Genomic DNA, 56967 nt, shown 5'->3' on the forward strand with positions numbered 1-56967 from the left:
GGGCCTGCTTGTACCGTTCAAGGAGACTCTTGTACTTGTCTTTGCTTGCCATATTCATAATAATTTGTGCGCGCAAAGGTACAGACTTTTAAGCGAGGCTGAAATACGGTAATGCCGAGACGCTTACTTTAAACAAATTTCTGAGGTATGAATTATATATTTTGTCGATATTGAGATTATTGGAGTGCAAGTTTCCCTTCCTCACTTCTTATAAAACTCCTGTATCTCGGCAATCATATCCTTCACCTCCTGGTTCACTTTCAGGAAGTTGGCATAGAGGATGCGCTCACGCGCCTCGACGGAAGGGAAGTCGTAGAACTTTGGTAAGGGGTATTGGGCATAGTCCTTCTCCTCCTTAGCAATCTCGTCCATGTTGAAGTCGGTCTTGCAGAAGAACTTGCTGGTTTTGAACTCCTCCGCCTCCTGGATGTCCATGCTGTCGCCACGCCCCGTCTTGGTCTTGATGAAGTCGCGGGCAGTCTGACCGCAGATCCAGCCGGTGGGCATGTCGGCAATCTTCGAACCCGGCACCAGCGAGTCCATGTTCTCATTGAGGTTGATGGAAGTTTTGTCACGGTCGATAGTCACGCCTTTCTTCAACTGCACCACCTTACCGAAGATGTCGTTGGAGAGCCATTCCAAGGTCTCTTTCGCACGGGCTGAGCCGCTGACGACATTGCCGACGGTGGTGATGACCTTCTGCATACCGACCTTGCCATAGTCTGACTCCAACTGAGGAAGTTCCTGAAAGCCCAACGTCACGCTCACCTTGTTGCTTCGCGCCGTACCGATGAGACGGTCAATCTTATGGAAGTAAAGTGTGGGCAGCTCATCGACGATGATGCTCACCGGCACATTCTTTCCCTGCCCGGTGTTGACACGTGTCACGAGACGGTTGAGGATAAGGGCGTTGAGGGCACCGATGATGCTCTCCATCTCCGGGTCGTTGGCAATGAGCAGATAGCTGGGATGCTTCGGATCGCTGACCTTCAAGTCGAAGTCATCACCCTCTTTGCTGAATATCCAGTACGACTCCTTGGTCGCCAGTCTGGAGGTGAACACACGCAGCGTTCCGATCATTCCTTCCAACTGCTCCATGGCCTTGTTCTCAAAAGCCGTGCGGAACGGACCAAGCAGAGGAGCCACCTCCGTGTCGGTCATCAGCACCTCGAAGATGGTCTCGTAGCTCTCGTTGAGGAAAGAGAGGATATGCGGCATGTCACTGTATTTACCCAACCAATAAGCCGGCTCACAGACGTTGCCCCCGGCATCGCGGACGACGCCCGTGGGCTTGATCATTCCCGTCTCCGGGTCGATGGTCTTGTCATAAGCCAGCTCCCTGCCATGCTCATCGTAGGGCCGCTTCTGATAGTTGCAGAAGAAATAGATGCACGCAGCGAGGAAATTGACCGCCGAGGTCTGGAAGAACTGGTCGCTACCGCCTCCACCCTCTTTCTTGCCTTTCTGCAGCGACTCCAAAAGCGTCTCCGCTGTCTCACTTGCAGCAGCGAGATTGCCGATGTACTTCAACTGGATGGGGTTCACTCTCCTGCTGTATTCCACATTGACGAAGTTGATGATGTTGAAGTCGCAGCCTTTCGGCGTGCGTCCGGCCTTCTTGTTGATGCGGTAGTGATAATAGAGCTTCTGTGCCAGCGTCGGGAACTTATAGTCATAGGCGACGACGGCAAAGCCCTTCGCACTGTGCTGGCGGATAAACGGCTCGATGATGGAGAACGTCTTACCCGAACCCGGCGTTCCGACGACCCACGTGCCACGGAAGGGATTGACGATATTCACCCAGCCCTTGCGGAACTTCCCCTTGTAGTAATAACGCATGGGGATGTTCACACTATACTTGTTCTCAATCTTCTTGTCGTTCTGCAGGAAACTCTCATTCTCCAGGTTGAAGCGGTCTTTGAGCAGTCCGTCCTTCAGATACTTCGAGATGTTGTCCAACGCTACATGACAGAGCACCGTGCCCACGACCGACATGAGGAAGTAGAGCCACGTGCTGCAAGGAAGCGAGAAGAAACAAGGCTGCCAGCCGCGGTAGAACATCCACACCGAGAGGAACATCAGCATCAGGCCAAAGGACAGCGGATAGAAGACCATGCGCTTGGCGTTGAACTCGAGATGTTTCTTGTTCCTCGTGCCGATGCAGGTCACGCAGATGATGAGCAGCGTCATGATCTTACTGTGAAGCAGATGACCGTCCTGGTAGATGTCCATCAGCTTCATCCTGCCGTGAATGTCCGCGACGATGCCACCCCAGAACGTCAGCATTCCGGGGGTGATGGCATACTCGAAAAACTCGATGACCAGTGACAGATAGATGAACGTCCTGAAAATCTTATAGATGGACTGCAGGTCCTTGCTTTCTTCCATGCTTCTTCTTTGATTGGGGGTTACAATGATACGTTGACGCTGAATGACCACGGCGTGGTCGCATCATCATTTTAAGCTTCGGCTGAAGGCATCCGCACTGAGCACGTCGCTGTATTTGACTTTCAGGCTGATGGTACGCCCGCTGATCTGCTTCTCGCTCAGTTCGATGGTGAGGATCTTGTCATCGGGGAAGGTCAGCTTTCTGATGACAACGACATTGCGGTAGCCATGGAGGAACGACGGAGAGCGGTCGAGCGTGAAAGCGGGTTCCAGGTCTATCGTCTGCACCGTCGTGGCCTTGGCTTTTTTCTTATCCTGAAGCTTTATCTTCAACTGGTCGATGTCAAAGCGGATATTCGTCCTGTTATAAACAGAGAAGTCGAGGAAGAAATACTCGCCCACACTGTAGATGTTGTTCAACGCTATCTGCATCTTGTGCTTCTTCGACGAGCGGATGCCCTTGGACGGCGAGAGCCATATCCGTCGGGCATAGCGCGCCATGTCCTCCGTGGAGAGGCTGACGGCAGGATTGTCGTAACGGGTGCGCTCATCCAGCAGAATAGTCTTGTCGGTCACCGCTTCCTCCGGACGCGAGGTATAGACCAGACCGTACTGACTGCGGTAGCGCTCCGTGACGATGGTCACCACACCGAGGATGTCGCCATCGCGGTTTACCTCCACCCCTTCCTTGGGCTTCAGACGGATGGTGTTGCTGATGGGCTGGTCGCCCACAACCTTGTCCGTGCTGATGTCCACGAACCTCACCGGCTCACTGGCGGTGATGACCGTCGTGATGTTCTCGTTGACGGTCAGGAGCTGCATGCAGTCCATCGTCTTTTGGGCATTCACTGCAGTGAACAGAAAGACGGACATGATGAAAAAGAGAAATCTATGCGTATTCATTGCTTTGCTGTTTTTATTGTTATCGTTTCTGCTTGTCCTTGCTGTTGATGAGATAGACCATCGTGCCGTATTTCACCCGGACCTTGTTCTTCCGTATGTTTTTCGACAGGGCATTGGAGGCCTTGCGATAGGCGTTCTGCAGTGCCTGCTGCCCCCACCGTGCCGTAGCACCAGAGACGGAGCCGTCGGTGAAGCTCATGTTCTGACCCACCGTACTGCCAGCCACATCCCTGACGGTCTCGCCGAAACTGCTCTTGGGCACATACAGACCCTCCAGTCCGTCGGTGTCGTAGATGCTCAGATGGACTTTTATCAGTTCGTCCTCATAGAGCACGCTCTTGATGGTGCCCTTGACACGCTGCTGGCCGAAGCCGCTGAGTGTGCCGAAGAGACAGGTGCCACGGGCTATCGTGCGCTCACCGATGTCGATGTCGTCGAGAAGGCGGAAGCGGACGCGGCTGCCATCGACAGCCGTTATCTCCTCATCCACAATCGCACGGATGAGCTTGCGCTGCGTCTCGTTGACAGCGATGGTGTTGAAGTATTCGGAAGTCTCCTTCTGCCGCTTCACCACCTCCTCAGCCTCTGCTTCCTCTGCAATCTCGTTCACGGCTTTCTCATTGACGGTCTTCCTCTGCTCTGTCTGCTGCTCCTTCTGTTTGGCATAGTGGCTGCCCGATGTCGGTCTGTCATTGCTCCCAGCATCAGCTGCTACACCACTGCCGCGCAAACCTTCGTCACGGGCATCGGTCAGTTTCTTCTGAAGATCCTCCAGGGTGCGCTGTTCGTCATACGTGTTGCCGTAGTGGCTGCCACTGACGTTATGGTCTTTCTGCTGCTGCTCCTTGATCTGCTCCTGCAACCGGCGCAGACGTTCCATCGACTGCCGGGCTTCGTCACTCTGCCGGTCCAAAGCAGCCACCTCGGCATCGGTGTATTGCGACTGGTACGACTCCTTCTGCTCCTCGCCGCCACGGTCGATGTTCTCCACGGCGGACTCATCCTTGATCTTTCCGAAGTTGTTGACCATATTGCTGTACTTGTCACCGATGCCGTCGCCTTTGAGGTTGGCATCGGGCAACTTGTCGTTATAGTACGCCGTAGTCTGCTTCTTGTCGTCCACCTCCACCTTCTCGATGTTGAAGAACCGGAAAAAGAAATAGCCGAAGAACAGCAAGGGCAGATAGAGGATGGCGGGCAGCATGTACTTCGGCTGCCGGAAATTAATCTTGTCTGTTATTCTCATAGTTCCTGGTGCTTGTAGGGTTCGACACTTGGGTTGTACGCTCCACATGCTGCCTGCTGCCACCGTTATGGCGGCGGAAGCGCAGCTCCTTCTCCTGACGCTCCACGGCACTCGACGGCTGTCGCTTATGGCTCACCGCCGTGGACATGCAGTAGAGGTTGAGCGCCACACTGAAAAGGACAAAGCCGAAAATGATACAAAGAAAAATCTTCGGATAGCGGGAGGCAAAGCCCTGCACCTTAGCTGCCGCCTTGTCCAGCCGCACTGTCTCCGCAAAAGTCTTCCCTGCCTTCACACTGCTGTCGTGAAGGTCTTTGTATTTCGGATCGTTCTTGTCGGGCATCTTCTCCCCGATGATGATTTTCTTGAGATTCATAGCTTCTAATAATTGGATTTCGTTCTTTGGTCAAGATCTTTGTTGAGGATGGTTCTCCAGTTCACGATGAGCAGTCCGTGGGGATTGTTCTCCGTCCGTGGCACCCGTTTGAGCGCTCCCTCGGTGACGAGTTCCCGCATGAGGATGGACGTGCGCCGCTCGATACGCTGTCGGCCGTAGTAGGTGAACGTCAGACTGTCCCTGTTGAAACGGATGCTGTCGCAGAAGATGCTGAACACGGCACTGGAGCCCATGATGTTGCCGTAGAAGCCTTTCTCCTTCAAGGCATTGTATTGGGCAAGGCCGCTCTCGTCGATGAGATACATCGCCTTCTCCATCGTGTACTTGATGTACTTGTCGTCGGGAGCCAGCGTGAAGAAATAGTGGTGGAACATCTCCACATGGCTCTTCGCCTCCACGTCGAGCGTCTCCTCCATCGTACTTCTGTTGACCAAAATCGGCACCGTGCCGTCGAGGACATAAATCTTCTTGTGGGCATCGTCAACCATGGTCCGTGCAGTCCAGATGCTGCCCAGGGAGACGACCACACAGCCCACGAGAAACAGTGAGCAGATGATAAGCACCAGTTTAATCTTGTTTTCTAAATTCTTGATAACCATAATATTGTGGATTTTACAGTTTATACTCCTAATACCTTCCCGGCAGACTGCCGCATGGAAGTGGCCACCCCCTCACCGAAACTTCTCGTAGAGAATGCCGTGTCGCCCTCGGGAATCATCCAGGCGGCAAGATCGGGAACGAGGTTCAGACATTTCAGTGCCACCACACTCGCTGCCATGAGGTAACCGGCCGTGAAGAACGCGTTCTGCAGGTAGTTGACGACGGTCTCGTCAGAGGCAGTGACCGCCATCAGGTCGTTGTACTGGATGTTGATGACAATATCGAAGAGCAGGAGCACATAGAACCCGACAAAATAGAGCATCGCCCCGTAGAAATGGACGGTGAGGTAACGGATGATCCACTTTGCCCACGCTCCTTCCCACTTCGGCAAGAGCGAGAACGCCCACTGAATGGGTCCGAAGATGGTCAGCATGCCCAGGAGTATCTGCTGGCAGTAGATGGTGCCCCACCAGCCGATGCGGAACGTTATCAGGGCAATGAGCATGATGATCTTGTCTATCAGCATCACCAGTCCGGCAGAGGTGCTCGTCATCTCCGCCTTGACGATATTCTTCTCGTCCTCCGCCGCGGCGTCTGCATCGGTGACGTCCTGTACGCTGCCCTGGGTAAGCAGGGCGCTCACGGCATTGCTTGCCGCCTTGATGGTGGACATCGGGTCGGAAGCCTCGTCGCCGAGCTGGTACATCAGCTGCTGCACGTCGTCCATCCGGTCCTTCACCTGAGCCGCCTCCGCCTCATAGAGGTCGTGGGTGTAGCTGCCGATGGCATTGGGGATGTAACTGAGGAAGTCGAGGGCGCACCACGTGCTGTTGCCTCCGCCGATGCCGGTGTCTGCCGGTGGATACCACCAGCAGAGAATGATGCTGATGGCCAAGGGCTTGAAGAGTTTCATCACGTCCAGAGGCTCGCGCCTGACCATCATCTTGTAGGCCATGTTGGCACACATGATGATGGCAAAAAGTCCGGCCAGGGCCATGGACATCTGGAGAATCCACCAGAACGGGCCCTGCCCGCCCGTGAACGTCGCGTCGGTCAGGAACTCATTCGTGCGGAATATCACGTCGTCAATCTCCTCTTCGAGAAGGTTGATGCCGAAATCTACTGCTGTGCTGTCGTTGGGCATAGTCGTTGTCGTTTATGGGGTAATGATGTTATTGTCCTTGGTTGTGGTCTTTGCCTTCAGGCCATTGTCACGCCACCGGTTGTAGGCGGCCGTCGCATTCTCTTTGACCCGGTGCTGGAAACGGGACATGGCCGTCACAATCCTGTCGGCACGCTGCTTCGTGGCCAGGAAGCGGACGCGCAGAATCAGCTTGTCGTTCGATGCCGTCACCTCGTCATAGATGGCGAGGTACTGCTTCTGCCGCTCACTGTTCGGCATATAGCCCTTTCGGACGGTCTTGATGGCAAAGTCGTACATCCTGGCCAGGTCCGTCCATGCGTCTATCTCCTCGGAGGTTGCCTTGCCAACCAGTCCGTTGAGGTTGTTCTTGAAGGCCAGCAGCCGGCTGTTGATCTTCTCCCCTTCCGTGAGCCAGGCGATGTCTATCTGCCGGTCAGCGATGTTCATGGCCTCAATCTTGGCGCGGCTCTCCAAGTCCGACTGGATGCTGTCGGCCATATCGACCTGAGGCAGGGAGGCGATCTGTGTTGCCGTGCGCAGGGTGTTCTTGACGGAGGTCGGTGCCTTGGCACCTTTTCTGTAACTGTTGTGCGTCAGTTTGTAATAGACTTCCGGGGTCAGACTGCCTGCCCCCAACTCCATCACCATGATCTGCCCGTACTTGGAAGCGTCATGGCTGTAGGTGACCTGCTGTGCCCACGACTGAATGCTGACCAGCATGGCTGTCAGCATGAGTAGGTGTCGTCTGCTTGTTTTCATATCGTTTCAAGTTAATATCCTAATTTTCCGGCTCCTTTCCATCTGCCAAGGGCCTCTCCAGCCATCTCCTTGAGGGTCTTGGAGCGGTAGAGCTCTCCTTTCCAATAGCTCGTCCGAGCTTGGATGAACTTCCATGTCTGGAAATACGCGGCGTTGACAATGTCCTTGATGCGGTCAAGCGACCTGTTGATGTTCTCTACCATCAGCATCATCGAGGCGGGCGTGCAGCTGACCTGACCGCTGGCATAGGCGGCAAGGACGGCCACGGACGAATAGAGGTTGCGGCACTCCGCACTGAGGTTTCTGACTGCCCGTGCATTGACGGTCAGGAGCAATGTGTCGGCGGACTCGATGCGCTTGCGCTTGATGATCTTTTTGTTGTACTCGGACAGCAGTTCCTTGTACTTCCCGAGCTTGTCGGACACGTCATCGTAGGTGCGATAGACGTTGAAGCCTGTGCTCACCGTGCTATAGACCAAATCGATAATGTCGAAGGCACGGGTGTATTTGTCGAGCTCTAGGTTGATATCCCGGTATTCTCGGTGGGTAACCTCACTGGCCTGATGGAGCAGCTGGTTGCTCTCTTCCAGGACCGACCTAGCTAAGAGCAGACTGCGCTGTTTCTTGTGGTCATTGATATACGCCTCTATCGTCGGGATGTCACGTGGCACCTGCGCCAACAGCTTGCATTGCATACCGAGGAACAGTACCAACAGCACTGCCGTCAGCTGATACCTGACTGAATGAGGCGTATTGCCCATCTTACCCGTATTTATCGTATTACTCATACTCCTTATATTAATAGGTGAATCAAGGGAGGCTGCTTTCGTCCTCCTCGTCTTCCCGTTGGTAGTTGGCACTGCCGCCGTTGGCCATCCACCGCCGGTGACACTGCTCTGCAATGCTGAGCTTGCGGTTGCTGTCGGCATTCAGTTTCGGTGCCATGTCCTTCGCCCAGTCCAAAAGACTGTGACGGTAGTGGAGGAATTTCTCCACCATGACCAAATCGGTATAGATGCGGGCCAGCCGCGCCTCGATACCACGGGCTATCTCCAACCGGTCGCTCGCCCAGAGCAGGTGATGGACATCATCGGTGGTATCTTCGGCCACTTCCTTCGTCTTCGCATACTCCACCGTGACATTGCAGTTGGGATGGGCTCTCCGCAGCTCACTGATTTTCCGGTTGACAAGCCGGGCATTCTCCTCGTCAGACTTGTTGGGATCGAGGTTCATTGTCTCGGCCACGGACGTGTCGCTCCAGCTGCTCGTCAGGCTCCAGTCTATCTGAACAATGGCACGGTGCACCTTGATGCCGAGGAAGTACTTTGGTTTGCGGGCGATGGAAAGCGTGGCCTTGAAGGTCACCTGGCCCTTGACATTGCCCACGGTGCCCTGCCGGACAAAGGTGTTGCCGGACCAGTTGCCAGCATCCTTCCAGTTGATATGATAGGCATCCTTCATGGCCTTCATCAGCTGTGGTATGCGGTTATAGTCATCGGTCTGTTCCTTTTCGCCCTCCTGGGATTCCGTGATGGCCTGGCGGGTGTCCTTGATGTCGTCGTCCACGCCGTCCAACTCCTTCTGCAATGCCTTGATGCGCTTTTCGTTGCTTTCATAAGTCGCACGGTATTGCTCATAGGCCGCACCCGTGGAAGCGGACATCTTGCGGAGCAGCTCGCTGTTTTCCTTGTTGAGTTGGTCCAACTGTGCCTGAAGGGTGGCAGCCTGCTGGCGGAGCCGGACGAGGCGCGCTTGTAGCTCGGTGGTCTCCACTCCGCTGTCGTCACTGCCGCTCAGTGTAGTACGCATGGCGCACTGCTTTGTATGGGCATCGACGGCTTTGCCGCATTCCTTACATTTATAGGTGGTGCTGCCTTTGCCCAACGTGCCGCCGTCGTGACAGGTGATGCTGAATGTCGCCGACGATGAACCGGCCAGCTTCCCGGCATCGGTTGTGGTGTAATACCTGCGGTTGTCGTAACCGATGTAATAGGTATAGTTCGGCTCCTGAGGATGGGAGTCTATATAGTCCTTCAACTCGCCGGTACTGTTGATTTCCTGATGGTCACCGTTGGCATTGTACTGTGCCAGCCGTGCCTTCATCTGTGCCATGAAGGTGTTCCAGTCCATACTGTAGCTGTCGAAGACCTCCTCATAGACTTCCTCCTTGATGTCCCATGACTTGCTGACCCGGATGTAATAGGCATAGGCCTTGGCATACTGCCCGCTCTTCCGCTTGCTCAGAATGAAAGCAGAGGGAGAATAATACATGTTGTAATAATACTTTGAGCTACCGTTGTTGAGCTCGTTGACACGCTTGCGGCTCCATCCGGCATGGTTCTCGGAGTTGGACAGGATAGCCTCGTACTGTGCGCTGCTCGGAGTGAAGTTGGCATCCCTGGTATTGATGCGGTACCAGTGGTCGCCATAGATGATGGCATTGTTGTCGGTCGGCGGACGGTAATCGCAGACGGTCTCCGAGCCCTGGTCACGGCGGTAGATATACACGCGCTGGGTATAGTGCCGTCCTACGGCCGCCTGACTGTAGTCGTCCAGCCATCCGGTGATGTTGTAGTCGCTGAGTTTGAACAGCTCGCTGACGCTGTTCATGCCCGTCAGCTTTTCAATAAACTGCCTGGTGGAGAGTTTTTTGAAGTCTCCGTACAGGTTGCTCGCATTGTCTGCAAGGGTGATCACACTTGTGGCTTTCTCGAGAAACGTCCCTCCGAAACTCGTGCCCTGAAGCAACTGGGCAAGGCTGTTGCGGTAACCGGCATTGGCAAGGCCGACCCCTTTGTTGATGAGGTTATCCAGATCCGCCTTCAGATGGTCCTTGGTGAAACGGCCGCTGATGTCGCTGCCGATATTCTCAAAGAGATTTTTCCAGTCGACACCCCCCAACTGGGTTATGTCGACGATGGCTTTCAGTTCATCGCTTAGCTCCAGGAAGGCTATATCCTTAAAACTCAGACTGCTGTTGGTGACGACACTCTCAAACTGCTGGCACAACGACTTCACGTCATCAGTCGTCTTCAACAGGTAGCTGCCCCAGTAGACGGCGGTAGACGGATCCTCCACCATCAGACGGGCACAGGTGACCGTCTTGGGGATGATGCGCTTCGAAACGATGTTGTAGATGCGCGTATAGTAATAGTTCTCCTTCTCATCGTTCCACAGGTTGAGGTCGGTCAGCGCCTTGCGCTCGAGATACTTCGAAGAGAAAATGCCGGAGCTGGCGACGCCTGCAGCCTGGTAGCTGTCGTAGATCTTCTGAAGGCTCTCATTATGCAACGCCTCGATGGCAGCTTCCGTCGCATACGCCTCAGTCATGCCCTCCATCGTCTTGTAGTCGATATTGATGCTGGCATACTGGGCCCTGACAGGGAGCACTGCCAAGGCGAGAAGGAGAATCTGTATGACGAACGTTGATTTCATCGTAATGGGGTTATTTTCATCGTAATGGGGTTATAGGAATTTTACGTTTTCTTCTGAAGATGGAGCACCCTGCCGGCCTTGTTGACCTTTTGGGCAAACTCCAGTGACTTGCTGATGCCGGAAAGTGCCCAGTCGCGGCAATAAGCTTCTATAGCCTGCTGATGACTGCATCCGAGCTCCGACTTGTAGAGTTTCAGGGCTTCTTTCTCGGCGCGCTCCGTGGTGTAGGTCATATAACACTCCCGTGGCTCCTCTACGCCATAGACCTCGCTGACGAGGCCACGGCGGATGAAAACCTCGCGGAAGAAGCTGCGGCCTTCGGTGTTCTCCAACCGATTGATGGTGAATATCTTGCGGCACTCCACATCGGTGAGTCCCAGGATGGCCTTGATGTCGTCGAAACGCTCCTTGAACTTGCCTTGGTCAAGAAGGATCGTGACATCGGAGTTGTTGATGATGGCTTCCTTGACGATCGGACTGCCGATGATGTCCTGAAGCTCCTGGGTGACAACGCCCACCATGGCCCAGAATTTTCGGGCTGTCTTATAGAGATACTGGATATACTCCGCCATCATGGGAGAGGCGACGGCTTTCCATGCCTCCTCGATGACAAGGACCTTGCGGTTTTTCTTGATGCGCATCTTCTGAATGAAGACGTCCATGATGATCAGCGTGACCAGTGGGAACAGCGTCTTGTTGTCCTTGATGGTGTCAATCTCAAAGACGATGAAGGTCTCGTCGAACAGTGAGGAGTCGATGTTTTCGTTCAGCGTACGCTCGTAGGTGCCGCCACGGTAGAACTCAGAGAGAGAGTAGTTATAGGAGGAGATGTCGATGCCGGTGATGCGGTTCTCGTTGCATATATACGGGAGGCGCGCCGTACTGTACTCGAAGAAACTGTTGAAGGACAGTTCGCTGACAACCAGCGCGCGACGGCGGTCCTCCATCTCCGCTATTCTCTTGTTGATGCGGTTCTCCACATCCTCGTTGGTGTCTGTAGGCTTGCCCTCCGTGGCTGTCTCTATGAGCAGCTTCTTGTGGAGCGCGTCCCGCTGCGACTTGCTGTAACCCTTGAAGCCGTTGAAATAGACCTCGTAGTATTCCTTGATCACCTGCTCGATAAGCAGTTCCTCTATCTTGCTGGGGACAGCGGAATAGCCTTTCCATATGAGCATGACAAGGTTTTTAAGAAAGTCCATTTTCTCCACGTTCAGCTCCTCACGCTGGATGCGGAAGGGATTCATGGTGATGGGATGCTCCTCTGTATAGCTGATGTACTTGCCGCCTGCATACTCACACAGCCCCTCGTAGGAGTTGCCGGTATCGACCATGACAACATCCGTCCCCTGCTCCCACAACTGCCGGATGACGCTGTTCATATGAAAGGACTTGCCGCTGCCGCTGGGTCCGAGGCAAAAGAAATTACTGTTGTCCGTGAGCTTCCTGGCACCTTCCTTGCCGGAGATGTCGATGGCCACTGGAACACCCTGCCGGTCCGTGTAATAGACCTTCAGCGGCGTGTCCTCACTCTTGGGAAGACGCTCCTTATACATCAGACAGCTGGCGGCATCGCTGAGGGTCAGGAAGCGGTCGTAGTCCTTGTTGAGCGAATAACAGTTGCCGGGGAACGAGCCCACAAAGAGCTCCAGCTGGTTGTAGGCGCGCTGGCTGATCTGTACGCCGATACGCCCGAAGGCGTTCTCCAGATGATTCGTGCAGCGTTGCAGATCGGCATCGGCGGCCACGGTAACAACGAGGTTGAAATGGCAATAGACCAGCTGCTTGTTCTCGCGGGCTATCAGCTCCTCCACTTTCTTGATGTCCTCGACGGCTATCTGATTGCTGGGATTGGGAAGTGAGGCATGGCGGTTCTTTTTCTTGGCCAGCCGGCTCATCTCCTGCTTCTGACTTGGCAGGAAGACGACCTGGTTATAGACGACACTCAGCACGCCCGGGATGCTGTCAACCATCGTCATCAGGTCAACGGGCATGGTGATGTTGTTGACCTCTATATTGGTGTAAGGACGGATGAGCGTCGGAAGGACGATGTTGTCAACGTCCACGAGACTGTACATCTTGAATTTGCGCCCTCCAAGTCCGATGTGGTCGTCAGTGACCTGGAAGTTGCTCATCGACACATGCCCGTCAGTAAAATGCTGGGCAAGGTACTGGTCAGCATAATGGCGCACCTCGTCAGCGGAGAGGAAACGGGAGGAGATGCCACGGTCGCGGAGCTGGTCACGGACCTTGCCGACCTTGACAAGGAAATCCTTCCACTTGCGGCCGTCGTAGCTGAAAAGCCGCTCTTTCCGGTTCTCCTGCGTGATGGTCAGAAAAGTGGTGCAGTCGGTGTACTCACGTCCCTTGAAATAGCGGAAGTAGCTATCAGAGAGATACTCACGCTTGCCGTTGTCCTCTCCCCGGTATCTTTTACGGGTGAAGACATCCTGCTTATGGATGGCATAACCCTCTCCAAGGGTGGCCATCAGAGAGGTCAGAACATTGGCGTAGGCATTGTACTCGGCGGTGTCGGCACAGTGCTTCTGTACGGGGTTGCGCATGGAAAGGACAGCGGACAGCTCACCGGTCTTGGTATAGAGCACGCCCATTCCCTCTATGTCCTCAATGGAGAAGTAAATCTCCTTGAAGATCTTGGCGCGCTTGCTGCCCGTACCGAAGCAATAAACAGACACTGACATGCCCAGACAGACGGCCACGAAGAAGATTATAACGTATAATGTCATCACTTTTTCTTTAAGTTCTCAATGATGTTTGCAGACAGGGGCAGGCACCGAATATGACCGTCCGTGCCCGCCCCATTTCATTCAACAGTGTTGCAGTTCCAGCATCATGCAATCTTTGTGATTACAGGCGCTCACGGCAGGCAAATACATACAGCCCCCTGCCGATTTTCTTTGAGTAAAGGCCCTTGCGCTGCTTGACCAGTATAAGGGCAATGCCGACAGTGATGGTCACAGCGGCAAAGACCAGAGCCAGCAGAAAACCCAAAAGAGCATAGACCAGCATGAAGCCTAAGATGGCGACAGCGGCAGTAATGCCTGCCCAGGTGATATACCGGCCTTGCAGTCCCATGAACTCCAGCGGCCGCTGGAGTCCCTTGAACATCTGACATTCCATCTGTGAGTCACTCATCTGTGTCATAGCCCGTAGGATCAGCCTCCGATACCGAAGAAGAGAGGAAGGGCATTGGCTGCCGCAATGAGGAAGATGCAGGCTCCGACAATCATCATGATCTTCTTCTTGACATCCTGCTCCTCATTGTTCATCGCGATATAGACGGAGATGGCTCCGACAATGGCGACGACACCGGCAAGGGCGTAACAGAGATTGACGACGTAGGGCACGTACTTCACGAGCTCCGTGGCAACCTCTTCAAGGGCGTTGGTACCCGCGTCATAGCCAGTACCGGCAAGCGTCTGTGCCAGAGCCTGCATGGAGGTGCCGAACAGGGCAGCGACGGCAATGATGAATGCCTTTGCCTTGTCGCAGACGAAAGAGGCAGCTGCCTTCACTTTGGAAACGACTTTGCTAATAATTTTTTTCATTGGCAATTAAAATTAAGTTGTACATTGGTGAATGGTTTTCCTATTTTGTCGCGCGTAAATAGTCTAAAAGATAAAGTTCATGTCCTGGTAGCCATAAAGGGCGGGCATGACGATGGAGGCTCCGATGATGAAGAGGATGCCGCCAAAGAGCATCATCAGACTCTTGGTGATGTCCCCCTCATGGTAGTTCATCTTGATGCAGATCTGCAAGGCGGAGATGATGACCATGATGCTTGCCACCGCATAGAGTATCTCGACGGTATAAATCATCATGGTACCGACGAAGGCCGTGGCCTCGGCAAGGCCGTCGGCTCCCCAGGAATAGTCTACCGATCCGCAACGGGCATGGGAGGCTCTGAAGATGCCGAGCATGGCGGCCAGAATCATATACCGCCGGCTATTGGGGTCAACACTGCGTGTATTCATCTCTTTTGTCAATATTCAAAGATTCTGCATTGTTTCGTATAATGTTGCTGAGATCCTTTGATTTGAAAAGGTTGCCCAGGATGGTGTTCTTCTTCATGTTCTTGTTGATACCTTCTAATCTTTGTGCGATTTCGTCATTGGCGGAAGTGCCGACACAGCTCCTGACTTCGTATTGCGGCTCAACCAACTCCTGATTAAACACTTCCGCCTCGACGAAAGGGCGTGCTTCCTGCTCCGGCTTCTGACCATCGATGAATCCGACAGACGGGATGAGGACCTCGCTATTGTCCGGTGCCGAGGACTTCTCTTGGGGTGCTGACTCCGAATGAGCTTCCTGAGACTCGTTGCTTCCAGCTGGACGGTTGTCTGCCCCGGTGCTTTCTGGCGCATCAGATGCCGGTAGCAATTCTTCCTCGGCTTTAGCCGTGATATCCGCCTCGTCGGCCTCAGTGATTTGCTCTTGTTCCGGTGAGGATGATGTGCCGGTGATGTCGAAACCTCCGGTCTCCGCATTCTCGGTGACTGTCCTCGGCCGGACAACGGCACTGTCATCCTCGTCCTCAATAGGTATGTTCTCCGTAGAGCCACTGTCTTTCCTGGACTTGGCGTGCAATTCCATGTAGATGGCGGCTGAGAAATACAGAATCTCAGCGATGGTGAGAACGATGGCAAAAATTATAAATGGACTCATAGTCGCGTCTTTTTGTGATGAACATGATTTTATTTCCACCACAAAAATAGCACGTTTCTATAGTATAGACTGGAAAAGCTATTGTCAAACAGCACAATAGAGGCTTAAATTGAAGAATTGGTTCGATGAAAAAATAGTGATAGAACCAACATTACGGAATAAGACAGCAAGAGCGGCAAGCTGCTGAATGACACTTGCCGCTCCTGCTCAATTAAGGACAATGAGTTCAGAACAAATCGATGGCTTTCCGCTTCGAATTCTCTTCGATGACCCCGTGTTTCCGCTCATAGCCGTCAATGGCCTTGATGAAGGCTGCTTCAACGACATCCTTGATTTGAAGTCCTTCGCGTGTGGCGATGGTGCGGATCTTCTTCAGGACACCGGAATCGACAATTGTGCAGAACCTCTCCTGGTTGCGAGCCTGCTCCAACGATTTTTGCCGGAGTCTGTCTTTACCCGCCGTGTGCTTGTTCCCCTTCCCGGGAACCTGTTTATCGGGGGTGTTCTCCTGTATGCTGTCAGTGTTTCCCGTCAGCCCCGTAAACAGGGCATCCAGATCGTTATTTTTCATACTGCCACCTCCTTTCCACGGTTCATGCGTTCTATGAATTCCTCGGCAAGAGCCGTATAGTCCTTGGCTCCATTGCTGCCGGAAGCATAGTCAAGGATGTTGCGGTTCTGCAACGGTGCTTCTGCAAGTCGCACGTTCTTGCGGATCTTACTTCGGTAGACAACATCTCCTTCCCACACTCTGAGCCGTTCCTCTATGCCGCGGGAAAGCTTGCTGTTCTCCCAGCGCGTGATGACAATGCCTGAGATATGGGCTTGGGGATTGAGCTTCTGTCGTACCATGCTGATGAAGTCGCTCATCATCGTCAGTCCTTTGAAAGGAAGGACTTCGGAGATCAGAGGGATGAGAACATCCGTTGACGCAGTGATGGCATTCAATGTGACAAGTCCCAAAGACGGCGGACAGTCCAGGAGCACAAAGTCATAGTTGTCTTCAACTTTGGCTTTGGATAGAAGACCAGCCAGAATGTGCTCGCGCGCTATGGCGGTTGAAAGCTCCACATCCGCCATGGCCAGCGTCAGGGAGGCGGGTACAAGATGAAGGCGGTTGTTCACAGATACTATTGGCAAACAGTCTGTCTTGCCTGTCAATGCCTCATAGATAGAGGGACCGTCTATAGAGGCGACCAAGGAAGCCGTAAGATTGGCCTGTGCATCCAGGTCTACAAGCAGGACACGATGCCCCTTCACCGACAGGATGCTGCCAAGATTGGCGACAGTGGTCGTTTTGCCGACACCACCCTTATGGTTGGCTACGGCTATGATTTTTGTTTTCATCTATTCAGTCTTTTATTTGTTCGAGGTTTGTTTGTTCTTCTTTTCCATCTGCACAAGATGACTTCTGTACCAGTCGGTAATCTTTTGAGACGTGACCTCTACAAGTGTAGGCTTGTCAAAAAGATTGCTTACAGAGACCTTACCTTCCCTGGTATCTGGAAACTGGAGAAGCGGAATGCCACCCGGCCTGAGCAATGGCAAGCCGTTAGCCTTGGCGACGCGCTCAGCCTCAGTGCCATAGACCTCTATCATCTTTGTGTCAGTGAAGTGCAGTAACAGTACGGAATCGTCCGGAATGCAACGGCTGCTGAAATGGAAGTAGGCAAGCTTGGCCTCCATCAAGCCGTCGGCGGGATCCTCCGGGTCGAGCTGGTAAGTGCCTTCACCGACAGCCTCGACATGAAAGACGACAGGTATCTCCTTGCTGAGGGCATCCAAATGAAGAAGCTGGCCGATACGAGCGTTGATCTTGTCTTCTGAAACCACTTCTTTGCGGTATCCGGCTTCTGTCATGCCGCCTGTCTCCTGCCTGGCAGTGAGAATATAGCCGTTGTTGACATGTTCCAAGGTAAAGAAGAGTGGAAAGATATTATGCTGTGAGTTCATCGTTGGCATCGTCTGAAGAAGTTACTGAGTTTTGTGACTGGCTGATACGCTCTGTAATTGTCTGGAGGTTGATGTCATTGCATTCGCATACGGCATCATAGTCAAATGCAAGCACACGCTCCTGGTCAAAGACCAGAACATTCTCTCCCTTTTCGTTGGTGATTCTCTTCGGCGTGCCAAGCTCATCCAGCACACGGAACTTCAACGGCGAGTAGGTCTTGCCAAAATACTCCGGTGTAGCCATAAGGTACGACATGAGCGACTCGTCCGGTATCATCACCTTGCCCTCTTTTCTGGCCTGGATATTGGCCTTGGCAACACAGATGCTGCTGCGAATGAACAGAATAAGACGTGGCTTGTCAAACGTAATGACCTTGCGGGGCTCGCCCTTTACGGTGACGGTCAGCTTGTCCACGGCCTTGATCTTGTAGTCCTGACCCTCACGGATGTCTCCCAACTGCCGCGACTTGGAGAACATTGCCCAGAATATGGCTATCTCATCCGTGCTGTGGCAGAGTGAGTGCTGGTATTTGAGACGGTCGATGCAGATGTCATGTACCATCTTTCTGTTGAACGGAAGGGAGTCGGTGCAGTTGCTGAGACAGTAATAGGTCGCCAGCATCATCGCCCAGTTGTTGATGAAGCGCTCTCCAATAATGTTGTAGTCTACCTCACTCTTAATCTCCTTCAACGCACGCTTCCAGGCGTTGCACCATCCTGCATTGAAATTTTCACGATAGCGGATGTATTCGACGGTGATGTTCGTGGGATGCATCTTGCGGAGTTTCATAAAGCTGTGGTACTTGTCAGTCTCCTCCTTGGTATGCTCGCTCTTGTGCGACTCAAGGAAGAGAACGCGGGAAAACAACGCGATGTCGGCTGTCGGGATCTCCTGACCGGAGAGAACTACTCCGCAATCAACATTCGTGGACTCTCGCCGCTCCCCATCAGCGGAACGCTTGATGCGCCCGGCACTGTCATAGATACCTTTGAGGAAATCGATGTGCTTCTTGCTGAGGGAGTTCTTGTACTCGTCGAAATGTACGAGCATGTTGCTCACCTCCGCACACTTGTCGCCCATCGCATAATAGGTGGTACTCTCAAGGTTGCTGACCTCTGGATTACGCTGGAAAAGATTGATTAAAGAGAGGGCAAGCTCGGTCTTGCCGGTGCCTTTCTTTCCGTAGAGATTAAGGATGGGGAAAGAACGCGTGCTGTCCGTGATGATGTCACGGAAAATAGTAGCGAGATAGTAGCAATAACAGACTACGGCATTGTCACCGTACAGCTCATGCAGAAGCGTGAAGTATTGCCGGGGCGTGACCTCCTGCTTGGGGGCGTGAATGTAGCGGCGCTCATTCACATAGGCCATCTTGTTCTTCTTGTGGATTTTGGACATGGCAGGAAGATAGAAGTTCTCCTTGTCGAGGCGTATCATGCCGTACTCATCGACAGAATGCCATTTGCCATTATAGACGATGCCGTTGCAGAAAGCATAGAAGCCGCTCTCGCCAATGTTGTTCCATCCCATCTGAGGGACTCTCTGGGCTTCCTCCGTCTTGCCGTAGATATAGGCTTTCAGCATCTCGTATTTCTCCTGACGCTCGAAGAAACGATAGTCGCCCTTGCCTTCTATCTTCTCCTTGAAACGATCGAGTTTTGTGACATCCTGCTGCTGCAGCTCGATGGTACGGCGCATATGGCTCTCATTCAGCAACTCAAAGATGCGGCTGGGCTTGACATCATCCGTGATGAGAAAGAGCGGCTTGATGACGAAGTTGGTCCATTCACGCTCGCGCCCCTGGGGGTCAAGATCGTAATAATGATTGCCACGCCGGTAGAAGTTGTATCCCCGAAGTTCCTCTGACTTTCTGTTGGCCTGACGGCGTTTCTCCTCCTGCCTCCGGCGGGCAGCGTCAGTGAGTGCGCCCTTCCATACGGAACCCTTGCGGTATTTGCCCTTCAAGTCAGAGAGCAGTGAAGCCTGGAGAACGTCTGACTGGACGTTGACAAGCATATCACAGACGTCGCTGATGACCTTCAGCTGTTCGTCATTAGTGCCATCGGAAGCGTACTGCTTCTCGGCGTACCAGAGGATGAAGTCCTTTTCTGTGAGCTCATTCCATTTGCCCAACGAAGTGATGTAGGAGTCCGCATCCTGTTTGACATCCCCACGGGGGATCTCTCTGACAGAGACCTGGAAACCCATCTCCGTGGCAAGTCGTCCGTTCTCGAAGACAAATTTCTCACCGGCGCCGAACTGCTCACCCGGCTTTGGGATGTCGCTGTCGGGGATAAAGCAAAGACTGCAGGCGAAAGATGAGAAATTGGACAGTTGTTCCTTCGTCCAGTGGCCGCTGAGCGTTGCGACTACGTTGGCTATGCCCAACGACTGGAGACGCATGACATCAGGAGCACCTTCTACAAGATATACTTTGCCTGACTGACGGGCAGCCTTCATGGCCACGTCTATGCCGAAAACGGATGTGCTCTTCTTGTAAATAAGGCTCTCCCTGCCGTTGATGTATTTGATGGTGGCATGAGGGTTGATGGCTCGGGCAGTGAACGTCAGAATGCGGCCGTAGCGGTCGCGTTGGGGAATCATCAGACGGTCACGATAGAAATCGTAGTAGCTGCCCGGATGGTGCTCGTCCTCGCCCAGGAGACCCATTCTTGCAAGAATGGAGAGGTCGAGGTTCTTCTCTTTGGCGAATTGGAGAAACTTATTGCCAAATTGCGGACTGTATCCTAAGCCGAATGTACGGCAGAACTCCTTGTTCCATCGGCCTTTTGTATCATCGTCAGGTGGTCCTTCCGCATACATACGGCAGCGTATCGCATCCTCATTCTCACTTGCATACTGATTCTCGTAGAAGCGATGGGCCATACCGTTGTAGATGAACATGGTCTCGGCGAGACGGTCGTTCTCTTCCTGTTCTGGGGTCCGTGGTACCATGAGGTCGCTGGCATTGACGTCAGGACAGTAAACATCCAACAGATATTTAACCGCCCCGACGAAATCGAGGCCCTGGCTCTCCTTTACGAACTCAATGACATCGCCTGCCTTGCCGCAACCAAAGCATTTGAAACGGTTCAGGGTGGTATTCAACATGAGGGATGGGGTGCGCTCGTTATGGAATACGCAGCAGCATTTTTTTCGATGAGGACCCGCAGACTTCAAGGTGACTCCGGGATGCATGTCAAGCACGAGTTTACAAATGTCAACACGTGTTTTGACCATATCAATGTATTTGTCCTTGATAAAGCTCATAACATACTATTTTTTAAGTTTGTTATTTTATTAGTTCTTAAGATTATGTTTATTAGTTGCTTAGTAGTCCCGTGGCTTCACGGGGATGGTAGGTCGCCCCGAGATATTATGCTGCCATCTTAAAATCTTAAGATGGCACAGAGTGAAAAAGTCTCTTGGTATAAGACTTTGATGTGGTGCCGAAGATGCATTCTTTCTTTTCGCTAGCGAATTGTAGTAGGTGGCAATTTTTGCTGTTGTCATCTTGCTATAATTTATAGTGAAAAATCATAAATTCTATTGGTTATCTCGATTATTTTTTTTATTTTTGTGCGCAAATTTAAAACAAAATCTATTATGTACAAAAATAAGATTATATCTTATTGAGCATTTTAGGTTTTATTAACGTCATATCGCCCATTTATTACAATTTAAAAGTAAACGACTATGCTAAATTTGGAAATGATAGACAACCTGTATGCTTCATTATCAAAAGAACAGCAACAGACTTTAATCGCCCAGCTCTTTAAGAAGAGCAAGCAGACGATGAGCTACTTCCACCGCACGAAGGACATCAGTCTGTCAAAGCTTGAAACACTGGCTGATTTTTTCGGCATGCCCTTGGATTATTTTCGAAAGGACAGCAAATTCAAGACGAACAACGTTACCGGAAACAACAACTTTGTCGGAAACGTGTCTATCAGTACCAATCTGATGATAGAGAATCAGGCACTCCGCAAAGATTTGGATAACAAGGAGTCTGTCATCAAGGCAAAAGACGAAACGATTGATGCCCTGAAACGTATGAATAATATGTTGCAGGCACAGATAGACAACAATATCAAGCGAGAGGAATAAGAATAATTGCTTGAATAGGAAAAGAAGGCAAAGAACGGGAACGCATATCCTATTCTTTGCCATCTTTATTTGCGGAATAAATATTTTTGGAAATGATAGAAGCCTTATGGGTCTTTCGACCGACGCCTATTCTCTTTCTTTGGGAAAAGGGTGTCCAAACCAGATGCCTTGACTTTCTCCTTCAGTTCCTTAATCTCTTCCCTGTTCTTCCTCCATTGCTCCCTTAGAGTTTCATTACTATTATAGGATGAAAAGTCTTGACCAATCTTACCTATTGCCTTAATGAGCACAGTCACCAAAACAACGATCATGTATATGATGAAGATCTCGATAATCATAACCCCTGTTTGTATCTATGTTAAATATCGGTTTAGAAAAAACGTCAGAGATTCTTGTTTGCCCCCCATAAGAAGTCGTACAATGCACGTTTCAACTTTCTGTTGCTCTCCTTTTCTTCCTCAATAAACCGTTTGTTCGAACGTCGGATCCGTTCCTTTTCATATTGGTCCATAGGGCGAATACTGTCTTTCTTACGGGTGGCAAGATAGACAATCAGCCAACTTGCTATCAATATGAGAAAAGCTTCCATATTCATATCGTTTTAGATGCTACAAATTTAAGGAATTATTCTGAGCAAACAAAAATTATTGCAAACATTCTGCCAACTGAATTTTATTTTGTATTTTTGCTAAGAAATATAGATAACGCATCCACCATTGACCGACAAGAACAGGACCTACGTGGCCATCGACCTGAAGAGCTTCTACAGTTCGGTGGAGTGTGTCGCCAGGGGACTCGATCCGCTGACGACTAACCTTGTCGTTGCTGACGTGAGCCGCACGGAGAAGACCATCTGCCTGGCCGTGTCACCCTCGATGAAGGCCTACGGACTGGGTGGACGCGCCCGGCTCTTCGAGGTGGTGGAGAAGATGCGGGAGGTGAACTGTGAGCGGCGCAAGGCCATCGGCTTCAGGCCGTTCACGGGGAAGTCGTATCTCGCCAAGGAACTGCTGGAGCATCCCGACTGGGAGGCTGACTACATTGCCGCCACGCCGCGGATGGCGGAGTACATCAGGGTGAGCAGTGAGATCTACGGCATCTACCTCAAATATATCGCGCCGGAGGACATCCACGTCTACTCCATCGATGAGATCTTTGCCGACGTGACCGACTATCTGCAATCCTACAAGATGACGGCGCACGAGTTGGCAATGACGATGATCCGCGATGTGCTGCGCACGACGGGCATCACTGCCACGGCGGGCATCGGCACGAACCTCTATCTCTGCAAGGTGGCGATGGACGTGGTGGCGAAGCATATCCCCGCTGACAAGGACGGGGTGCGCATTGCCGAGCTCGACGAGATGAGCTACAGAAGGAAGTTGTGGGACCATCAGCCCATGACCGACTTCTGGCGCTTCGGACGTGGCATCGTGGCAAGGCTCAACGGCATCGGCATCGAGACGATGGGACAGTTGGCGAGGATGTCGGTGAACAACGAGGAGCTGCTCTACCGGATGTTCGGTGTCAACGCGGAACTCATCATCGACCACGCCTGGGGCTGGGAACCGGTGACGATGGATTACATCAAGGCGTACAAGCCGGAGACCAACTCCTTAGGCAGCGGACAGGTGCTGCAAAGTGCCTATACGGCGGAGAAAGGCCGTGTGGTGGCGCGTGAGATGGCGGACTCGCTGTCGCTCGACTTGGTTGACAAGCATCTCGTGGGCGACCAGATCGTCCTCACGGTGGGCTACGACCGCGAGAGTCTCACCAATCCCGCTATCCGAGCGCAATATCATGGGGAGGTCAGTACCGACTGGTATGGTCGCAGTGTGCCGAAGCACGCCCATGGCACGCTGTCATTGGGCCGCCCCACGTCTTCCTCGCAGCAGATCATCCATGCCGTCACCGAGCTCTACGACCGCATTGTCAACCCGGTCTTGCTCGTCCGGCGGCTGAACATCACCGTCAACCACGTCATCAGTGAGGACAAGGCTAAGAAGCAGCGACAGAATACGCCCGTGCAGCTCGACCTCTTCACCGACTATGAGGCGGAGGCACGGGAAGAGAAGAAAGAGCGGAACGCGGCTGCCAAGGAGCGGCGGTTGCAGGAGGCGGCACTGAAGATCAAGAAGGAGTTTGGCAAGAACGCCCTGCTGCGCGGACTGAACTATGCCGAAGGCGCGACACAGAAAGAACGGAACAATCAGATAGGAGGACACAAAGCATGATAGACAACTACGACGACATCATCAACCTTCCGCACCATGTCTCACAGCGGCATCCACGGATGAGCATGTACAACCGCGCCGCCCAGTTCTCCCCCTTCGCTGCCCTCACCGGCTACGAGAAAGCCATTGAGGAAGCACAGAAGAAACAGGAAGTGGAGGTGAGGAGGAGGAATACGCCGGTGGAGCTGTGAAAACGAAAAGAGCTAAACAATCTTAATGTCTGAGTTCGTAACTTACACAGTATCAGCAATAGTTACCTCAAGGTAAGTGTCTTACTTTCAAGTGCCTTCTTGCAGGAATCAAAAACAGTAACTAACTTTGCAACCGTAAACAAAAAAAATAAGTAACATATTAGAACATTATGAAAGAGGTTAAGAAAATTGCTGAAGGCAAGAACTTCAGCGCAGTGGATTTCGGTAAGCTGAACGAATTAGGTGACTATGTCTTGTCTTTGGGCGATATCAAGATTCCCGGCAAGGTGTTTGGCGGACAGGCTCTCGGAACGAAAGGCTCTGAGTTCTCTTTTCAGATTTACGCTCCTGGTCAGGAGGGTGGTTTCTATCACACGCATAAAACCCACGAGGAACTTTATTTCGTTCTCAGCGGCAAAGGAGAATACCAGGTTGACGGTGTGAACATCCCGTTGCAGGAAGGCAGTGTGGTGCGCGTCTCACCAGAAGGCAAACGCACCATTCACAACAACGGCACGGAGCCGATGGTGGTGCTCTGCGTCCAGTACCGTGAGACGCCTTTCACGCAGGACGATGCCGCCGATGGCGTTATCCTGAAAGACCAGGTGAAATGGTAATTAAAGGAATCATATTAAAAATCTTTACCGTCATGGACAAGACCGCTTGTCTGTGACGGTTTTGTACGTTTATAAGAAATGAAGATGATCAGAAATCAGGTAGTCGACCCGTTATTTTCCCAATGTCCGATCAGAAATGTACTTTCCCGTATCGGTGACCGTTGGTCATTGCTTGTGCTCCTTGCCCTGCATGATAAGGCAGAAGCCATGCGCTTCAGCGACCTTTGCAAGGCTATACCCGATGTTTCACAAAAGATGCTCACTTCAACGTTACGTAAACTGGAGGCTGATGATCTTCTGTCCCGGACCATCTATCCCGAGGTGCCACCGCGTGTGGAATATAAGCTGACGAAGCGCGGAAAGACGCTCATCCCACTGCTCAATCAGTTGGTGGACTGGTCGTTGAACAACATGGATGCCATCATGAGGCACCGAGAGAAATATGCATTGTAGTTTCTGGACCCAAAAACGGTTATTATCCTAAAAAGTTCGTGTATTCGGCAACCGCCTGCGCATCCTCACACAAGAGAGCCAGAAAGGTAACGCCAAAAGACAAGTGGGACGAGCGCAACGTCACTAACAACAAGATTACTTCTATGCAATAGTTACTCAATACTTTGTTCCTTATTGTCGATAGAAAGTTGTACCTTTGAGGCTGAAATAAATAATTCATCAGCTTATGACATTCAAGGAGGTTTAATATGAAGAACATTCTAACAATCGCATGTGCGGCTTTTCTCATGACAGCCACATCATGCAAGGCGCAAGACAATGTCCAGCTGCCGAAACCGTCCATGAACAATCAGGTGACGCTGATGCATGCTTTGCAGAACCGTCATTCGACACGTGAATACGCAGAAAAGGAGATTCCCAACGATGTACTGTCAACCGTGCTTTGGGCAGCTTGTGGCATCAACCGTCCCGGAGAGGGCAAGATTACCGCTCCTTCTGCCATCAATGCACAGGACATACTGGTATACGTTGTTCGTCAGGACGGCGCTTATCTCTATCAGCCGAAGGACAACAGTCTGCAAAAAGTCAGCAGCAAGGACTTGCGCACCGCCGTTGCCGGACGCCAGAGTTTTGCAGCCAGTGCACCGGTCTCTCTGTTGCTGGTCAGCAATCACAACAAGTTCCCGCAGCAGAGTTCCTATGATGCTAAGGTCCGCATGGGTGTTGTCGATGCGGGGTATGTGTCGGAAAACATCTGCCTCGCTTGCAGTGCGCTTGGTTTAAACACTGTGCCCCGTATGACAATGGACAGTGAGACACTGAAGAAAGAATTGGGTCTTGACGACAACTACGACCTCGTACTCAACAGTCAGATTGGTTATCCGAAAAGTAAATAATCATGCAGCTGTTATATTTTATGGCACAGCAATTAGCATTTAAGTTAAAAGCCCTCAGTCCCGTAGTTTCCATCTGATTGTTATATATAAAGTATATAAACCAAGCATATTATGAAACAAGTCGTAATAGCCGTAATGTTTGCTTTGTTTACATTGAACTGTGTATCTGCGCAAACAAAGTATAAAGAGATTGACGATATTTCATATGTAAGTCCCAATGATACTTCTTCATACAGACAGGAGCGGTGTAAGTTGGATATCTACTATCCTACTGATGCAAATCGCCCATTCAAAACCATAATATGGTTTCATGGCGGTGGACTGACAGAAGGACACAAGGACATACCTGGCGATCTGAAGAATCAGGGCGTTGCGGTTGTCGCGCCTAACTACAGACTCTACCCGCGAGCTCACAATCCACAATATACAGAGGACGCTGCGGAAGCCGTTGCTTGGGTAGTGAAGCACATTAAAGAGTACGGAGGCGATCCGAGCAAGGTGTATATCAGTGGTCATTCGGCAGGTGGTTACCTTACACTGATGCTCTGTCTCGATAAAGACTATCTGGGAAAGTTTGGTGTTGATGCTGACAGTATCAAGGGATATTTCCCGATAGGCGGCCAGACAGCCACACATTATACTATTCGTCGCGAGAGAGGTATCTCTTTCACCTCACCGATAGTTGACAAGTATGCCCCTCTCAACAATGTTCGCAAACTCAGTACTAGACTTGTGCTGATAACTGGCGACCGGAAATTGGAACAGATGGGACGCTATGAGGAGAACCTCTATTTGAAATCCGTGCTTGAAGGTATCGGCAACCATGAGATACCGATCCATGAGCTCAGCGGCTTCGACCATGGTGGTGCCGGATGGCCAGGAAGAATACTAATGATGCAGTATATCACTAAGGACAAGTGAAAAATTATAGAATACGATGGACTGACGGCCATGACCGGGAGTATAAACGCATTGAGAACTATCCTCCATATCAACATATGGATGATGCGGTTTGCTTTGCTAAAAATTTATGAATATGAAAAAACTGATTTTATTCTTTATGCTGATGACAGCAATGGTTGTAAACGCACAGACGAAAAGTGCCGTGCAGGAAGTTCATGACTATCTACACGAGTGCGGTGTATTCTACATTGCAACAGTGGAGGGCGACCAACCTCGTGTTCGTCCATTCGGGGTGGCAGAGGTGCTTAACGGAAAACTCTACATTCAGACCGGAAAGAAGAAAAAGGTATTCAAGCAGATGATGGCCAACCCGAAATTCGAGATTACTGCCGTGAAGCCGTCCGGTACTGAGTGGATTCGCATCAGTGGCAAGCTCGTCAACGACGACAGCAGGGAGGCAAAGGCTTATGTGCTTGACAAGAATCCGGAACTGAAGGGAATGTACTCTGCCGACGACGACAATACAGCTGTTCTTTATGTCACGGACGGAGTCGCTCAGTTCTGTTCCTTCTCTGCTCCTACAAAAGAGATAAAGTTCTGATGGCACGGCAAACCCCACGCCACTCTGCATGTGCTTCATGGCTTCGGTCATTTCTTTCCAATTCGGGAAAAGCATTTAGAGGTAACCGACTATATCGTCAACTATCTTAAGGACATGGGAATCACAGGTTGAGTTATACCATTATTGCCTATGACAAAGATCGTACATATCAGGCGCTTTCCCGTCAAAGGTGGTTTCTATGCCATCAACCTCTTCGGTATTATCTTCACCATACAGGAGCTCAGTGCCGTGGAGCTTAACCATGAGCGCATTCATACCGCCCAACAACGGGAACTGTTCTTTGTCGGATTCTATCTTTGGTATGTCGTCGAGTGGCTCTTCCTCCTTGTCAAATTTCGCAATGGCATCAAGGCCTACTTCAACATCCGTTTCGAAAAAGAGGCCTACAACCATCAAAGCGATTTGAACTACCTGAAGCATCGGCATCGGTACCACTACCGATAAGAACAACTTCTCATCAATTAAGTATGAATACTTTTATGAACTGAAGACGATAGCACCTTATTGCAATATAGGAGAAAGATATTTGGCCATGAGATAACCGCCGACAATCAGCCAACCATAGAGGACTGCGGCTAAAACAAACGGTTTGAATCCGGCTTTCTTAAACTTGTCAATACTCGTTTCAGCACCGAGAGCCGTCATGGCCATGGTGAGCAGGAAAGTGTCGAAGGTGTTGATGAGCGACACAGCATTGGAGGGTAGCAGGGAGAGCGAGTTGAACCCTATGACAACAAGAAACAGCAGCGCAAACCATGGTATGGTGATAGTGCTCTTCTGCGCGCCACCACCACGGTTGCGCACGCCACGAGCCACGAAGAAGGCCACGACAAGCAGAACGGGCACGAGCATCATAACGCGGATCATCTTCACGATGATGGCCGTGTTGCTCACCGCCGCACCCATTGCATTGCCAGCACCCACCACGTGGGCTACCTCATGAATGGTGCTGCCGGTGAAGATGCCCATCTCATCGGGTGAGAGATTGAAGATGCCGCAACGGTACAATATAGGATAGAGAAACATCGAGAGCGTTCCGAAGATGACAACAGTGGCCACAGCAACAGCGGTCTTATACGGTTTCGGACGTATGGCGCCGTCGACACCCATCACCGCTGCAGCACCACAGATGGCACTGCCACACGATGTGAGCAGGGCGATGCTACGGTCCATCTTCAGCAGTTTGCCGATGATGATACCGAGGCCGATGGTCACCCCAACGACGATGGCATCAATGACGATGGCAGGGATTCCCACCTGCATGACATCCTGAAAGCTAAGCTTGAAACCGTAGAGGATGATACCTAATCGCAGTATACGCTTACTACAAAAGCTGATACCAGGTACCCACGTGTCAGGCAGGTTGTTTCGCAGACTGTTGGCATAGATCATGCCCAAGACAATACCCACGACCATTGGACTCAGCGACAGAGCCTTGACCCAGTTCATGTCGCCAACATAGAAAGCGGCACACGAGAAGAGTGCCATCAGCAGCACGCCGTGAAGCATACTGCTACGTTGTTCTGATAATCTCATTTTTCTTCTTACTTTATGAATTTTCCGCCTGCAAAGGTAAGAAGAAAAAGCCGCTGACAATTATACAGAATAACTATGACTTATAACTTGAAGTTATGAAGTGCTTGAATTTTGACTGCAACTTTGGTGAGGCTCCCTGTTTCTCAACGAAGCAGAACTGGCGTTCAAATTTCAGATGTTCAATGTCCACAATCTTGAAAATGTTGGCATATATCTGGTCGCGCACCGCCTGTATGCTGACAATGCCCATCGCATCGGTATGCTCCACGTAGTGCTTGATGCCCTCGGTAGTACCAAGGTTCATTTCTATATTCAGATCGGTGAGTGCAATGTGCTTTGTCTCAAGTGCTTTCTGTAACACATCTAGGGTGCCCGAACCGAACTCGCGCAGTACGAGCGGTACTGTCCTAAGTCGCTCCTGTGTGATGGTGTCGTACTTAGCCAAACGTCCGCCAGTCCTGACAATGGGCACAAGCTCGTCGTCCATAAACGGATGGTATTTCAGCTCAGGCCGTCTGACGATACCCTCAACCATGCCTAAGTCGATGCGCCCCTCGCGTAGGGCAGTCTCCACCTCCCGACTGTTGCCGCTGAGCATTGTGATGCGAATATCGGGAAAACGCTTGTGGAAGTCGGCGATGATGCCCGGCAAGACATACTGCGATATCGTGGTGCTGGCCCCAACGCGCAGTTCGCCGGCTACCTTCTCTTGTAGGGAGTTCATGTCGTAGTCCATCTGCTGATAGTCCTGCTGTATTTTTCTTGCGTGACCAAGGAGTAGCTGACCGGCATGGGTGAGCTGTATGCGGTTACCCAGTCGGTCGAAGAGCCGGCAGTTATACTCTCGCTCCAGCTCCTGGATATGCTTACTGATGGCGGGCTGACTGATGAAGAGCTCCTGTGAGGCCTTAGTGAAGCTAAGGTTCATCGCCGCGCTTAGGAATACTTTTAGACGTATATCTATCATGTCTCAACGGGTTTGGTTTCTGTGGCAAAGGTAAACATTATTCCAGTGATAGAGGTAAACTTCTCTGTTATTATCGTCTCCTACAGTAATTTTTTGTGGTAAAACACAGATTATTCCTGCGAATACGAAGATAAATAATAACTTTAGAACCAATAAGCTTATTTCCTAGGTTCTACATGTTCACTGGAAGACTGAACATACTTTTGCAAATGGATTTAGCAAAAAAAACTAAGCGCTACCCTAATGCGAAAATTTCAACCAAAAGGGAACATCTCTTTTTGCACTCTGTAGCAAAAGTGTATCATCTTAAAGAAAAAGTATAGTAAGTATTTGCTCCTATCAAATTAAATGTTTAATTTTGTTATCAAACCATAGATAATGTATACTCAAACTACAATATGTTGTGGGATGAGACTAAACGATAGTTTCGCGGCGGCAAACTATTGCGAGCAAGGCGCATGACCACCGGATAAAACGTTGTGGGTGCAGCCGCCATTCCGTGGGCATCACATTGCGACATTTATGATACGTGAACTTAAAGGCTTTGCCCATGAGCGTGGATATAGGCGGACGGTGCTTATGACACGAGAAAGAATGGACTATGCGATAAAGATGTATGAAGGTTTAGGGTATAAACGCATTGAGAACTATCCGCCATACCAGCACATGGATGACGCGGTTTGCTTTGCTAAAGATTTATGATTAAGTTCTGATGGTACAGCAAGTAGAATTTAAGTTGAAGCTCCAATCCCGTGGCTTCCATCTGATAACCGATGAGGTACTTCAGCATCTGCCACAGTTGCCGAAGAAGGGACTGCTTAATCTCTTTGTGCAGCATACGAGCTGTGCACTAAGCATTTGTGAGAACTGGGATCCGGACGTGAGGGACGACATGGAGACTATTTACGATCGGCTCGTGCCGGAAAATATGCCGGACTACCGACATGTCCTCGAAGGCTCTGACGACATGCCCGCACATGCCAAGTGCATCATTACCGGTGTGAGCATCAACATTCCCATCACCGATGGACGGCTCAACTTAGGCACCTGGCAGGGCATCTATCTCTGCGAGTTCCGCAACGACGGAGGCAGCAGACATATTGTAGCAACAATTTTAGAATAAGAAAAATAAGAAGCAAATGAAAAACTTTGATCCAAATGCATGGTTCATGCCACAAGCAGTAATCATTATCGGCACGTATGATTCAGATGGTACGCCCAATGCGATGAACGCGGCATGGGCTGGGCAGTGGGACGGTGACAAGATCATGATCTCGATGGGAAACCATCAGACAACCGTCAATCTCAATGCCAATCCCGACTTCACCATTGCTTTCGCAACGACAGAGACGATGGTCGCAGCTGATTTTGTCGGTGTGGTGAGTGGAAAGAAAGTTAAGGACAAGGTGGCTAAGACGGGCTGGAAAGTGGAAAAGAGTGAGCATGTGAACGCTCCTGTCTTCACCGACTTCCCCATGACCATGGAGTGCCGCATAGAACGCAAGATTGATGAGTCGGCGACCGGCTACTATATCGTGGCAAAGATCGTAAACATCCGAGTGAAAGAGGAGTATCTTGCCGAGGATGGCAAGCCTGATTTGGAGAAGATGCACCTGCTGACATTCGACCCCGTCCACTTAGGCTATCTCGAGATCGGCAAGCGAGTGGGCAATGCTTTCAAGGATGGAACGCAGTTGAAGTAATTTCATCAGCTAATGAATATCGAAGAAGTTCGTCTTTATGCTTTGTCCTTGCCCGGGACTACGGAAGACCAGGCTTATGGTGCGGATTGGGTGTTGTTTCGTATTGAGGGAAAGATATTCCTTCATATATGGCTCAATGCCCGGAACCGACCTGCGCCGTGAAACTTCCGCCCGAGCAAGGACAGACGCTACGCGACCATTATGACGGCATCCGGCCGGCTTACCACTTAAATAAGGTGCATTGGAATGATGTTTTTCTCGATGAGATTGATGGTGATATGGTTAAGGACCTTGTCCGCCAGTCCTATCTGCTCGAACTCAGTAAATTGCCCAAGCGGTTAAGGGAAAAATATATTTTTGAGAAATGAACACAGCAGACATTGACGCAACCAACATGTGCTCGCACCTGCGGCACAAGCTGATGGATGCTGACGGCATCTATTATCATGTATGGCAAATGATACAAGACAACCCGGAATTGACGGCGGTCGTCCGTTCACGCCAGCTGCATATCTATCGCAACGGCAAGAAAGTGCTGGTGCTGAAAGGGAAAGCAGCCCCACAGATCGTCAGGGAGGATCCTGTCTGTAAACTTCTAAAGGGAAACGAACAACGATGAGCTACAACGAGACGATAGACAACTACCTCTACGATGAGGAGAACGAATATACACAAGCCAACGATCTGTGGGAAGACTTCTTTATGGAGAAGAAAGACGAGATAGACGAACGACCATGGATTCAGGCGGATGCCCTGGTCCATCGCAAAGATCTGAACAGACAAGTCGGCGATATGATTGACAGAGTGCTGCCGGAAGAAGAGCGTGAACTGCTGCGTTTGTATTTCGGCATTGGTCGCCGTCGGCATTCCATGGATGAGCTCATCGCACTCTTTGACAGCGAGCGCAAAGTAAAAACTCTCTTACAGTCTGCCTTGGAGAAGTTGCGCTATTCCGACGAGATTCTAGCCATCTACAAATATCTGCACAGGTGATTCGTTTTCCTTAGAAAGACACTTGCCTCTTGGTCATTCAGATAATATTTTATACTTTTGTTTTTTTACCGTCTCCAAGTGGGTGGGATTGCTCCGATTTCACCATGAAACACCAATAATGTGGGAACTTTTGCTTGTATGCGGATTGAATTACGAACTTGCATTCTAACTCTCCGCCGTCAGGTACTTATATGCCCTCAGGTATTTGTTGAGTCTTGCAAATATTTCTCTGTCACTTCGCTGAGTCGCCGGATGTCCATGTTGTCCTCTAGGTCATGTATCTTCACCTGCTTGGAGATGGGATTGAGATTGGCACGGCGGACGAACTCCTCATAGGTCTCGTCATCTCGACGTGTAACACCTAAGACTGCATTGACAACAGTGCGCGGAAATCCCTGCTCCGACAGATTTGAGGGTTACCTTCATGATATTTTTGGGCGTCCGTCCAATGCCCTTATATATCTGGGAGAAATGGCTTATCGTGATTGAGTCAAGGATGTACAAACCCTTATGATGGGCCTTAAAAGCCTTGCTATCCAATGAAAGCTCTGAATATTGCTCGTACAGGGCCTTATAAACGTCACCAATGAATTGGCTTGCCCGCTTCTTGTTTGCATCAGACAAAATGCAGCGTCTTAACAAATAGTCGATATCAAGGTGATTCAGTTGGATTACGTTGGTCTCAAAGACCTCTACAACTTGCCTGATAGACTTGTCACCGACCAAAGCCTCATCTACCATAACTACAAAATGCGTAAAGGCATCGAAGCCCTTCACATATCTGTTAACTTTTGTTGTTGTGGCTAACTCATTCACTTTATCTCGGTTTTTCAACTTTATTATCGAATTATTACAACATGTCAGAAGGAACTAGAATCTTTGCTCATGGTTACCATCGTTTATGTTTAGCAATACAAAGATAGTAACTATGGGGAAGAATCCAGCGAGAATTTTTCTTTCTTTTCAGCTCTTGATTTTTTCGTTTACCGGGCAACAAAATTTGTAAATATTATGTCCAAACAACGAGAAAAGCGGAAGGACGTTATTTATAACTTATTCGTACGCTATCTACATAATATACATAAGGAAGGGGTTCCTTCAGCAACATTCGTACTACGATATGATTGATGACAGAGTCTCCATAAATCTGAAATAATCTATCTGATTCATGAGTAGTTGGGATTTTACGCTTACTTCCTTTGCATTCTATTCCGATTCCACTACTTGACCATCTTCCGGCAGTGCCAGTTGGAATATAATACAATGTCGGGAGTTGTCTGGTAAGATTGCCTTTCATGTTTCTACTCCTTAGATAGCATGTGCTATAAAAGATAAACCAAACTACAAAAAACGTACAACCTACAACATAAAAATAGTAATGTAGTCTTTTTTTATTTTAAGTATTGTATAAGAAAATAACAAAACAAAAACGTTTAATGATATCAAATAGAAATACGTATCTATTATGATATTCCCTCCCATATAGACTAGTATCAACAGACCCGCTAAGGCCATGAAATACCATGTTGCTTCTAGCTTTAACAATTTTTTTAGATTCATCGTCTCATATATTTATAAGTTATACTTCCAGCCTTTGACCCAGCATTCGTTCCAATACTATTGATGAATCTTCTGGTATAGACTTTTCTACTCATTGAACTTGCATGGATTTTAGCCTTTTTTAAATTTGCCTCGTAATGGTCGTGACCTATCTGCGTGGGAGCGGTGGGATGGCTCTCGTCCTCGTACTTGTAGGCGAAGTTATAGGATTTCGCTGTGAGGGATGAGTCCACCTTCTGCACCTTTGTGAGCGGCTCACTCATCCGCCCGAAGGTCATTGCCATATCATAGGTCGCACTCTTCGCCTTGCCTGTGGCATGAATCAGGCGGTTCAGCTCGTCATACTCATACGTATGCGAACTCTTTCCGCCCAGCTTCGCCCTATTGAGTTTTGTAAGCGATGTCGGGTTGGCGGCATTGGTGATGCCGAGGATATTGTCCACAGCATCATACTGGTACCTGTTCTCCATGACAGTCTGACCATCCGTTGTAAGGTTCATCACCTGCAGACGTTCGCGCTGCTTGTCGTAAGTATAGGTGGTCTCCGTGCCGTTGCCGAGCTTCTGATAGACAGTATGACCGTCCTTGTCGTAGCCTATCTGCGCCACGATGGTACTCTCCTTGCCCTGCTTGCTGCTCGTCAGGCTCTCCACCTGCCCGGCTGCGTTGTAGTGATAGGTGACGACCTCACCATCGGGGTAGGTCATCGTGCGTACACGGTTCCAGCTGTCGTAGGTGGCACCATAGACGTAGGTGCGGATGTCCGCCACGCTCGCCATTACCGTGCGCACGGTCTTGGTGACCTCGCCCTGACGGCCATAGTAGTAGGCCTCTCCGCCCGATGCGTCCTCCACGAGGGCAAGCCGTCCGGCACGGTTATACTTGTCGCCCGGCTGTCCGTAGGTGTAGGTAACCCGGTTGAAGAGGTTCTCAGGATAGAGAACCTCCTTCAGCCGCTCATAGTCGTAAGTGTAGGTGATGCAGCCCTTGTCAGAGATGCTCTTTCTGAGCTGCGCCGTGAGCTTGGTGAGAAGGTTGCCCGCCGCGTCGTAGGTCATGTCCGTCTCGCCCGCATCGGGGTGGTTCACCATCAGCTTGCGGCCCAACAGGTCGTACTCATACTTCGTCTCCCTGCCGTTGGGATGCGTCACCGTCGTTACCTCATTCACGGGATTGTAGGCATATCTCACGGTGATGTTCTCACCGCCGGCATGCTGGCACCGTCTCCCGGTTGCGGCCTTTCTCATCGGTATAGCTCTCTGCCGTTCTGCCGAGGGCATCCGTTACCTTCGTCTCCAGCATCGGAACGCCGTCGTGGCTGCCGATGGTGTAGGCATTCTTAGTTGTGCTGCCGTCGACAAGGGTCACCTCGGTGGTGCGGTCGTGGGTATCGTATTCGGTCTTGGCCTGAAGGTCGCCCGTGGCGGTGTTGTAGGTACCGATGTTGCCGTAGCTCTCCGTCGTGGGATAGTAGGCGGCGATGTTCCTGCCGAAGGCATCGAGCACGGCCCTGCCGCTGACGATGCTCACCTTGGACGCGCTGCCGCCGTTCCAAACCACGCCCGTCTGCTTGGTCTGGACGGCACGCATGAGGGAGTCGGCAAAGGTGTAGGTGTCGATGTTGCCGTCCTGCGTGTAGTGGATGGTATGTGCCTTGCGCTCCTTGGGGAAGTACTCGAACTTGATAGTAAAGGGCTGCCCGCTCTCTATCTCGTAGGGCGCACGTATGGTAGCCTGTCGACCCAATGCGTCGTAGGTATACTCCATTCGCTGGCCGTTGAGGTCGGTGGTGGTGGCAGGGGCGTTCCACAATCCGTCATAGGTGGTAGTGGAACTGTAGCCGTAGGCATCGCTGACCTTTGTCACGAGGCTGTGATAGAGGTCATCGTAGGTGTAGGCGTAGAACATACGCTCGCCTTTGTAGTTCTCCGGCTTGGTCAACCGGGTGATGTTGCCGTAGCTGTCGTATGTCATGTCGTAGACAGACGGCTTGTCGCCGTTGTGGAGCGTAATCTCCGTGATCTCGCCGTTGCCGTCTACCTTCGTGCTGCGCTCACGGTAGGTCCTGCCGCCACTGCTGACGGTGATATGGCTCGGTACGCTGACGATGTACTTGTCCGTCAGCCTGTGGTAGTCGATTCTGTTTTTTTTATGACCTATCATGTCAATTATAACGTTCTCTTTGATCTCTTTATTGCTTGATATTGCTGCATATAAGACGTCAAGATTGTGTCCTTGAAACTAAGTCTTGCAATTGACCCACTAATGTTTGGCAAATTCCCCACATATGTTTGGTGAATGTCGCCGAATGTATAGCAAATACCAGTCGATGCCACAACTATGCATAAGGTCACAAACTCATGCCTAAAATTAGTCCAGCCCCTTGTCCCGAAAAATTGCAGTTCTATGTAGAACTTTACCATCACCCTGTACTATGACATTATTAGTCTTATATTTCTACCTTCAATCAAAATAAAAGGGTCTCATATTCCAAATTTGTCTATTATCCTATAAAGCAATTTACCAAAAAACGATTCTTTTTTTTGATTTAATTCATATTTTCTTCTCATCTTATTAAAATCATCACTTGTAAAGATATGTAATTTCGTATGTATATCTATACTTTCCAACCTATCCTTCTGTTTACACCAATACACATAAAAATAAATTAAAGAATCTTCCATATGATCTATATATACCATTGGATACTTCGTTCCAATGATTCGAACAGATTTGGTAATTAAATTAACCTCTGCTATATAAGCTCCCACAATGTCAAATTTGCTTGTTGCATACTGATACAATGGAACATAAAGCAATTCATCCTTAAATAGGACTGGGCCTCCAAATCCATTACATTTAGCATTTGATACTATGCTTCCATCTATTATAAGTTTGCCATAAAGAGGTCCTTCTTTGGCGAAATTATGCAAGACTCCAAATTCAATCACATGTGATTGATAAATATATTTATCTGCAAAATCCCAAGGATTGCCATCTTCTGATTTTATTATTGCCATAATATTTTATTTTATTTGAGTAAAGCCCGAAGTGGATGGCGTAAAGTATTGCATTCCTCCACCTTTGAGTGTTCCCTGTGATGCAGCTCTCCCTTGCATCAATATTGTACCTTTGGGAACTTTTATTATTGCAACTCCTGTCATAGTGTTCCATTCTTCGAGAATTGCAAGGTGATTTCTATCATAAGCAACATCAATAGCTCCATTGTTTAAATATCTTCCCATAGCCATAAATTTGCCACCATAATATCTTGATAAATTTATATCTTTTGTTGTTTTAATAACTTTTATATCTCCTGTAAAATTGACAAGTTCTTTCTCACCAACTGGTCCAATAAATTCTTTTACAGCAGACTTGCCACTACCTAACACGATTGAACTTCTGTTTACTGTTCTTGCTGTTTTTGCTGCTTTTACAGCTTTAGCAACTACTGAAGTAGACTTGGCAGTAGCCTTAGTGACCCCAACTCCAACAACTGCTTGGGCAATATCACCCGTTGTTTCTCCCCAAGCTTCACCTCTTTCATTTATATCGCTACTATTAAGCCCTGCATTCCATCTTGCTTTTGCTGCATGCAAAAGAGCCCGTCCTGTTTTTACGGGATGCCGAACAGCATGCAAAAGAGCCCGTCCTGTTTTTACGGGATGCCGAACCATATTATAGGTACTTTTGAAGCTCTTGCCAACTCCCTTAATAAAAGATTTAACGCCTGACCAGATACTCTGATTATCGCCTGGATCAAAGAATGACTCACCATCTGCGTCTGAAAGTGAAATAGGATTCCCTGCACAATATACATAAGCACCTAATTCATCATATGTCTCCGCTAAAGGATCCACTCCATACCACATACTTGTGACAGGATTCATATACCTCGCGCCGTAGTAGTATAATCCAGTCTCATCGTCAAACTCCTTGCCGTTGAACTTATAAGGCATCTCCCCGGATGAAGAGTGCTCGTCCACTAGCAGCTCACCATAGGGAAGGTAAGCATCATACTGAGTGATGTTACCTTTGTCATCGGTAATGTAGGATGTGCTGCCGAGATGGTCACTATGGAAGAAGAAAGTCTCCTCCGTAGTAGTATCGTTAGGAATGTAGCCATAACCTGCTTGTGGGTCGTCAGGGGTGCTCGGCTCATTCCAGCTGATGGGTGTCCCCGGCGTACTGCCCTCTGCCGTATTATGTTTCGGAGTCTGCACCCATCCCTCCGGCACACTATGGTCACCAAGGTTGGTGATGATAGTGTTGTAACCTACGCCCGTATTCTCCGGGTCGCCGTAAGTGCCCTTTTCCGTCGGTACGCCCGGGGCAATACCAAGCTCTTTATAATAGGCTTCCTTCTGCGACTGGATTTGGTTCATGCGTTCGGCATAGTCCTGCTGACCGGCGGTGATATAGCTGCCGTTCACGCCATAGACGTTGTTGAACGTACCGGTACCAATTCTACTTGCAATACGCTGGCTACCGATAAAGTAATGCTTGGTAAAACGGTTTTTGTTGACCGTGAGGATGCTTGCTGGATAGAGCGTAAAGTTATCCGTTTCATGGAACGTGATGCCTTGTGGTGCACCGTTGATGTACACACCCTCCATCGTGCCGTAGCTCTTTATGATGCGCTCGCCACCTGCGTTATAGGTATATCTTGAGGTTTTGCCGTTATCGCTTAACACCATCAGGCGGTTATCCTCGTCCCAGTACATCTCGCGTGTGGCGTTGGTCGAGTCATTGGTTACAAGTATTGGGTTGCCGTTGGCATCATACGTGTAATGGTCGTGACCTATCTGCGTAGGAGCGGTGGGATGGTTCTCGTCCTCGTACTTGTAGGCAAAATTGTAGGATTTCGCAGTGAGAGAGGAATCTACCCTCTGCACCTTTGTGAGCGGTTCGCTCATCCGCCCGAAGGTCATTGCCATTTCATACGTCGCGCTCTTCGTCTTGCCCATGGCATGAATCAGGCGGTTCAACTCGTTGTATGTAACTATTACAGGCATTACTTTATTTTGTTTAATTTCAATATAAAACTACTTTTCGTTTTTAAAGAATCTTCTAAGTTTCCTTTTCCATTTTTTCTCTGAGAAATATTCTTCTGGTATGTTAGGTATAAATATGAGATAATTATTTATATAGTCTATGATATTATAGACAAAGAAAAGAATAGTGCTGATTATAACCACGATAATATCTAAAAATCTTTTTCTCATTTTTCACTTAATATGGAAAAGGTTCAAAATAAAGATCTTAGCCGTAAAAATAATTATTTATTTTCTTCGTCTGATTTATTAACAACTCTCGCAGTGGATTTTGATGCAGATACAACCCGTTGAGGTCTATTTAACCAATCAATCATTCTATTATATATTCTGTTCAAAAAACCTCTCGTTTTAGGAGAGAATTTTGCAAACAATTTATTAAAACTCGAGCTAAATTGCGCTGCATTTAGCCTGTTGAAATTCTTCATAACGGAAGTTGCTGTTTTCCCCATAGCAGTCTTTGCCATCGTTCCTAATCCTCCCGTGCCTTGAGTAGCCATTGTTGTAACAATAGATGCAGTTGGATCATAATTGGGACTCCCATCCATATTATAAAATTGTACTTCAGTACCAGTTAAAGGATTTTTGGAACCTGAACCAGCATAATTTCCAAAGTCGAAAATCTGAGCTGTTAAGTATAAGTCATTGACCATACCATAAGTAGCTTTACTAAAAAAAATATCCGATTGCGACCACTTTTCCATAGAAGAAGGCTCATACTGATTTAAGTATTCATTGCTATTAATTATTGTACTGCCATAAGGAGTGTGCGTTGTTCCTGCAGCAATTTCTCCCGTAGCATGGTTTCTGACATCACCATTTGCATCCATATCGTAACGATATGATTTGTTGTTAGCAATCAAATAACCAGCAGCAAAAAGATATTTGGCGTTTTCGCCAATTAGCCTTTCTGCATCTTGCTGACTATTAACCAGCGGACTATATTTATATGTTTTCTCATTGCTTTGATACCATCCATTCCCATCAGGATCTATCCGTTTAATCGGGTTATCAAAACAGTATATATATGAACTAGATAGAGTATACTTCTCTGCCAATTTATCTACGCCATACCACATACTTGCAACAGGATCTATGTATCTTGCACCATAATAGTACAGCCCAGTCTCCTCGTCAAATTCCTTACCATTGAACTTGTATGGCATGTCTTCGGACGATGAGTGCTCGTCCACTAACAGCTCACCATAGGGCAGGTAAGCGTCATACTGTGTGATGTTGCCCTTGTCGTCCGTGATGTAAGAGGTTGAACCCAAATGGTCACTATGGAAGAAGAAAGTCTCCTCCGTAGTAGTATCATTCGGGATATAGCCATAACCTGCCTGTGGGTCATCCGGATTGCTCGGATCATTCCGGCTTATCGGAGTTCCCGGTGTGCTGCCATCTGTGGTGTTATGCTTAGGTGTCTGTACCCAGCCATCGGGCACGCTGTGGTCGCCAAGATTGGTGATGATAGTGTTGTAACCTACCCCCGTATTCTCGGGGTCGCCCTGATCCACATCACCGACAAGCAACAGGCGCATGTCTGACGGAACGGCTTTCAAGAGGGGGTTCATCAGTATGATGTCGATCATCGAGAACTCATCGATGATGAGTGCGTCACCCTCCAGCGGGTACTCGTCGTTGCGCTTATAGCCCTCGGCAGGGTTGAACTCCAACAGCCGGTGGATGGTGTTGGCTTCCATGCCCGTGGCCTCGGTCATGCGCTTGGCAGCACGTCCGGTGGGTGCGGCGGGCATGGCTTCCTCGTAGCTCTCCACAACAAACTGACTGCCGTACTGACGGTTGGTTTTCCACTGTCCGTCCGCGACAAGCACAGTGCCTACAGTGACGTCGAGCATGTTGCCGACAAGGGTGACGAGGTCGTCGTACCCCTTCACCCGTGCCTTCAGTATCGAATAGCCGTTCTCGCCATTCTGATACGTAATCCGCTCTATGACTGCCCGCAGCTTCATAATAATGTTACAAAAGTACAAAGTTTTGGCGAGAATATAACGAAAGGGACGCAAAAAAGCCGGTACCATCAGACTATATGCTGACGATACCGGCCAAACATAAATAGGATTTTGCTTATGTCACTCCAAATGGGTTGCTATACAATCACAAAAATGGGACTGATCCCACTGAAGAGAACAGTCCCTGTAATACCACTCAGCAGCAACACCGGGGTTATGCGACCTCAATGCGTTTTGTCTCCTTCTCAGCCTTCTGAATGCGAGGAAGTGTGATATGAAGCACACCGTTATTAACCTTTGCCTCAATCTTGTCTTTCTCAACATCCTCAGGCAGCGTCAGAGCCTGCTCGTAATTGCTGTATGAGAACTCGCGGCGCAGATAATGCTCCTTCTTGTTCTCGTCCTTCTTTTCGTCCTTGTGCTCCATCTTGATGGTCAGATTGCCATCCTTGTCGACGTTCACCTTGAAGTCATCCTTCGTGGTGCCCGGAGCAGCAAGCTCTACTTCGTACTCTTTATCATTTTCCTTGACATTGATAGCAGGTGCTGTGACGTTCATGCGCGGCATCCAACTTGCGGTCAACATATCGTCGAAATCATTGTCAAGCCAATTGTTCATGTCTCTTAAAACTGGATACAACATAGTCAAAACCTCCTAATTATCAATTAATTCGTTCTTAATTTATCCTCAGTTTTTCCATCGTCCTCAGGTTACTTTCGTTACCCTCGTCCGACGACCGAACTTCACTGACATTTATGCAATATCCGTGCCCATAAGCAAACGGTGACTAATCATGCCATCATTGTCAGCAATACTTAAAATAATTACACTTTGCTGACAACAGTGGCACATATGTAAACTTGTAATCCTCTGCGCAACACACTATGTCTAGTATCGGAAAGACACTGGGATGTTATATCTCACACGGACGGGTTTTCCGTCTTGTTTCCCTGGAACCCAACGCGGCATACCCTGCACCACTAGCAAAGCCATCCGGTCGAAAGCAGGATCTAAGGAGCGCGTAATCTCTATGTCAGAAAGGGCTCCATCAGGCTCCACGACAAAAGAGACTACTGCACGCCCCACAACGTCACTCTGCTCTGCCTCTTCTGGGTATCTCAAATTCTCATTTATATACCGCATCATGGCAGATTGGCCTCCCGGGAAATGAGGCATCTGTTCTACCACATCATAAATTCGACCCTCCCATTTTGTTGAATCATACGGTATCTTTTCTGTAGTCTTGCTGAAATAGCTACCATTGTATTCTAATAGCTTAAACGTAATTTTAAAGCGACGGTCTTCATATAGACTGGTGGATTTATAATAGCTGTAATTTCTACGTGCCTCAAAAGCGGGTATATCCACTTGCCTAGTCATTGACGGAGCTATGTCAATGTCAGTCTTGCAATAATCTTTATAGTCAAGCAGAGTACCACTCATATCAAAATAACACAGACGGAATCTTACATTACAAATCGTTTGTTTCGTATGATTCCGAAGGGATAGCGTTCCTTCTGCATCATTCCAATTTTGCTCATAGCGTACCATGGTAACAGCCATGCTATCACATGCTGTATCGTTGGCAAATGAAGCTTGGATACAGAATACTACCATTGATAAAAGTAAAAAGAAATGCTTCATATTCAATTGCCAATTAAATTATTAATGTTGAATGATTACGCATTCAATTCCGTGAGTGCTCCAGTGGTGGAGTCGATGATAAAACCGCGGACAATGATGTTGTCGGGAACTAGCGGATGGTTCTTCACCCGTCGCATTGTCGCCCGCACGCTTTTTTCCGTGTCGCCAAAACCGTCAAGCCACTGGCGGAGGTCAATGTGCTTTTCCACTTCCGCTACCTTGTCAGCGGCAATCCGCTCTCGAATCAGATGCTCCATGTGCTCGCCGGTCATCTTTCCGGCACCGCAATCCGTATGGTGGATAAGCATGATCTCCTCAATGCCCAGCTCATAGATGCCCACGATGATGGACCGCATCACAGCATCGTAGTCGTCGAGGATGACACCGCCTGCCACCTTAACCATCTTCACCTCACCATTCTTGATGCCTAATGCCTCAGGCAGCATCACGCTCAGACGGGTGTCCATGCAAGTAACAATAAGCGTTTTGCCAGATGGTTTGCCATCAGTGATATGCTTCTCGTAGCCCTTCCCGGCAACGAAGCGTCGGTTGTTCTCCAGTATTTCGTCAATCATAATAGCAATCAATTATATTACAGCAAATTCCCATGCGTTGAATATTATATAAAGACCAAAAATATTATTATAACATTAGATGCTATATAAGAAAGCATACATACCCACCATTGAGTAAGAATTTTATTTTTTCTAAACTTTTCATATGCACTCGTACAACTTTTTTTCATAAAAGGATAGAGAATAATCCACGTTAGGAAAAAACATATTAGTATGTTGAGAGTATTATATCCTATTCCGAATGCCTTTAAAAGTCTATCAAAAAGAAGACTAATCGGAATTGATAGAAAAAATGAACACCCTAAATATGGCGTTTCGTTCCAAAGGGGATCGGCACACGCAAGCCTATAAAAACATATATTATATAATCAAGTACCAACATCAATCAAACTTTTTATCCATATAGTTATAAAATTTGTCCCCTACCAGAGTACCTTGGGCTTGATGAGCCTGGCGGCGCGGGCTGTCTGCTCTGGTATCATGGTGAACTGCTGGTTGGTGGAGAGGAAAGCCACGTCGATATTCTTGATGTTCCGCATCTCTGGAATATCCTCGGTATCGCCGGAGATATATACACGGAAACCGTCAAGAGTCAGTATGAAACCGTTGTCCCTGCCTTTGGGATGATATTTCTCTTTACCGAGAGTGGTGTTGTAGGCTGGCACGGCATCTACTCGGATGTCATCAGCCAGCTGCAGATGGTCGCCATTGTGCATGACCTTGCCCTTGCCGATGATTTTGGCGCAGTTTGCATTCGTGATGATTACGGTCGTTGGCTTTTCCAACTGTCGGACAGCTACTGTGTCGCAGTGATCAAAGTGCTCATGTGTCACGAAGATATAGTCAGCTTTTGGATAGGCGGTGTAATCCGTCGTCGGCTTCAAGCCACGCACCGGGTCCACTTCTATCTCACGACCGTCAAACGTGATGCGGATGCTGCCATGTTTGATGGCGGTAAAGATAAATTCCTTGCCGCTCTTGGTCTTGAACGTGTCTGTTTGGGCAGCAGCGTCCTTTTGTATAGTACTCTTCTTCCCTGTGCAGGCTGCGAAGGCCATTGTTGCCATCAGAAGCAACATGGTCAGTAATATATTCTTCTTCATCTCGATACAGTTTCATTGAGTATCACTTCTTTGTGTCCTTTGCCTTACGCGCAAACTCGAACAAGCTTTGTGGCAGATGACAGTAGCCGTCGGGATTCTTGTCGAGATAATCCTGATGGTAATCCTCCGCCTTGTAGAAGTTCCGTAAAGGCTGGTTCTCAACGGCAATCTTTCCGTTGATGTGCTTCTGCTCTTCGGCAAAGACCTCGTTGATGACCGCCTCGTCATCCTTGTCGGTGTAATAGACGCCAGTGCGATACTGCGTTCCCGTGTCGTGGCCCTGGCGGTTAATGCTTGTTGGGTCGATGGCCTTGAAATACATCTCCAACAGAAACTTCAATGAAACCTTTGCTGGATCGTACGTGACATGGACGGTCTCGGCAAAGCCGGTCTTGTCGGTGCATACCTCTTTGTAAGTCGGGTTCTCCGTTCTGCCATTGGCAAAGCCGACCTCTGTGTCCACCACTCCATCAATCTGCTTGAAATAATGCTCGGTGCCCCAGAAGCAGCCTCCAGCAAGATATATCTCCTTCAAATTTCCTTTTTCCATATTTATCCGTATTATGTTTTGTTGTGCGTCTGCCCGACATGACAACAACATCACTGCATTTACAGCCACAAGGAGTGAAAGCACTGACATGCGGCGCAATCCATTGAAGACAAACGTAGTTGTCATGTTGTCTTTGTCTTAGAAATCGTTGTTGACTATTTCCTTTCCGAATGGCGCCAGTGCCAGACGCATCAGCCTGAAGTGCATCATACCCCATGGAAGACCCACAATGGTGATACTCAGGAGCAAGCCAAAGCCGAGATGGGTCAGCGCAATCCAAATGCCACCAACGAAGAACCAAATTACATTCATGATCATGTTAAGACATCCAGCATCCTGCGGCTGATCAACAACATGTGAGCCAAAAGGCCACAGCGCGAGAATACCCAACCGAAGGGTGGCTATGCCGAATGGTATGCCGATGATAGTGATCATCAGCAGGAGTGATGAAACGAAATACTCCACTGCGATGCCCAATCCTCCAAAGACGAGCCAAATGATATTTCCTAATATCTTCATGAATTCAATCTCGGTTTCAAATGATGAACGCTTTTGCTTGCAAAGATAATGAAAATCACTGAAAGCAAAGAATTGACATCATCAATTTAGGCAGTCAAACAAATTAGTAGGATTAAAAGGTTCGAGTCCTTGGTGACACCGGGGGGGCGAATCCTTATTGGGTACCGGGGTTCGAATCCTTGTCGGTACTGGGGGTTCGAATCCTTGTTGGTACCGGGGGTTCGAATCCTTTCGGTAGTAGAACCCCCTCAAAGGATGGTCGGTAGTAGATAGAGATTTACCACCACTTGTTTTGGATAGAACTATCTTCGAAAAAGCACCCTCTAACATATACTGGTAATTCTTAGGATAACAGGAAGATAGAGATGAAGCGAAAATATTTATGGACGAAATTAAGACGGAATAAGGACGAAAAAACAGATTAATTTCTTGTTTATATCAAAAGAATAACCTAAATTTGCAGCCAAAAGAAGTGTTCTGCTACATTACGCTACAATAAGATACATTAAAGATACAATATATATTGTATATAATATGTTGATTATCAGCGGAGATACGATAGCTACACAATTCGAAGACAATTTAGTTCGTGCGGATTCCTGAAAGCGATGTTATCTTTGTGTATGCAGTTCATGATATTGATGTTTAGACGGGCTCGTGAATATGCGATGAGCATGGTAGGACTCCGGAATAATGCCATTTGTAAGGTATAGTGAGATGGATGTCTTCGTTTTCGGGCCTGATGGAGAGAAAAACTGGGGGCCAGATAGTCCGAGAGGAGGTCTCCAAAACGTTAATAAAACAAAACATAATTCTATAACCCCGCTGAATATCAGCTATTTGAGGTGCTTCGTCCACGGACGCTTATTGGACAGAAATAGACATAAATCAGCATTTTTGCTGATAAAAAAACATTGATTATCAACGAGTTACGAGAGGTGGTAGTTCACCTTTGTATCCCTCTCTCTCCGCTTTATTAAATTGTCTTAAAAGTGTAGAATTAAGACAGAATAACAAAACAATATAAATCCTGTGACTTTCAACAAGTTACAGGATTTTTGCTTTTTTGATGATTTAAGTTTATTCAACAGAAAATCAGCCCCTAATTCTTAACGAATGTTATAGCGGCTACAATTCGGCTACAATTTTTGTAAACTATTATTATTTGTAGCCGGAAAATCACGGGAATGCCTGCTTCCATGGTAAAATAATAATAATTTAATTTTTTTAATCTATGACCTGAATTTTCTTAGAGTTCAGTAGCCATCGTTTCCGCACAAACATTATATTGTACCGGAAGTTTAACCGACCGTCCTTTATGCGGCAGACAAGCCTCATGGGGCGGTTATAAAAATTAAAGACATGGTACATAAATTCTCAGTAAGCTTCTACGTCAGAAGCAACTATTCAAACAGGGATGGCATGGAACCTGTCATTTCCCGAATCAACCTTGACGGCAAACGCCTGAGCATCGGCAGCACGGGTGTAAAGGTAATGCCAGGGCATTGGAACGGACTTACAGGCAGAGTGCGCGGTGATGACGAACAGGCTGCGAGATCCAACGAGGAGCTGGACAGAATAGCGCATTCTCTGTACTCGGTATATTACCAGATCGGGCAGCATCACCAGATTACAATTGGGGATATAAAGGCCCAGTACAAGCGTTGTGACGGTGGTATAACGACCGTCAAGAAACTTCTTGAAAAGTTCAACAGCTTCAAGTTCAATGGCCAGAATGGTAAGACCGGCAAGACCACGAAGTATAAGTACATGCTTGCAGAAAGACGCTTCCTGGATATGCTCCGGTCAAGATACGGAAAGGAAGACATTGGGCTGTACAGGCTGTCACCCGTAATCATCGAGGACTACTTCCAATATCTGAAGAACTTCAAGGGGCAGAACAACAACACAGCCTGCAAGTCCCTCAAGACTTTAAGGAGCATCATCTTGTTCGGAATCAGGCTCGGCGTGATAGTCAGTGATCCGTATATTGGTATTGTCCATCACCTGTACCCGGTGAAGCGCACTTACCTTACGGACCGTGAGCTGCACGCCGTCATAGTTAAGAAGCTCGGCACCAAGCGGCTTGAACGGGTGCGCGATGTATTTGTGTTCGCATGCTATACGGGCATGTATTATTGTGAGATCAGCCGCCTGAAGGACGATGACGTAGTTGAAAGCTGTGGCAAGAAATGGATAAACACCCACAGAAAGAAAAACGGACAGCCCGTATTCGTCCCGCTTCTGGACAAGCCGCTGAAGCTCATCCGAAAATACAGAAGGATGCGCAGCAAGCAGGATGATGACAGCCTTTTCCCGTTAAAGTCATCCACAAAGACAAATGAATATCTGAAAGAAATCGCCGGCGTGTGCGGAATCAACAAGAATCTCACATTCAGAGTAGCCCGTTATACTTTCGCGACGCTGGCGCTGATGAATGGCGTCCCCGAGGAGACGATTGCCGTGATGCTTGGGCACAGCAGCACGAGATACACCCAGATCTATGCCCAGATGACCAACAAGAAGGTGCTTGATGACATGGACAAGTATGGTGGCAGGCTCAAAAAACTAGGACTATGATAATGGCAGTCTGACGCCCCTGAGAGGATAAGAATGAATTCTGTAATCTAATAAATTTGCGAATGCCTATAGTGTTGCACCTGCATTTGGAGGATGACAACACTATAGGTTATTCCTTACGGGCATTACGGACTTAAGAAAGAACTTTAGAAGTTCACCAAAGACGTTGTATGCTGAACACAGGACAGGCCGATTAAAACCTCAGAATATATCCGTCTCCCTCCTTGAATGCATTGCATCTTTCAAGATAATGACGCGTTTCTTCAAAATTGTCGCCCGTGATGTTGGCACTGAAATTTCTCACGCGCGTCATGGCATGCAGCAACACGCTGGGGTCATTTCTGCGGGTTAGGCGCCTCAAGGCATTGAGATAGTCTTCCCGGAATACAGTGGGGATAATGATCTTTGACTGGTCAGCCGCTACAAGTTCAGCGTTCATCATGATTCGAGAGATACGTCCGTTGCCGTCTGTGAATGGATGCACCTCACTTATCATGAAAAGCATAAACATAGCTTTGGCAAATGGGTGCTCCAATGCCTGATAATACTCAAATCCCTTGCGCAGCGTACCTCTGACCAATGTGCAGTCTACAAAATGAGTGTCTCCTGCATGATTGTTCTGCATCTTGAACATTCCCGGATTTCTGTCTGGCCGCGCTGCCATCATCACGCGGTGCCGGTCTTGCAGAATATCTATCAGATCATCGGCCGATGAGGGAGTACGGCGCATCTCCCTGCGGCTCGCAACGATCTGAAAGGTGCCCAGCACATCATGGGAGTCGGCGTTACGGGCTGGCATAGGCTGTCCCGTCTCAACAATCTGGCGGGCATCCTCAATCTCAAACTCCGTACCTTCAATATAGTTGGAGAAATAGCTTTCAAAGAAAGCAAAATTACGGAAGGCAGAGGTTTCCACGTTAGGCTCATCAATCAAAGGGAATGGCTCGTTGTGCAGGGCATCGAACAGAATGCCAAAGAGCTTTATCCTGTTGGCATCGTATGGCTCTCCTTGGGCTCTTGCCAGTGCTGCCGGTGAGGTGAGAACCTTGGACGGCTTCGTGCTCAACAAAGCACTTATGATGGTATTGAGTGTTTCGAACTCGGCCTCCATGCCCAAACTCCCGGCAATCTCACGTGCCTTGTCACGAAAAGAGTTCAAGCCCTTCTCACCGTTCACTTGCAGAATACGCTCCAGGTAGTCCTCGATACTGGTACGGGGAAGGCATTTGGAAGAACCTCCCCTCGTTCGTCCTTTCTGAAGGTTTTCCATCGTTCTGCGTTCCGCACTTGATATATAGAGATTCTCGATGAAGGGCATGTCGTATTCCGTTCCTTTAGGCCCTTCCATCAGATGCACCTTTATACCGGGCAAAGTAACATTCTTCGTGTAATTGTACGTCAGATAGATATCCCCTTCGGACGTCGGCTTCAACTCAAAAGCTGACCTGTGGCTGATAACCGCCTGAGGATAGAGCTGACCGAGAATGAAAAAGATGTTATGCCTTATGATTTCCTCCGGTGTGTCCTCCATATTGGTGGTGTAAACCTTGGGTGCAATCTTTCTCAGCAATCCAGCCTTCATCATGGAATTCATTTCTGCTGACTTGCCTTTATCCCGAGTACCCATAAATATCTCAGTGATATTGTTTGTTATTAGTTTATTGGTCATGGACTTTCGTTTTTCTGCAAAGTTAGGCAATTTCGTCGGATAACAAAAAGAATTTTGAAATTTTGTCGAATAAGAGCCGCTTTTTCTGAAGTTTTGTCGAATAAGAAATACCATCAAGCATGTGTTTCAGTCAATAAGGACAGTAAGAATACCCTCATAATAGAAATTTTGTCGAATAAGAACCGCTTTTTCTGAAGTTTTGTCGAATAAGAAATACCATCAAGCATGTGTTTCAGTCAATAAGGACAGTAAGAATACCCTCATGATAGAAATTTTGTCGAATAAGAGCCGCTTTTTCTGAAGTTTTGTCGAATAAGAAATACCATCAAGCATGTGTTTCAGTCAATAAGGACAGTAAGAATACCCTCATGATAGAAATTTTGTCGAATAAGAGCCGCTTTTTCTGAAGTTTGGTCGAATAAGGTGGAAAAACAGAAATAGCGATGTTTATGGATCTCTTTTAGGCGGAGTCAATTAGCAAGTGCAAATTTAAGAAGTCTTTTTGTAAACGGCTTCATCTGGAGTGAGAAAATTTAATTTTTCTTTGTATCATCTTTATTCTCTGTTGACTTACATCTTTTAAGTCATTACCTTTTGGAATGTATTGCCGTATGAGTCCATTGGTGTTTTCTATTCCACCTTTCTGCCAGGGCGCATGAGGGTCGGCAAAGTACACCTTAGTACTTAACTTTTTAGCTATGTACTCATGACAGTAGAACTCAGATCCATTGTCTGTGGTGATGGTCTTCTTCAGATTTTCAGAATCTTTAAAGCGATGGCAGCACATGCCTCTGCATCAGCAAGTGCGTGATGATGGTTCTTCAAGTCGTAACCGCAACGCTCGGCGATGATGTCGAGATTATGATGACCGCCAGGCCATACTTGACGGGATTTTATGAGAGTGCAGTAGAACGGATAATCTGGATAGTCCATCTGGTACATACGGAATACTGCTTTGAGACAGTTCTCGTCGAAAGCCTTGTTGTGTGCGACAAGTGGAAGTCCTTCTATCATTGGTTCTATCTGTTCCCAAACTTCGGGGAAGATAGGTGCTTCCTCAGTATCCTCACGGCATAAGCCGTTGACACTTGAACATCTGTAGTTATAATAATCCGGCTCGGGATGGATAAGAGAGTAGAACGAATCTACCTTCTTTCCATCCCTTACTACAACCACTCCTACAGAGCATACACTTGTCTTGTTGAAGTTGGCAGTCTCGAAGTCTATAGCTGCGAAATCTTTCATATCGTTTTGTGGGTGTAAAGTTACAAAAAATCTTTGAATGTTATTATTTGATTACTATTTATTTAATAGCTTGCTATACAAAAGACGTTACTTCGTAACTATATCTTCAATTAGATTATCATTGTATAGTCCCAACCTTATAGCATTCGACATAAGTGCAGAGTATATCCTCCAGAAGTTTTTTCCATGCATTCTGTCATCTCCCTTTCTACGATGACCTTCATGTTCTGTCCAATGGATATGATGAGCATATTCATGTATCGCTATTTCCTCCAACGGACACGCTACAATCCACTTTGAGTAGATATTTATCCTATAAAAAGATGGGGAATAGGAACCCATTCTTGTTTTAGGCATTCTGTCTCTGACTTTTACTTCAAATGGCTTCTTGCAGTGATAGATTTTGTCAAGAAAAACCTCGAAATATTCAGCAGATGGTATATTCATAAGCTTATTTCTTATCTAAGTATTCTATTTCTTCAGCAGTCAATTCACGGCTGCCAGTGTTATTGCCGTTCTTATCATACCATGTAATGATATTGCCTTCTCTAACGATGAACTCGTCCTCGTCAGCCTGTATGGGTGTGCCGCATGGTTTCATTGTTGCCAAAAGCTTGCAGTCCTCAGAAAGGATTTCCCATTCATTAGTAAAAAGTATTACGAAGAAGTCGCCGCAGACAACCACACCATGGAAGTCTTTTCTTTTCAAGCCCTTATTGCCATCACTTACGGGTGCAAATATACTTAGCTTCTTCTTATTGGTATCGGTATAAGTAATATCTACCGACGGAACGTAAACCACTTTGTTGATTTCAACACCATGAAAGCCTATTCTTGACATTCTGACATTGACACTCTTAATGTTTGACATAATTTATTTTTTAAGTTTATTGTGTAAAGCTATCTTGAGGTCGGACGAAAACGCGTTACAATCAAATGTTTTTTCAAGAAAAGAAAATAAATTTTCTTGTTCTCTCTACCCATCTTATCACATTTTGTCATCTGCAAAGCAAAACCTTGGAAGCCTTGCCTCCTACTCTTACTATTACTATTGGGGAATGGAAGGGTTGGCAAACATTGCTACCTTGCGCCTTTTTCTTTGCCAAGAGCATTCCGTCGATTGAGTAAAAACGCACTTCCGTATTATTCTTTAGCCCTGTAACCATGACGGTATTACCTGACGAATATATCTTTATGCCATCGTCAGTTATTGCCTTTATGCCGTTTGTAGAGTCCTCTAATGGTAGGACTTTTAAGAAATAATCGCCAACAGAGTCTTTGTATTCATCAAGTGAACTTTGATGAACATAAAGTGTAGTATTCATGCTTGTCATGTCTGCCGAAGGCGCGAATGCTCCGACCATACCCTGTGGCATCACTTCCGGGCGTGATATTACTTCCTTCAGTTCTTCACATCCGATAAAGCACTCACTTCCAATAGTTCGTAATGTTGAAGGGAATTCTATCTTACTTACTTTTCCACAACTATAGAATGCCTGCCATGCGATTGAGCTTACTCCTTCAGGAATGACAAGTGTACCTTCAAGATTTGGACACATGGCAAACGCTTGTATGCCAATCTCTCCGGACATGGTCTGAGGCATGGTAATCTTTCTTAATCCTCTGCAAGAGTAAAAGGCGGATGGGCCTATTCCCGTTACTCCTTCAGGGATATTCACCTCCTTGAGATTGAAGCACCAACCGAAACTATATTCGGGAATATCACCCTCAAAGGAATCCGAGATCTTTATACTGTCTAATTTAAAACAACTGTTGAAAGCTGAATTTCCCAAAGATGTTATTCCATTGGGGACTTCTATCTTCTCTATACTGTCACAATAAGCAAAGCAGAAGTCGGGAATCTTGCCGTCAAACAAACTTGGGAAAGAAACGCTTTTAAGGTGCTTGCAGCCCTGAAAGCAACTCTTTCCGACTTGTCTCAAAGTTGACCCTTTAGCGAATGTAACGCTTACAAGACTGTCACAGTTGAGGAATATATGTCTTTGCAGTTCTGTTATAGTCTTGGGGATTACGATGCTTTTTATGCTGCTTCCGCTAAAACATTCGTTTTCTATCTCAGTGACATAGCAAGTCTGTCCGTCTATAGTAACCTGCTCCGGTATAATTATATCGCCTGAGCAATTTCTGCCACTTGATACCAAAGCGGAAATATACCAGTTGTCTATATTATAATGTAGTCCCTGACTGTCATCGTATTCCGTGTATCTGTTACTGCTGGCTTTCAGCAATGTGTCGGTTACAAACACCTCCAATGCATTTGATCTGTTTCCATAACATTCATTCCACGTAGCACCGCTATCCGTGCTTTCAATTGCATAGACTTTCGTTATGCCTTTTGAAAATACATAGTCGAAGGGTAATGTAATGTTTTCCCATGAGTCTTTCCTTGGGAAGGTCACTGTTCTTTGGGAACCAATACAGGTATAATCCCCGGAGCCGTTTTTAATTGCCAATGACAGGGTAACTGTTTTGTCCTCGTCGAAAGGATTGGTGAATTGGTAGTCAATATCTCCTTGGAAAGACTTTGTCGAGTCTTCACGGTTAAGTTGCTTGAAGTCGACATATCCTGCTTCCAACAAACAGTGGTCGTATTCGAATGACGACTCATGATTTTGACCGTCATTTGGTACAATCCCAATTACAATCTCGTTGTCATTGTTGTATCCTTCATCTGTCTCCACGGCTCCATAGCCACGACTTGACGGGTTAAGTATGGTGATGTCGAAATATCCGTCCGACATTCCGCCCCATCCCCAATTAATGTGGTAAAGTCCGTCCGAGTCAAGTCCGTCACATACGAATGCATGACCTATGCCATACCCTGCGGCAAATCCGGAGTAATACATAGGACGTCCGGCGTTGAGTTCTTTTTGCAGTATATTGTTCCAGTCTTCCCACTCAAAGTATTCCCTTTTGAGATATTGCACGCAAGTACTGTCATAGTCGAAATACTTAATCATAGCCGGAGCGACGTCATCAGAAAAGCCTGTTGACATTCCGCCATACCACATTCTTATTGAGGCTCCCGCGTGTAACATCAGTGATGCCACCGCAGTGGCTTGCGCATCAGTATAGTTGCCATTATAACTCTCAAGCATACTATCCCACTGATATTGATAACTAGGTGGAATGGAGTCCACGCTATAGTTGTCCCTATTAATGGCAGGAATGCCTTTTTTAAGTGTTTTAGGCCATTTCCAATAGCGCATTATCTGCGCCATAGCAGTAGCGACGCAACCGGTAACAGCCCTGTTCTCACCATCATACAATGGACACAGGTTGTTAAATGGCTCTCCCTGATTCCATTCGATACCGCCAAGAAGCGGCGCGACAGCATTGAAAGAGCCGTTTGTTCTCTTCATTGCGGCATTGACATTCTTCACTGCCTTTTCCTCACCATTCTTCACGGCTTCAATTGTATTCGTGTAAGCGTCAAGGAAATCGCCCAACTGTGTAGGAATGCTGTCTTTGTTGAAATGTCCTTTGTCGCTATAGCCAACTATGGACGGCAATTGCCCGTCTCCACCGACAATAACGAAACCATTATTATCGGCGAAGTTGAATACGTAGTAAGGACTTGCATTGCTTTCCTCTTGCTGTTTGATGTTCTTCTTAGCCTTGGCAGAATTGGAAGTCTCATCTTCCAGAGACAGGTTCATTACTTTGGCTTTCTCCGATGCAATGGTCATTGCTTCGTTGTAACTCCTTTGCTGGGCGCATAAGGAAACACAATGGACTAAAAGCAATAATGTCAGGCAGATTGACTGGGTATAACTTCTCATATGCTTTACGTTTTAAGTTCTCAATTTGCCTGCAAAGTTATTTCGAGGTGGACTCAAAACGTTGCCCAGTCAATAAAAAGTTTAGATTTTCTCGTCAAACATAGCTATCCGGACTTCACACCTTAATTATATATTGTATGTAAGCGGGGTTTCTTTCTTCAAAACATAGTGCGAGTCGACAACCGCTGCGTTGGAGAATACTGTGCCGAAATGTTCCTCGAACCCATACACATTATGGTCATGACCGAAAAGGTGCAGCTTAGGCCTTACATCCAAGACTTTGGCGTAAAGCTTATAGTCGCCGTAATGGAAATCCTGCTTCCCATGATACTCGCCACCATCAAGAATGCCGTATGGTGGCTGGTGTGTAACAAGCACGTCCGTGTCATCAGGTATTGCGGATATGAGCTTGTCATACGTTCCGTCCATAACATCTTCCATGAACATCGGCAAGCCATAGAACTTCACACCGTCAATGACTACTGACGAGTTGCAGAGGTAGTGAACATTCTCCGGCAAACCTTCTATCTTGTCGGCACCATACATACACATATCATGGTTGCCTGCGATAAAAGCCTTATGCTTGTAAGGTAAATCACAGAACCATTGCATAAATTCTATCGCCTCCTGCTCCGAGCCGCCGAAGGTAAAGTCACCGGAATGGACGATTACGTCGGCGGCAGGGAGGTTGGCTAACTTTGTGTGTTGGCCATGAGTGTCGGAAATGTGGAGTATTGTCATTATGTCAATGGTATAAGCTGTATCAGTGCTATGTAGGCATCCTCCTTTGCCAGCTCCTTTCCAACTATTGTCCAGTAAGCTAATGCTTCTGATGGCAGTCTGTTATATAACGTGTTCAGCCCTTTAGTGTATTCATCCATCTGTGTTTTTTGGAATGTAGGCGAACCCAAGACTATAAGATATTTCCCGTCGGTAGTACAATCTACCGGCCATTCGTCTAATTGCAGCACGGATGATTCATCAAGATGGAGAGTGCTTATCTTTATGGTGTTGGCGCCACTTGCAAGTTTTCTCCAATCTTTGAAATCAAATGAAATCAGGCCGTGGACAAGCAGAGAATCGCGGCACACAATTTGGAAAAGGTCTTTGACAGTACCGTATTGACCTTCTTTTGGAATCCAAATGTATGACAGTACGTTTCCCCATTCCTTTGCCCTTGGTTCGTCGCTGATGTCAATAACGAATACTTTTAATTTACCCGTTTCGTCTATGTCAACCCTTGGCAAATCATTAGGGCTTGCGTACTCGTCTATCAAGGCAACAAGGTAGTGGTATTTGTTGTTGGACAGAAGTTCAGTTTCGAACCACTCATCCAAGTCAGAGCGGAGTTTTAACAAGGTATCCGCCGCCTTGTCACCTAAAGCTATAAGATGAAATAATGTTTCTTGTTCCATAAATTCTTATTCGTATAGTTCCGACATATCCTTTATCCAATGCTTCATCTGTTGGCGCAAACTTTGGGGATGGATGACCTCGACATCGGGACCGTGAGATAAAAGTTCCTGGATGAAGTCGTAGGTCGGCTTGAGATAATACTCAAATACAGTACAGTCCTTGTTGGAACTTAGCTCACGTTGGGACTGATGCAGAGGGAGCGAGCGGAAGTAGTCTGCTTGTCCGTTATAGACGTTTATCTCTATCCGCTCTACCTTCTTGTCGTTGTCAAGAATGATACCATAGACGGTATCGTAAAGTTCCTGCGCATCGAAGCCTTTTGGCATTTTGAACTTCTTGTCGGTTATCTCCATATCATCGATACGGTCAAGAGCGTATGTGCGTAGCACGTTCTTTACGATGTTCTTACCGGTTATGTACCACCTCTGTTTGAAAACCTTCAGGCAGTAAGGCTCAAGTTCAACTTCTTGTGGTTCCTTGGCATAGAAACTCTGGTACTCCAGTTTGACAACCTTGTTCTCCCGCATCGCCTGAATGAATTCCG

General features: G+C 48.2%; 55 protein-coding genes and 3 pseudogenes (1 of these 58 only partly in view). 16 read left to right on the plus strand and 42 right to left on the minus strand.

All coding sequences use genetic code 11. The features are described from left to right. Positions 1-201 precede the first annotated feature (201 nt). The 18 genes from FYJ73_RS08480 to FYJ73_RS08565 all read right to left on the minus strand — a co-directional run bounded on the left by FYJ73_RS08480 (position 202) and on the right by FYJ73_RS08565 (position 20779). Entirely contained in the window at positions 202-2388 is a 2187-nt protein-coding gene (locus FYJ73_RS08480; protein ID WP_154534285.1) for a type IV secretory system conjugative DNA transfer family protein, read from the minus strand. A 66-nt stretch (positions 2389-2454) separates the two neighbouring features. Then, positions 2455-3291 (minus strand): conjugative transposon protein TraN, encoded by an 837-nt coding sequence (gene traN / locus FYJ73_RS08485; RefSeq protein WP_154534286.1) that lies wholly within the window; start codon positions 3289-3291, stop codon positions 2455-2457. Positions 3292-3310: 19 nt separating this feature from the next. Further along, positions 3311-4537, minus strand: a complete 1227-nt coding sequence (gene traM, locus FYJ73_RS08490) for a conjugative transposon protein TraM (RefSeq protein ID WP_154534287.1) — start codon at positions 4535-4537, stop codon at positions 3311-3313. After that, positions 4515-4913: a hypothetical protein gene (locus FYJ73_RS08495; protein ID WP_154534288.1), complete on the minus strand. Its 399-nt coding sequence runs from the start codon at positions 4911-4913 to the stop codon at positions 4515-4517. The genes traM and FYJ73_RS08495 overlap by 23 nt, the downstream gene beginning before the upstream one ends. Positions 4914-4918: 5 nt before the next feature. Then, the gene (gene traK / locus FYJ73_RS08500; RefSeq protein WP_028910107.1) at positions 4919-5533 is read right to left on the minus strand and encodes a conjugative transposon protein TraK; all 615 of its coding nucleotides are present in this window, start codon (positions 5531-5533) and stop codon (positions 4919-4921) included. A 20-nt stretch (positions 5534-5553) separates the two neighbouring features. Continuing rightward, positions 5554-6678: a hypothetical protein gene (locus FYJ73_RS08505; protein ID WP_028910108.1), complete on the minus strand. Its 1125-nt coding sequence runs from the start codon at positions 6676-6678 to the stop codon at positions 5554-5556. Positions 6679-6690: 12 nt separating this feature from the next. Continuing rightward, a complete protein-coding gene (locus FYJ73_RS08510; protein WP_154534289.1) occupies positions 6691-7437 on the minus strand; it encodes a DUF5045 domain-containing protein in 747 nt (248 codons plus the stop codon). An 11-nt stretch (positions 7438-7448) separates the two neighbouring features. Next, positions 7449-8225, minus strand: a complete 777-nt coding sequence (locus FYJ73_RS08515; RefSeq protein ID WP_235899293.1) for a hypothetical protein — start codon at positions 8223-8225, stop codon at positions 7449-7451. A 22-nt stretch (positions 8226-8247) separates the two neighbouring features. Continuing rightward, positions 8248-10872, minus strand: a complete 2625-nt coding sequence (locus FYJ73_RS08520) for an efflux RND transporter periplasmic adaptor subunit (RefSeq protein WP_154534290.1) — start codon at positions 10870-10872, stop codon at positions 8248-8250. 41 nt (positions 10873-10913) lie between these two features. Further along, positions 10914-13616 (minus strand): TraG/VirB4 family ATPase, encoded by a 2703-nt coding sequence (locus FYJ73_RS08525; protein ID WP_154534291.1) that lies wholly within the window; start codon positions 13614-13616, stop codon positions 10914-10916. Positions 13617-13737: 121 nt separating this feature from the next. Then, positions 13738-14034: a hypothetical protein gene (locus FYJ73_RS08530; RefSeq protein WP_051220306.1), complete on the minus strand. Its 297-nt coding sequence runs from the start codon at positions 14032-14034 to the stop codon at positions 13738-13740. An 11-nt stretch (positions 14035-14045) separates the two neighbouring features. Then, entirely contained in the window at positions 14046-14438 is a 393-nt protein-coding gene (locus FYJ73_RS08535) for a DUF4134 domain-containing protein (RefSeq protein ID WP_154534292.1), read from the minus strand. A 63-nt stretch (positions 14439-14501) separates the two neighbouring features. Continuing rightward, positions 14502-14825: a DUF4134 family protein gene (locus tag FYJ73_RS08540; protein ID WP_154534338.1), complete on the minus strand. Its 324-nt coding sequence runs from the start codon at positions 14823-14825 to the stop codon at positions 14502-14504. Positions 14826-14844: 19 nt separating this feature from the next. Next, a complete protein-coding gene (locus FYJ73_RS08545) occupies positions 14845-15555 on the minus strand; it encodes a hypothetical protein (RefSeq protein ID WP_154534293.1) in 711 nt (236 codons plus the stop codon). A 226-nt stretch (positions 15556-15781) separates the two neighbouring features. Continuing rightward, complete coding sequence (locus FYJ73_RS08550; RefSeq protein ID WP_154534294.1) at positions 15782-16126, minus strand: hypothetical protein; 345 nt, start codon at positions 16124-16126, stop codon at positions 15782-15784. Then, positions 16123-16902: a ParA family protein gene (locus tag FYJ73_RS08555; RefSeq protein WP_154534295.1), complete on the minus strand. Its 780-nt coding sequence runs from the start codon at positions 16900-16902 to the stop codon at positions 16123-16125. The genes FYJ73_RS08550 and FYJ73_RS08555 overlap by 4 nt, the downstream gene beginning before the upstream one ends. 12 nt (positions 16903-16914) lie before the next feature. Then, on the minus strand, positions 16915-17508 hold the full coding sequence (locus FYJ73_RS08560; RefSeq protein ID WP_154534296.1) for a hypothetical protein: 594 nt from the start codon (positions 17506-17508) through the stop codon (positions 16915-16917). Further along, positions 17492-20779 (minus strand): CHC2 zinc finger domain-containing protein, encoded by a 3288-nt coding sequence (locus FYJ73_RS08565; protein ID WP_154534297.1) that lies wholly within the window; start codon positions 20777-20779, stop codon positions 17492-17494. The genes FYJ73_RS08560 and FYJ73_RS08565 overlap by 17 nt, the downstream gene beginning before the upstream one ends. 426 nt (positions 20780-21205) lie before the next feature. On the opposite strand from FYJ73_RS08565, the gene FYJ73_RS08570 reads away from it, so the two are divergent. After that, positions 21206-21616, plus strand: a complete 411-nt coding sequence (locus tag FYJ73_RS08570; protein WP_154534298.1) for a hypothetical protein — start codon at positions 21206-21208, stop codon at positions 21614-21616. 104 nt (positions 21617-21720) lie between these two features. On the opposite strand, the gene FYJ73_RS08575 is transcribed toward FYJ73_RS08570, so the two are convergent. Both FYJ73_RS08575 and FYJ73_RS08580 read right to left on the minus strand, forming a co-directional pair. Next, positions 21721-21954 carry a hypothetical protein gene (locus tag FYJ73_RS08575; protein WP_154534299.1) on the minus strand — a complete coding sequence of 78 codons (234 nt, stop codon included), beginning with the start codon at positions 21952-21954 and terminating at the stop codon, positions 21721-21723. Between the two features lie 44 nt (positions 21955-21998). Further along, complete coding sequence (locus FYJ73_RS08580; protein WP_154534300.1) at positions 21999-22205, minus strand: hypothetical protein; 207 nt, start codon at positions 22203-22205, stop codon at positions 21999-22001. A 127-nt stretch (positions 22206-22332) separates the two neighbouring features. On the opposite strand from FYJ73_RS08580, the gene FYJ73_RS08585 reads away from it, so the two are divergent. From FYJ73_RS08585 to FYJ73_RS08620, 8 genes are all read left to right on the plus strand, one after another. Further along, on the plus strand, positions 22333-23850 hold the full coding sequence (locus FYJ73_RS08585; protein WP_154534301.1) for a Y-family DNA polymerase: 1518 nt from the start codon (positions 22333-22335) through the stop codon (positions 23848-23850). Then, entirely contained in the window at positions 23847-24041 is a 195-nt protein-coding gene (locus FYJ73_RS08590) for a hypothetical protein (RefSeq protein WP_154534302.1), read from the plus strand. Before FYJ73_RS08585 ends, FYJ73_RS08590 begins: the two co-directional genes overlap by 4 nt. Before the next feature lie 170 nt (positions 24042-24211). After that, positions 24212-24658 (plus strand): cupin domain-containing protein, encoded by a 447-nt coding sequence (locus FYJ73_RS08595; RefSeq protein ID WP_154534303.1) that lies wholly within the window; start codon positions 24212-24214, stop codon positions 24656-24658. A gap of 84 nt (positions 24659-24742) precedes the next feature. After that, positions 24743-25111: a winged helix-turn-helix transcriptional regulator gene (locus tag FYJ73_RS08600; RefSeq protein WP_154534304.1), complete on the plus strand. Its 369-nt coding sequence runs from the start codon at positions 24743-24745 to the stop codon at positions 25109-25111. A gap of 248 nt (positions 25112-25359) precedes the next feature. Continuing rightward, complete coding sequence (locus FYJ73_RS08605; protein ID WP_154534305.1) at positions 25360-26007, plus strand: nitroreductase family protein; 648 nt, start codon at positions 25360-25362, stop codon at positions 26005-26007. Between the two features lie 111 nt (positions 26008-26118). Then, on the plus strand, positions 26119-26928 hold the full coding sequence (locus tag FYJ73_RS08610; protein ID WP_154534306.1) for an alpha/beta hydrolase: 810 nt from the start codon (positions 26119-26121) through the stop codon (positions 26926-26928). Positions 26929-27043: 115 nt separating this feature from the next. After that, entirely contained in the window at positions 27044-27511 is a 468-nt protein-coding gene (locus FYJ73_RS08615; RefSeq protein ID WP_206081739.1) for a pyridoxamine 5'-phosphate oxidase family protein, read from the plus strand. A gap of 150 nt (positions 27512-27661) precedes the next feature. Beyond that, entirely contained in the window at positions 27662-27976 is a 315-nt protein-coding gene (locus tag FYJ73_RS08620) for a hypothetical protein (protein WP_154534307.1), read from the plus strand. A gap of 57 nt (positions 27977-28033) precedes the next feature. On the opposite strand, the gene FYJ73_RS08625 is transcribed toward FYJ73_RS08620, so the two are convergent. Next, positions 28034-29068 (minus strand): YeiH family protein, encoded by a 1035-nt coding sequence (locus tag FYJ73_RS08625; protein ID WP_154534308.1) that lies wholly within the window; start codon positions 29066-29068, stop codon positions 28034-28036. Positions 29069-29141: 73 nt separating this feature from the next. After that, entirely contained in the window at positions 29142-30035 is an 894-nt protein-coding gene (locus tag FYJ73_RS08630) for a LysR substrate-binding domain-containing protein (protein WP_154534309.1), read from the minus strand. A gap of 483 nt (positions 30036-30518) precedes the next feature. On the opposite strand from FYJ73_RS08630, the gene FYJ73_RS16315 reads away from it, so the two are divergent. The 6 genes from FYJ73_RS16315 to FYJ73_RS08660 all read left to right on the plus strand — a co-directional run bounded on the left by FYJ73_RS16315 (position 30519) and on the right by FYJ73_RS08660 (position 32731). After that, complete coding sequence (locus tag FYJ73_RS16315; protein ID WP_206081740.1) at positions 30519-30737, plus strand: GNAT family N-acetyltransferase; 219 nt, start codon at positions 30519-30521, stop codon at positions 30735-30737. 10 nt (positions 30738-30747) lie between these two features. Then, positions 30748-31158: a secondary thiamine-phosphate synthase enzyme YjbQ gene (locus FYJ73_RS08640; protein WP_154534311.1), complete on the plus strand. Its 411-nt coding sequence runs from the start codon at positions 30748-30750 to the stop codon at positions 31156-31158. 16 nt (positions 31159-31174) lie between these two features. Next, positions 31175-31738, plus strand: coding sequence for a flavin reductase family protein (locus FYJ73_RS08645; protein ID WP_154534312.1), 564 nt, complete (start codon positions 31175-31177; stop codon positions 31736-31738). Positions 31739-31866: 128 nt separating this feature from the next. After that, entirely contained in the window at positions 31867-32106 is a 240-nt protein-coding gene (locus FYJ73_RS08650; RefSeq protein ID WP_235899295.1) for an MmcQ/YjbR family DNA-binding protein, read from the plus strand. Next, positions 32103-32357 (plus strand): hypothetical protein, encoded by a 255-nt coding sequence (locus tag FYJ73_RS08655; RefSeq protein WP_154534313.1) that lies wholly within the window; start codon positions 32103-32105, stop codon positions 32355-32357. Before FYJ73_RS08650 ends, FYJ73_RS08655 begins: the two co-directional genes overlap by 4 nt. Continuing rightward, a complete protein-coding gene (locus FYJ73_RS08660; RefSeq protein ID WP_154534314.1) occupies positions 32354-32731 on the plus strand; it encodes a hypothetical protein in 378 nt (125 codons plus the stop codon). Before FYJ73_RS08655 ends, FYJ73_RS08660 begins: the two co-directional genes overlap by 4 nt. 342 nt (positions 32732-33073) lie before the next feature. On the opposite strand, the gene FYJ73_RS16320 is transcribed toward FYJ73_RS08660, so the two are convergent. The 11 genes and pseudogenes from FYJ73_RS16320 to FYJ73_RS08715 form a co-directional block, all read right to left on the minus strand. After that, positions 33074-33565 (minus strand): DUF4372 domain-containing protein, encoded by a 492-nt coding sequence (locus FYJ73_RS16320; RefSeq protein ID WP_206081741.1) that lies wholly within the window; start codon positions 33563-33565, stop codon positions 33074-33076. A 722-nt stretch (positions 33566-34287) separates the two neighbouring features. After that, positions 34288-36265, minus strand: a pseudogene (locus FYJ73_RS08670) (hypothetical protein). A gap of 509 nt (positions 36266-36774) precedes the next feature. Next, a complete protein-coding gene (locus tag FYJ73_RS08675; RefSeq protein ID WP_154534315.1) occupies positions 36775-37311 on the minus strand; it encodes a hypothetical protein in 537 nt (178 codons plus the stop codon). Positions 37312-37317: 6 nt separating this feature from the next. After that, a complete protein-coding gene (locus FYJ73_RS15905; protein ID WP_235899296.1) occupies positions 37318-39306 on the minus strand; it encodes an RHS repeat-associated core domain-containing protein in 1989 nt (662 codons plus the stop codon). A 263-nt stretch (positions 39307-39569) separates the two neighbouring features. Continuing rightward, on the minus strand, positions 39570-41318 hold the full coding sequence (locus FYJ73_RS15705) for an AAA family ATPase (RefSeq protein ID WP_206081742.1): 1749 nt from the start codon (positions 41316-41318) through the stop codon (positions 39570-39572). Positions 41319-41532: 214 nt separating this feature from the next. Beyond that, positions 41533-41961 carry an Hsp20/alpha crystallin family protein gene (locus FYJ73_RS08690; protein WP_154534316.1) on the minus strand — a complete coding sequence of 143 codons (429 nt, stop codon included), beginning with the start codon at positions 41959-41961 and terminating at the stop codon, positions 41533-41535. A gap of 246 nt (positions 41962-42207) precedes the next feature. Continuing rightward, a complete protein-coding gene (locus tag FYJ73_RS08695; protein ID WP_154534317.1) occupies positions 42208-42963 on the minus strand; it encodes an energy transducer TonB in 756 nt (251 codons plus the stop codon). Positions 42964-42998: 35 nt separating this feature from the next. After that, positions 42999-43538 carry a beta-class carbonic anhydrase gene (locus FYJ73_RS08700; protein WP_154534318.1) on the minus strand — a complete coding sequence of 180 codons (540 nt, stop codon included), beginning with the start codon at positions 43536-43538 and terminating at the stop codon, positions 42999-43001. A 422-nt stretch (positions 43539-43960) separates the two neighbouring features. Continuing rightward, complete coding sequence (locus tag FYJ73_RS08705) at positions 43961-44641, minus strand: MBL fold metallo-hydrolase (protein ID WP_154534319.1); 681 nt, start codon at positions 44639-44641, stop codon at positions 43961-43963. Between the two features lie 40 nt (positions 44642-44681). After that, positions 44682-45281: pseudogene (msrA, locus tag FYJ73_RS08710) on the minus strand (peptide-methionine (S)-S-oxide reductase MsrA); the annotation flags it as partial. Between the two features lie 48 nt (positions 45282-45329). Then, positions 45330-45710: a YccF domain-containing protein gene (locus FYJ73_RS08715; protein WP_154534320.1), complete on the minus strand. Its 381-nt coding sequence runs from the start codon at positions 45708-45710 to the stop codon at positions 45330-45332. Between the two features lie 1362 nt (positions 45711-47072). Here FYJ73_RS08715 and FYJ73_RS08720 point away from each other — a divergent pair. Further along, positions 47073-48290 (plus strand): site-specific integrase, encoded by a 1218-nt coding sequence (locus FYJ73_RS08720; RefSeq protein ID WP_154534321.1) that lies wholly within the window; start codon positions 47073-47075, stop codon positions 48288-48290. 193 nt (positions 48291-48483) lie between these two features. Here the strand turns inward: FYJ73_RS08720 and FYJ73_RS08725 are convergent, their stop codons facing one another. From FYJ73_RS08725 to FYJ73_RS08765, 9 genes and pseudogenes are all read right to left on the minus strand, one after another. Then, positions 48484-49917: a Fic family protein gene (locus tag FYJ73_RS08725; RefSeq protein WP_206081744.1), complete on the minus strand. Its 1434-nt coding sequence runs from the start codon at positions 49915-49917 to the stop codon at positions 48484-48486. Between the two features lie 622 nt (positions 49918-50539). Then, positions 50540-50719, minus strand: a pseudogene (locus tag FYJ73_RS08730) (IS30 family transposase); the annotation flags it as partial. Further along, positions 50710-51204, minus strand: a complete 495-nt coding sequence (locus FYJ73_RS08735) for an exonuclease domain-containing protein (protein WP_154534324.1) — start codon at positions 51202-51204, stop codon at positions 50710-50712. The pseudogene FYJ73_RS08730 and the gene FYJ73_RS08735, both read right to left, overlap by 10 nt. Positions 51205-51291: 87 nt before the next feature. Beyond that, complete coding sequence (locus FYJ73_RS08740) at positions 51292-51651, minus strand: hypothetical protein (RefSeq protein WP_154534325.1); 360 nt, start codon at positions 51649-51651, stop codon at positions 51292-51294. Positions 51652-51655: 4 nt separating this feature from the next. Continuing rightward, positions 51656-52075: a hypothetical protein gene (locus FYJ73_RS08745; protein ID WP_154534326.1), complete on the minus strand. Its 420-nt coding sequence runs from the start codon at positions 52073-52075 to the stop codon at positions 51656-51658. 127 nt (positions 52076-52202) lie between these two features. Next, entirely contained in the window at positions 52203-54914 is a 2712-nt protein-coding gene (locus FYJ73_RS08750; protein WP_206081745.1) for a C10 family peptidase, read from the minus strand. A 219-nt stretch (positions 54915-55133) separates the two neighbouring features. After that, on the minus strand, positions 55134-55748 hold the full coding sequence (locus tag FYJ73_RS08755) for a metallophosphatase domain-containing protein (protein WP_154534328.1): 615 nt from the start codon (positions 55746-55748) through the stop codon (positions 55134-55136). Next, a complete protein-coding gene (locus FYJ73_RS08760; RefSeq protein WP_154534329.1) occupies positions 55748-56422 on the minus strand; it encodes a hypothetical protein in 675 nt (224 codons plus the stop codon). The genes FYJ73_RS08755 and FYJ73_RS08760 overlap by 1 nt, the downstream gene beginning before the upstream one ends. Before the next feature lie 6 nt (positions 56423-56428). Continuing rightward, positions 56429-56967, minus strand: partial view of a helix-turn-helix transcriptional regulator gene (locus FYJ73_RS08765; protein WP_154534330.1) — the 3' portion only. 364 nt of this gene lie beyond the right edge of the window; 539 of the gene's 903 nt are visible here — the last part of the coding sequence; its start codon lies beyond the right edge, outside the window; the stop codon is at positions 56429-56431.

This window comes from Hallella mizrahii, assembly GCF_009695775.1.
Classification (GTDB): domain Bacteria; phylum Bacteroidota; class Bacteroidia; order Bacteroidales; family Bacteroidaceae; genus Prevotella; species Prevotella mizrahii.

What these genes read in the sequence shown, in the direction of transcription:
- FYJ73_RS08480 (WP_154534285.1), bottom strand. Translation starts at nt 2,388, where the DNA reads ATGGAAGAAAGCAAGGACCTGCAGTCCATCTATAAGATTTTCAGGACG.
- traN (WP_154534286.1), bottom strand. Translation starts at nt 3,291, where the DNA reads ATGAATACGCATAGATTTCTCTTTTTCATCATGTCCGTCTTTCTGTTC.
- traM (WP_154534287.1), bottom strand. Translation starts at nt 4,537, where the DNA reads ATGAGAATAACAGACAAGATTAATTTCCGGCAGCCGAAGTACATGCTG.
- FYJ73_RS08495 (WP_154534288.1), bottom strand. Translation starts at nt 4,913, where the DNA reads ATGAATCTCAAGAAAATCATCATCGGGGAGAAGATGCCCGACAAGAAC.
- traK (WP_028910107.1), bottom strand. Translation starts at nt 5,533, where the DNA reads ATGGTTATCAAGAATTTAGAAAACAAGATTAAACTGGTGCTTATCATC.
- FYJ73_RS08505 (WP_028910108.1), bottom strand. Translation starts at nt 6,678, where the DNA reads ATGCCCAACGACAGCACAGCAGTAGATTTCGGCATCAACCTTCTCGAA.
- FYJ73_RS08510 (WP_154534289.1), bottom strand. Translation starts at nt 7,437, where the DNA reads ATGAAAACAAGCAGACGACACCTACTCATGCTGACAGCCATGCTGGTC.
- FYJ73_RS08515 (WP_235899293.1), bottom strand. Translation starts at nt 8,225, where the DNA reads ATGAGTAATACGATAAATACGGGTAAGATGGGCAATACGCCTCATTCA.
- FYJ73_RS08520 (WP_154534290.1), bottom strand. Translation starts at nt 10,872, where the DNA reads ATGAAATCAACGTTCGTCATACAGATTCTCCTTCTCGCCTTGGCAGTG.
- FYJ73_RS08525 (WP_154534291.1), bottom strand. Translation starts at nt 13,616, where the DNA reads ATGACATTATACGTTATAATCTTCTTCGTGGCCGTCTGTCTGGGCATG.
- FYJ73_RS08530 (WP_051220306.1), bottom strand. Translation starts at nt 14,034, where the DNA reads ATGACACAGATGAGTGACTCACAGATGGAATGTCAGATGTTCAAGGGA.
- FYJ73_RS08535 (WP_154534292.1), bottom strand. Translation starts at nt 14,438, where the DNA reads ATGAAAAAAATTATTAGCAAAGTCGTTTCCAAAGTGAAGGCAGCTGCC.
- FYJ73_RS08540 (WP_154534338.1), bottom strand. Translation starts at nt 14,825, where the DNA reads ATGATTCTGGCCGCCATGCTCGGCATCTTCAGAGCCTCCCATGCCCGT.
- FYJ73_RS08545 (WP_154534293.1), bottom strand. Translation starts at nt 15,555, where the DNA reads ATGAGTCCATTTATAATTTTTGCCATCGTTCTCACCATCGCTGAGATT.
- FYJ73_RS08550 (WP_154534294.1), bottom strand. Translation starts at nt 16,126, where the DNA reads ATGAAAAATAACGATCTGGATGCCCTGTTTACGGGGCTGACGGGAAAC.
- FYJ73_RS08555 (WP_154534295.1), bottom strand. Translation starts at nt 16,902, where the DNA reads ATGAAAACAAAAATCATAGCCGTAGCCAACCATAAGGGTGGTGTCGGC.
- FYJ73_RS08560 (WP_154534296.1), bottom strand. Translation starts at nt 17,508, where the DNA reads ATGAACTCACAGCATAATATCTTTCCACTCTTCTTTACCTTGGAACAT.
- FYJ73_RS08565 (WP_154534297.1), bottom strand. Translation starts at nt 20,779, where the DNA reads ATGAGCTTTATCAAGGACAAATACATTGATATGGTCAAAACACGTGTT.
- FYJ73_RS08570 (WP_154534298.1), top strand. Translation starts at nt 21,206, where the DNA reads ATGCTAAATTTGGAAATGATAGACAACCTGTATGCTTCATTATCAAAA.
- FYJ73_RS08575 (WP_154534299.1), bottom strand. Translation starts at nt 21,954, where the DNA reads ATGATTATCGAGATCTTCATCATATACATGATCGTTGTTTTGGTGACT.
- FYJ73_RS08580 (WP_154534300.1), bottom strand. Translation starts at nt 22,205, where the DNA reads ATGGAAGCTTTTCTCATATTGATAGCAAGTTGGCTGATTGTCTATCTT.
- FYJ73_RS08590 (WP_154534302.1), top strand. Translation starts at nt 23,847, where the DNA reads ATGATAGACAACTACGACGACATCATCAACCTTCCGCACCATGTCTCA.
- FYJ73_RS08595 (WP_154534303.1), top strand. Translation starts at nt 24,212, where the DNA reads ATGAAAGAGGTTAAGAAAATTGCTGAAGGCAAGAACTTCAGCGCAGTG.
- FYJ73_RS08600 (WP_154534304.1), top strand. Translation starts at nt 24,743, where the DNA reads ATGATCAGAAATCAGGTAGTCGACCCGTTATTTTCCCAATGTCCGATC.
- FYJ73_RS08605 (WP_154534305.1), top strand. Translation starts at nt 25,360, where the DNA reads ATGAAGAACATTCTAACAATCGCATGTGCGGCTTTTCTCATGACAGCC.
- FYJ73_RS08610 (WP_154534306.1), top strand. Translation starts at nt 26,119, where the DNA reads ATGAAACAAGTCGTAATAGCCGTAATGTTTGCTTTGTTTACATTGAAC.
- FYJ73_RS08615 (WP_206081739.1), top strand. Translation starts at nt 27,044, where the DNA reads ATGAAAAAACTGATTTTATTCTTTATGCTGATGACAGCAATGGTTGTA.
- FYJ73_RS08620 (WP_154534307.1), top strand. Translation starts at nt 27,662, where the DNA reads ATGACAAAGATCGTACATATCAGGCGCTTTCCCGTCAAAGGTGGTTTC.
- FYJ73_RS08625 (WP_154534308.1), bottom strand. Translation starts at nt 29,068, where the DNA reads ATGAGATTATCAGAACAACGTAGCAGTATGCTTCACGGCGTGCTGCTG.
- FYJ73_RS08630 (WP_154534309.1), bottom strand. Translation starts at nt 30,035, where the DNA reads ATGATAGATATACGTCTAAAAGTATTCCTAAGCGCGGCGATGAACCTT.
- FYJ73_RS08640 (WP_154534311.1), top strand. Translation starts at nt 30,748, where the DNA reads ATGGTACAGCAAGTAGAATTTAAGTTGAAGCTCCAATCCCGTGGCTTC.
- FYJ73_RS08645 (WP_154534312.1), top strand. Translation starts at nt 31,175, where the DNA reads ATGAAAAACTTTGATCCAAATGCATGGTTCATGCCACAAGCAGTAATC.
- FYJ73_RS08650 (WP_235899295.1), top strand. Translation starts at nt 31,867, where the DNA reads ATGGCTCAATGCCCGGAACCGACCTGCGCCGTGAAACTTCCGCCCGAG.
- FYJ73_RS08655 (WP_154534313.1), top strand. Translation starts at nt 32,103, where the DNA reads ATGAACACAGCAGACATTGACGCAACCAACATGTGCTCGCACCTGCGG.
- FYJ73_RS08660 (WP_154534314.1), top strand. Translation starts at nt 32,354, where the DNA reads ATGAGCTACAACGAGACGATAGACAACTACCTCTACGATGAGGAGAAC.
- FYJ73_RS08675 (WP_154534315.1), bottom strand. Translation starts at nt 37,311, where the DNA reads ATGGCAATAATAAAATCAGAAGATGGCAATCCTTGGGATTTTGCAGAT.
- FYJ73_RS15905 (WP_235899296.1), bottom strand. Translation starts at nt 39,306, where the DNA reads ATGCCTGTAATAGTTACATACAACGAGTTGAACCGCCTGATTCATGCC.
- FYJ73_RS15705 (WP_206081742.1), bottom strand. Translation starts at nt 41,318, where the DNA reads ATGAAGCTGCGGGCAGTCATAGAGCGGATTACGTATCAGAATGGCGAG.
- FYJ73_RS08690 (WP_154534316.1), bottom strand. Translation starts at nt 41,961, where the DNA reads ATGTTGTATCCAGTTTTAAGAGACATGAACAATTGGCTTGACAATGAT.
- FYJ73_RS08695 (WP_154534317.1), bottom strand. Translation starts at nt 42,963, where the DNA reads ATGAAGCATTTCTTTTTACTTTTATCAATGGTAGTATTCTGTATCCAA.
- FYJ73_RS08700 (WP_154534318.1), bottom strand. Translation starts at nt 43,538, where the DNA reads ATGATTGACGAAATACTGGAGAACAACCGACGCTTCGTTGCCGGGAAG.
- FYJ73_RS08705 (WP_154534319.1), bottom strand. Translation starts at nt 44,641, where the DNA reads ATGAAGAAGAATATATTACTGACCATGTTGCTTCTGATGGCAACAATG.
- FYJ73_RS08715 (WP_154534320.1), bottom strand. Translation starts at nt 45,710, where the DNA reads ATGAAGATATTAGGAAATATCATTTGGCTCGTCTTTGGAGGATTGGGC.
- FYJ73_RS08720 (WP_154534321.1), top strand. Translation starts at nt 47,073, where the DNA reads ATGGTACATAAATTCTCAGTAAGCTTCTACGTCAGAAGCAACTATTCA.
- FYJ73_RS08725 (WP_206081744.1), bottom strand. Translation starts at nt 49,917, where the DNA reads ATGGGTACTCGGGATAAAGGCAAGTCAGCAGAAATGAATTCCATGATG.
- FYJ73_RS08735 (WP_154534324.1), bottom strand. Translation starts at nt 51,204, where the DNA reads ATGAAAGATTTCGCAGCTATAGACTTCGAGACTGCCAACTTCAACAAG.
- FYJ73_RS08740 (WP_154534325.1), bottom strand. Translation starts at nt 51,651, where the DNA reads ATGAATATACCATCTGCTGAATATTTCGAGGTTTTTCTTGACAAAATC.
- FYJ73_RS08745 (WP_154534326.1), bottom strand. Translation starts at nt 52,075, where the DNA reads ATGTCAAACATTAAGAGTGTCAATGTCAGAATGTCAAGAATAGGCTTT.
- FYJ73_RS08750 (WP_206081745.1), bottom strand. Translation starts at nt 54,914, where the DNA reads ATGACCATTGCATCGGAGAAAGCCAAAGTAATGAACCTGTCTCTGGAA.
- FYJ73_RS08755 (WP_154534328.1), bottom strand. Translation starts at nt 55,748, where the DNA reads ATGACAATACTCCACATTTCCGACACTCATGGCCAACACACAAAGTTA.
- FYJ73_RS08760 (WP_154534329.1), bottom strand. Translation starts at nt 56,422, where the DNA reads ATGGAACAAGAAACATTATTTCATCTTATAGCTTTAGGTGACAAGGCG.